Source organism: Occultella kanbiaonis, from assembly GCF_009708215.1.
In the GTDB taxonomy this organism is placed as follows: domain Bacteria; phylum Actinomycetota; class Actinomycetes; order Actinomycetales; family Beutenbergiaceae; genus Occultella; species Occultella kanbiaonis.
Map to the genome: position 1 here is coordinate 4,733,257 of NZ_CP046175.1, position 56,991 is coordinate 4,790,247.

52 protein-coding genes and 1 tRNA gene (2 of these 53 cut by a window edge) are annotated in these 56,991 nt (G+C 72.0%); 23 read left to right on the forward strand and 30 right to left on the reverse strand.

All coding sequences use genetic code 11. The annotated features are described in order from the left end of the window. From GKS42_RS21720 to GKS42_RS21745, 6 genes are all read left to right on the forward strand, one after another. On the forward strand, positions 1-51 hold the end of the coding sequence (locus tag GKS42_RS21720; RefSeq protein WP_154795722.1) for a hypothetical protein. The gene continues 1,086 nt to the left of window position 1, outside the view; 51 of the gene's 1,137 nt are visible here — the last part of the coding sequence; the start codon falls outside the window, past its left edge; it ends in the stop codon at positions 49-51. 85 nt (positions 52-136) lie between these two features. Further along, on the forward strand, positions 137-739 hold the full coding sequence (locus tag GKS42_RS21725; RefSeq protein WP_154795723.1) for a SigE family RNA polymerase sigma factor: 603 nt from the start codon (positions 137-139) through the stop codon (positions 737-739). Further along, entirely contained in the window at positions 736-2,313 is a 1,578-nt protein-coding gene (locus tag GKS42_RS21730) for a hypothetical protein (RefSeq protein WP_154795724.1), read from the forward strand. The genes GKS42_RS21725 and GKS42_RS21730 overlap by 4 nt, the downstream gene beginning before the upstream one ends. A 114-nt stretch (positions 2,314-2,427) precedes the next feature. Next, positions 2,428-4,119 (forward strand): extracellular solute-binding protein, encoded by a 1,692-nt coding sequence (locus GKS42_RS21735; RefSeq protein WP_154795725.1) that lies wholly within the window; start codon positions 2,428-2,430, stop codon positions 4,117-4,119. A gap of 52 nt (positions 4,120-4,171) precedes the next feature. Further along, a complete protein-coding gene (locus GKS42_RS21740; RefSeq protein ID WP_435529679.1) occupies positions 4,172-5,203 on the forward strand; it encodes an ABC transporter permease in 1,032 nt (343 codons plus the stop codon). Then, positions 5,203-6,138 carry a carbohydrate ABC transporter permease gene (locus GKS42_RS21745; protein ID WP_174791104.1) on the forward strand — a complete coding sequence of 312 codons (936 nt, stop codon included), beginning with the start codon at positions 5,203-5,205 and terminating at the stop codon, positions 6,136-6,138. Before GKS42_RS21740 ends, GKS42_RS21745 begins: the two co-directional genes overlap by 1 nt. A gap of 15 nt (positions 6,139-6,153) precedes the next feature. On the opposite strand, the gene GKS42_RS21750 is transcribed toward GKS42_RS21745, so the two are convergent. Then, a complete protein-coding gene (locus tag GKS42_RS21750; protein ID WP_154795726.1) occupies positions 6,154-6,795 on the reverse strand; it encodes a TetR/AcrR family transcriptional regulator in 642 nt (213 codons plus the stop codon). A gap of 74 nt (positions 6,796-6,869) precedes the next feature. Here GKS42_RS21750 and GKS42_RS21755 point away from each other — a divergent pair, with 74 nt between their 5' ends. From GKS42_RS21755 to GKS42_RS21780, 6 genes are all read left to right on the forward strand, one after another. Next, complete coding sequence (locus GKS42_RS21755) at positions 6,870-9,371, forward strand: glycoside hydrolase family 3 protein (protein ID WP_154795727.1); 2,502 nt, start codon at positions 6,870-6,872, stop codon at positions 9,369-9,371. Further along, positions 9,368-11,095 (forward strand): cellulase family glycosylhydrolase, encoded by a 1,728-nt coding sequence (locus tag GKS42_RS21760; protein ID WP_154795728.1) that lies wholly within the window; start codon positions 9,368-9,370, stop codon positions 11,093-11,095. The genes GKS42_RS21755 and GKS42_RS21760 overlap by 4 nt, the downstream gene beginning before the upstream one ends. 85 nt (positions 11,096-11,180) lie before the next feature. Then, positions 11,181-11,990 (forward strand): isocitrate lyase/PEP mutase family protein, encoded by an 810-nt coding sequence (locus GKS42_RS21765; RefSeq protein WP_154795729.1) that lies wholly within the window; start codon positions 11,181-11,183, stop codon positions 11,988-11,990. A 137-nt stretch (positions 11,991-12,127) separates the two neighbouring features. Next, on the forward strand, positions 12,128-13,039 hold the full coding sequence (locus GKS42_RS21770; protein ID WP_154795730.1) for a PIG-L deacetylase family protein: 912 nt from the start codon (positions 12,128-12,130) through the stop codon (positions 13,037-13,039). After that, entirely contained in the window at positions 13,036-13,938 is a 903-nt protein-coding gene (locus GKS42_RS21775; protein WP_174791106.1) for an ATP-grasp domain-containing protein, read from the forward strand. The genes GKS42_RS21770 and GKS42_RS21775 overlap by 4 nt, the downstream gene beginning before the upstream one ends. Then, the gene (locus GKS42_RS21780) at positions 13,935-15,209 is read left to right on the forward strand and encodes a glycosyltransferase family 2 protein (RefSeq protein ID WP_232847789.1); all 1,275 of its coding nucleotides are present in this window, start codon (positions 13,935-13,937) and stop codon (positions 15,207-15,209) included. Before GKS42_RS21775 ends, GKS42_RS21780 begins: the two co-directional genes overlap by 4 nt. Positions 15,210-15,221: 12 nt before the next feature. Here GKS42_RS21780 and nadE read toward each other — a convergent pair whose 3' ends face one another. The 3 genes from nadE to GKS42_RS21795 form a co-directional block, all read right to left on the reverse strand. Continuing rightward, positions 15,222-16,079, reverse strand: coding sequence for an NAD(+) synthase (gene nadE / locus GKS42_RS21785; RefSeq protein WP_290368035.1), 858 nt, complete (start codon positions 16,077-16,079; stop codon positions 15,222-15,224). 54 nt (positions 16,080-16,133) lie between these two features. Then, positions 16,134-18,572, reverse strand: coding sequence for a DEAD/DEAH box helicase (locus GKS42_RS21790; RefSeq protein WP_154795731.1), 2,439 nt, complete (start codon positions 18,570-18,572; stop codon positions 16,134-16,136). A gap of 115 nt (positions 18,573-18,687) precedes the next feature. Further along, positions 18,688-19,245 (reverse strand): TetR family transcriptional regulator, encoded by a 558-nt coding sequence (locus GKS42_RS21795; RefSeq protein ID WP_154795732.1) that lies wholly within the window; start codon positions 19,243-19,245, stop codon positions 18,688-18,690. Positions 19,246-19,326: 81 nt separating this feature from the next. Between GKS42_RS21795 and GKS42_RS21800 the strand changes: the two genes are divergently transcribed. Beyond that, complete coding sequence (locus GKS42_RS21800) at positions 19,327-19,722, forward strand: VOC family protein (RefSeq protein WP_154795733.1); 396 nt, start codon at positions 19,327-19,329, stop codon at positions 19,720-19,722. A gap of 171 nt (positions 19,723-19,893) precedes the next feature. On the opposite strand, the gene GKS42_RS21805 is transcribed toward GKS42_RS21800, so the two are convergent. The 8 genes from GKS42_RS21805 to ssd form a co-directional block, all read right to left on the reverse strand. Further along, positions 19,894-20,721 carry an SAM-dependent methyltransferase gene (locus GKS42_RS21805; RefSeq protein ID WP_154795734.1) on the reverse strand — a complete coding sequence of 276 codons (828 nt, stop codon included), beginning with the start codon at positions 20,719-20,721 and terminating at the stop codon, positions 19,894-19,896. A 138-nt stretch (positions 20,722-20,859) separates the two neighbouring features. After that, a complete protein-coding gene (locus GKS42_RS21810; RefSeq protein ID WP_210769241.1) occupies positions 20,860-21,300 on the reverse strand; it encodes an Rv3654c family TadE-like protein in 441 nt (146 codons plus the stop codon). Further along, positions 21,297-21,659, reverse strand: a complete 363-nt coding sequence (locus tag GKS42_RS21815; RefSeq protein WP_154795735.1) for a TadE family type IV pilus minor pilin — start codon at positions 21,657-21,659, stop codon at positions 21,297-21,299. Before GKS42_RS21815 ends, GKS42_RS21810 begins: the two co-directional genes overlap by 4 nt. Positions 21,660-21,842: 183 nt before the next feature. Beyond that, entirely contained in the window at positions 21,843-22,076 is a 234-nt protein-coding gene (locus GKS42_RS21820) for a DUF4244 domain-containing protein (protein WP_154795736.1), read from the reverse strand. Between the two features lie 135 nt (positions 22,077-22,211). Continuing rightward, a complete protein-coding gene (locus GKS42_RS21825; protein ID WP_154796897.1) occupies positions 22,212-22,817 on the reverse strand; it encodes a type II secretion system F family protein in 606 nt (201 codons plus the stop codon). Next, complete coding sequence (locus GKS42_RS21830) at positions 22,817-23,422, reverse strand: type II secretion protein F (protein WP_154795737.1); 606 nt, start codon at positions 23,420-23,422, stop codon at positions 22,817-22,819. Before GKS42_RS21830 ends, GKS42_RS21825 begins: the two co-directional genes overlap by 1 nt. A 200-nt stretch (positions 23,423-23,622) precedes the next feature. Beyond that, positions 23,623-24,852 (reverse strand): TadA family conjugal transfer-associated ATPase, encoded by a 1,230-nt coding sequence (locus tag GKS42_RS21835; protein WP_232847790.1) that lies wholly within the window; start codon positions 24,850-24,852, stop codon positions 23,623-23,625. A gap of 12 nt (positions 24,853-24,864) precedes the next feature. Continuing rightward, entirely contained in the window at positions 24,865-25,881 is a 1,017-nt protein-coding gene (gene ssd, locus GKS42_RS21840) for a septum site-determining protein Ssd (RefSeq protein WP_154795738.1), read from the reverse strand. Between the two features lie 403 nt (positions 25,882-26,284). Here ssd and GKS42_RS21845 point away from each other — a divergent pair, with 403 nt between their 5' ends. The 4 genes from GKS42_RS21845 to GKS42_RS21860 all read left to right on the forward strand — a co-directional run bounded on the left by GKS42_RS21845 (position 26,285) and on the right by GKS42_RS21860 (position 31,504). Then, the gene (locus GKS42_RS21845; protein WP_154795739.1) at positions 26,285-27,517 is read left to right on the forward strand and encodes a hypothetical protein; all 1,233 of its coding nucleotides are present in this window, start codon (positions 26,285-26,287) and stop codon (positions 27,515-27,517) included. 134 nt (positions 27,518-27,651) lie between these two features. Next, entirely contained in the window at positions 27,652-29,661 is a 2,010-nt protein-coding gene (acs, locus tag GKS42_RS21850) for an acetate--CoA ligase (RefSeq protein WP_154795740.1), read from the forward strand. A gap of 94 nt (positions 29,662-29,755) precedes the next feature. Further along, a complete protein-coding gene (locus GKS42_RS21855) occupies positions 29,756-30,664 on the forward strand; it encodes an alpha/beta fold hydrolase (RefSeq protein ID WP_154795741.1) in 909 nt (302 codons plus the stop codon). 162 nt (positions 30,665-30,826) lie between these two features. Continuing rightward, positions 30,827-31,504: a Crp/Fnr family transcriptional regulator gene (locus GKS42_RS21860; protein WP_154795742.1), complete on the forward strand. Its 678-nt coding sequence runs from the start codon at positions 30,827-30,829 to the stop codon at positions 31,502-31,504. Between the two features lie 94 nt (positions 31,505-31,598). Here the strand turns inward: GKS42_RS21860 and GKS42_RS21865 are convergent, their stop codons facing one another. The 4 genes from GKS42_RS21865 to GKS42_RS21880 all read right to left on the reverse strand — a co-directional run bounded on the left by GKS42_RS21865 (position 31,599) and on the right by GKS42_RS21880 (position 33,793). Continuing rightward, the gene (locus GKS42_RS21865) at positions 31,599-32,555 is read right to left on the reverse strand and encodes a type IV toxin-antitoxin system AbiEi family antitoxin domain-containing protein (protein ID WP_232847791.1); all 957 of its coding nucleotides are present in this window, start codon (positions 32,553-32,555) and stop codon (positions 31,599-31,601) included. A 242-nt stretch (positions 32,556-32,797) separates the two neighbouring features. Next, positions 32,798-33,271, reverse strand: a complete 474-nt coding sequence (locus tag GKS42_RS21870; protein WP_154795743.1) for a RidA family protein — start codon at positions 33,269-33,271, stop codon at positions 32,798-32,800. Further along, positions 33,268-33,423 carry a Sp36 family protein gene (sp36, locus tag GKS42_RS21875; protein ID WP_133109685.1) on the reverse strand — a complete coding sequence of 52 codons (156 nt, stop codon included), beginning with the start codon at positions 33,421-33,423 and terminating at the stop codon, positions 33,268-33,270. The genes GKS42_RS21870 and sp36 overlap by 4 nt, the downstream gene beginning before the upstream one ends. A gap of 22 nt (positions 33,424-33,445) precedes the next feature. Further along, on the reverse strand, positions 33,446-33,793 hold the full coding sequence (locus GKS42_RS21880) for a WhiB family transcriptional regulator (RefSeq protein WP_154795744.1): 348 nt from the start codon (positions 33,791-33,793) through the stop codon (positions 33,446-33,448). 352 nt (positions 33,794-34,145) lie between these two features. Here GKS42_RS21880 and GKS42_RS21885 point away from each other — a divergent pair, with 352 nt between their 5' ends. The 3 genes from GKS42_RS21885 to GKS42_RS21895 all read left to right on the forward strand — a co-directional run bounded on the left by GKS42_RS21885 (position 34,146) and on the right by GKS42_RS21895 (position 37,825). Then, on the forward strand, positions 34,146-36,626 hold the full coding sequence (locus tag GKS42_RS21885; protein ID WP_168217949.1) for a penicillin-binding protein: 2,481 nt from the start codon (positions 34,146-34,148) through the stop codon (positions 36,624-36,626). Between the two features lie 69 nt (positions 36,627-36,695). Then, the gene (locus GKS42_RS21890; RefSeq protein ID WP_232847792.1) at positions 36,696-37,643 is read left to right on the forward strand and encodes a metallophosphoesterase; all 948 of its coding nucleotides are present in this window, start codon (positions 36,696-36,698) and stop codon (positions 37,641-37,643) included. A gap of 108 nt (positions 37,644-37,751) precedes the next feature. Then, positions 37,752-37,825: transfer RNA gene (locus GKS42_RS21895), tRNA-Pro, on the forward strand. Between the two features lie 76 nt (positions 37,826-37,901). Here GKS42_RS21895 and GKS42_RS21900 read toward each other — a convergent pair. Then, the gene (locus GKS42_RS21900) at positions 37,902-39,194 is read right to left on the reverse strand and encodes a uracil-xanthine permease family protein (protein WP_154795747.1); all 1,293 of its coding nucleotides are present in this window, start codon (positions 39,192-39,194) and stop codon (positions 37,902-37,904) included. Between the two features lie 139 nt (positions 39,195-39,333). Here GKS42_RS21900 and GKS42_RS21905 point away from each other — a divergent pair, with 139 nt between their 5' ends. Next, positions 39,334-39,819 (forward strand): NUDIX hydrolase, encoded by a 486-nt coding sequence (locus tag GKS42_RS21905; protein WP_154795748.1) that lies wholly within the window; start codon positions 39,334-39,336, stop codon positions 39,817-39,819. A 102-nt stretch (positions 39,820-39,921) separates the two neighbouring features. On the opposite strand, the gene GKS42_RS21910 is transcribed toward GKS42_RS21905, so the two are convergent. The 8 genes from GKS42_RS21910 to GKS42_RS21945 all read right to left on the reverse strand — a co-directional run bounded on the left by GKS42_RS21910 (position 39,922) and on the right by GKS42_RS21945 (position 49,637). After that, complete coding sequence (locus GKS42_RS21910) at positions 39,922-40,989, reverse strand: 3-deoxy-7-phosphoheptulonate synthase (protein WP_154795749.1); 1,068 nt, start codon at positions 40,987-40,989, stop codon at positions 39,922-39,924. 244 nt (positions 40,990-41,233) lie between these two features. Further along, positions 41,234-42,835 carry an FAD-dependent oxidoreductase gene (locus tag GKS42_RS21915; protein ID WP_154795750.1) on the reverse strand — a complete coding sequence of 534 codons (1,602 nt, stop codon included), beginning with the start codon at positions 42,833-42,835 and terminating at the stop codon, positions 41,234-41,236. Then, the gene (locus GKS42_RS21920) at positions 42,832-43,881 is read right to left on the reverse strand and encodes a LacI family DNA-binding transcriptional regulator (RefSeq protein WP_154795751.1); all 1,050 of its coding nucleotides are present in this window, start codon (positions 43,879-43,881) and stop codon (positions 42,832-42,834) included. The genes GKS42_RS21915 and GKS42_RS21920 overlap by 4 nt, the downstream gene beginning before the upstream one ends. Next, complete coding sequence (locus tag GKS42_RS21925) at positions 43,878-44,966, reverse strand: ABC transporter ATP-binding protein (protein WP_154795752.1); 1,089 nt, start codon at positions 44,964-44,966, stop codon at positions 43,878-43,880. Before GKS42_RS21925 ends, GKS42_RS21920 begins: the two co-directional genes overlap by 4 nt. After that, positions 44,963-46,003 (reverse strand): ABC transporter ATP-binding protein, encoded by a 1,041-nt coding sequence (locus GKS42_RS21930; protein ID WP_154795753.1) that lies wholly within the window; start codon positions 46,001-46,003, stop codon positions 44,963-44,965. The genes GKS42_RS21925 and GKS42_RS21930 overlap by 4 nt, the downstream gene beginning before the upstream one ends. Continuing rightward, positions 46,000-46,911 (reverse strand): ABC transporter permease, encoded by a 912-nt coding sequence (locus GKS42_RS21935; protein WP_154795754.1) that lies wholly within the window; start codon positions 46,909-46,911, stop codon positions 46,000-46,002. The genes GKS42_RS21930 and GKS42_RS21935 overlap by 4 nt, the downstream gene beginning before the upstream one ends. Before the next feature lie 7 nt (positions 46,912-46,918). Then, on the reverse strand, positions 46,919-47,914 hold the full coding sequence (locus tag GKS42_RS21940; protein WP_154796900.1) for an ABC transporter permease: 996 nt from the start codon (positions 47,912-47,914) through the stop codon (positions 46,919-46,921). Between the two features lie 79 nt (positions 47,915-47,993). Continuing rightward, positions 47,994-49,637 carry an ABC transporter substrate-binding protein gene (locus tag GKS42_RS21945; RefSeq protein WP_232848132.1) on the reverse strand — a complete coding sequence of 548 codons (1,644 nt, stop codon included), beginning with the start codon at positions 49,635-49,637 and terminating at the stop codon, positions 47,994-47,996. A 328-nt stretch (positions 49,638-49,965) separates the two neighbouring features. Here GKS42_RS21945 and GKS42_RS21950 point away from each other — a divergent pair, with 328 nt between their 5' ends. Beyond that, complete coding sequence (locus GKS42_RS21950; protein WP_154795756.1) at positions 49,966-50,724, forward strand: SDR family NAD(P)-dependent oxidoreductase; 759 nt, start codon at positions 49,966-49,968, stop codon at positions 50,722-50,724. A 16-nt stretch (positions 50,725-50,740) separates the two neighbouring features. On the opposite strand, the gene GKS42_RS21955 is transcribed toward GKS42_RS21950, so the two are convergent. The 5 genes from GKS42_RS21955 to GKS42_RS21975 are packed head-to-tail and all read right to left on the reverse strand — an operon-like array spanning position 50,741 to position 55,260. Further along, entirely contained in the window at positions 50,741-51,862 is a 1,122-nt protein-coding gene (locus GKS42_RS21955; RefSeq protein ID WP_154795757.1) for a bifunctional 2-methylcitrate synthase/citrate synthase, read from the reverse strand. A gap of 47 nt (positions 51,863-51,909) precedes the next feature. Continuing rightward, positions 51,910-52,803 (reverse strand): methylisocitrate lyase, encoded by an 894-nt coding sequence (prpB, locus tag GKS42_RS21960; RefSeq protein WP_154795758.1) that lies wholly within the window; start codon positions 52,801-52,803, stop codon positions 51,910-51,912. After that, complete coding sequence (locus tag GKS42_RS21965; RefSeq protein WP_154795759.1) at positions 52,803-54,317, reverse strand: MmgE/PrpD family protein; 1,515 nt, start codon at positions 54,315-54,317, stop codon at positions 52,803-52,805. The genes prpB and GKS42_RS21965 overlap by 1 nt, the downstream gene beginning before the upstream one ends. Before the next feature lie 14 nt (positions 54,318-54,331). Next, the gene (locus GKS42_RS21970; RefSeq protein ID WP_154795760.1) at positions 54,332-55,045 is read right to left on the reverse strand and encodes a GntR family transcriptional regulator; all 714 of its coding nucleotides are present in this window, start codon (positions 55,043-55,045) and stop codon (positions 54,332-54,334) included. A 50-nt stretch (positions 55,046-55,095) separates the two neighbouring features. Continuing rightward, the gene (locus tag GKS42_RS21975) at positions 55,096-55,260 is read right to left on the reverse strand and encodes a hypothetical protein (RefSeq protein WP_154795761.1); all 165 of its coding nucleotides are present in this window, start codon (positions 55,258-55,260) and stop codon (positions 55,096-55,098) included. Here GKS42_RS21975 and GKS42_RS21980 point away from each other — a divergent pair. After that, positions 55,259-56,991, forward strand: the 5' portion of a protein-coding gene (locus GKS42_RS21980; protein WP_154795762.1) for a S9 family peptidase. The gene runs 145 nt beyond the window's last position; 1,733 of the gene's 1,878 nt are visible here — the first part of the coding sequence; its start codon is at positions 55,259-55,261; its stop codon lies beyond the right edge, outside the window. The genes GKS42_RS21975 and GKS42_RS21980 overlap by 2 nt on opposite strands.

Genomic DNA, 56,991 nt, shown 5'->3' on the forward strand with positions numbered 1-56,991 from the left:
CGCAACGTCCTGGCCATCGCCCCTGCCGGCGTCATCGAGATCACCGACTGACGCCAGCGCCCGCCGGGGTTACCCAACGATTCGGGGCTGTGGTGCGTCATCATGGGTAGAGGCGCCCAAGGTGACGAGGTGGGTGATGAACGGCGAGGATGCCCTGACCGAGTTGGTCCGCGAGCGCGGCACGGCTCTGCTGCGGTACGCCTCGCTCCTGGTCGGCGAGCGACGCGGCGCCGAGGACCTCGTCCAGGACGCGCTCGTCAAGGTGTTCGCGGGCACCCGCCGCCCGCGTGACATCGAGGACGTCGAGGCGTACGTGCGCCGCGCGATCCTCACCCTGTACCTGGACGCCTACCGGCGGCACCGCCGCTGGGCCAAGGTGCGGCACCTGTTCGTGGTGCCCGAGGGCGTCGCACCGGAGCCCGACGGCGTCGTGTCGGCCCGCGTCGACGTCACCGCCGCGCTGCGCACCCTGAGCCCGCGCGAGCGCGCGTGCGTGGTGCTGCGCTACTACGTGGACCTGAGCGTCCCGCAGATCGCCGAGGAGCTCGGGATCGCCCAGGGCACCGTGAAGCGCTACCTGAGCGACGCGAACGCCGCGCTCGCCGCGCGGCTCGCGCCCGATCCGTCCCCGGACCCGGTAACCACCCCGGACCCTGTACCCACCGCAGACCCGCTACCCACCGCAGACCCGGTAGCCACCGCAGACCCGGTAACCACCGCAGGAGAGGCCCACCCATGAACCTCGATGAACTGCTGCGGGAGGTGGCCGAGACGACCGTACCCGAGGCCGACCCGCTCACCGGGCGCCTCGGCGCGATCCGGAGCCGGGTGCGGCACCGCCGCACGGTGAACCGGGTGGGCTCGAGCGCCGTGGGGGTGGTGGGCGTGGCCGGTGTGGCGGCCATCGGCACGCTGACCTGGCAGGCGACCCAACCGGATCCTCCGGCGCCGCCGGTGAGCACGGCCTGGGACTACTGCGGTTCCCGCCTGGCCGATGTCGTGAGTTCGGCCTCCGTCTCCTCCGGCCCCGCGTCGCTGACGATGGCGGACGGGATGCGGCTGGCAGTGGCCACCACGGTGACGAACCCCGGCAGCACCGAGGTGCAGGCCGCGCCCGCCCAGCTGGTCGTGTATCTCTTCGGCGGCGGGGACATCGTGGGTCTTGCGACGGCCGGCGGCACCGAGCCGACCACGCTGGGCCCGGGGGCATCCGGCGTGGTGGCGGCGCTCGGCACGGTGGGGGCCTGCGGGTCCGAGACCGTCGCCCAGGGCGACCCGCTGCCCGATGGCACCTACGGCCTCATGCTCACCGGTGGACTCACCCCGCTGGGTGGGGACTGGCACTCCGACGCCGTGATCATCGACGTGACCGATGGCCGGGTCACGACCGTCGAGGACCCCGATCCGACGGCGGACCCCACCGATGCGTCGGCGGGCGGGTACGCCCCGGTGTGCGGCGAGGTGACGCCCGCGGCGGGTGAGAACCCGTTGTACGTGACGCTCGGCACCGATGCCGGACCGCACCGGGCCGGCGACCCGGACGAACCGGGCACCGACGGCCTGAGCCTGGACCTCACGATCGGTTCCGTGAACGCCGGCCACCTGACCGGCACCGTCAACGCGCAGACGGTCACCATGATCACCGACCTCGACGGCCGGGTGCTCAGCTGGTGGCGCGCCGGCACGACAGGTGGGCCGCCGTCCGGGACTCCGCTCGACCTCCCGGCGGACGGCTCACAACTGGTGCTCACAGGAGCCTGGCACCCGCTGACGGACACCTGCACAGACCCCTCGACCGACGTGCCGCCGCTCCCCGACGGGGACTACCGCGTGTTCGTGGCGGTCGGCTTCGGCATCGACGCACCCGAACACCCGGCCTCCTGGGAGGTGCTCAGCGCACCGCTCGAGCTGACCGTGACCGGCGGCGACGCCGCCGTGACCGGTGGGCTCGACGCGGCCGACGTCGGGTCGGACGCCGGCCAGGAGTTCCCTGGTGCACTGCCCCCGGACTTCCCCGAGGGCGAGCTGCCCCTGATGGACGGCGTGCTGCTCGGTTCGGGTGGCAACGCGGACACGGGCTGGACCATCAGTGGCGACTACGCCATCCACGGCAGCTCGATCGCCGCACTGGACCAGGCGATCGAACGGCTCGTCGGCGTCGGGTTCACGCTGGAGTCACGGGTCGGCCCACCGGAGGCGGACGGCGCGCACGCGGTCCTGGAGAACGGGATCCTCCGGGTGCAGGTGGACGTCACCGGCTTCGAGTCGGCCAGCCTGCCGGGCGGCTACATCATCGAGCCGATAGACCGCTGAACGCTGCATCGTCGCAGGTCAGACCCTGTTACTTAACGGACGTTAGACAAAATCGAAGATCGGGACTAGCGTTCCTGGACGTCGGCAGAGTCGCCACGTCCAAGGAGAACCCCAATGTCGCAGGCCCCGATCCACATCCCCCTCACCCGCCGCGGTTTCCTCACCGTGGCCGGCGTCACGACCGCCGGTGTCGCGCTCGCCTCGTGCTCGTCCGGCGGTGGCGGCGGCAACCGCCCGAACCCGGGTGACGCCGTCGAGCTGGAACTGCCCACCTACGTGGCGCCGCCCGAGATCCCCGGCGGCCTGGTCAGCGAGGTGGAGGGCATGCCGGCGATCTACACGCAGCCGATCGCCGAGTACACGGACTCCGTGACCGAGGTGCCGCTCTCCGGGGGCGAGGTGACCACGTTCCAGGTGCTGTGGGGCGCGCCACCGCAGGACGCCCCGGCCAACGAGTACTGGGTGAGCCTCAACGAGCGACTCGGCGGGGAGTTCAAGCCGACCCTGGTCGCGTTCGACACCTACAACGAGAAGATGGCCACCACCATCGCCTCCGGCGAGATCCCGGACCTGTCCTTCGTGCAGGACACGAACGCCGTGGCAGCGCAGGCCATCGGCGACGGCGTGTTCGCGGACCTGTCCGAGGTGCTCGCCGGCGACGGCATCCTGCAGTGGCCGAACCTGGCGAACGTCGCCTCCAACGCGTGGACCGCGTCCGCCAAGAACGGGCACATCTTCGGGGTCCCGAACGAGGACCCGTACCTGACGAACTTCCCGGCGATCCGCTACGACCTCATGGCCGCCGCGGGACACGACGCGATCCCGGACGACGCGGACGGCTACCTGCAGATGATGAGCGACATCGCCGCGCTCGGGTCCGTCAACGGCAAGCAGCACTGGGGCATCGCCGCCTTCGACGGCAAGGCCCAGTCCTACGTGGAGTGGATGTTCCGGGCCGGCACCACCTGGCAGGTCGATGACGCGGGCAAGGTCGTCAACATCATCGAGACCGATGCCTACGCCGACGTCCTCGCGTTCCACAACAGCCTGTGGAACGCCGGCGTCTACCACCCGGACGCCCTGGCCCTGGCGACCCAGGGCAACCAGGCCGCCGAACTGTTCACGAACGGCCAGGTGGCACTCACGGTGGACTCCTTCAACGGCTTCTTCGGGGCCGGGATCTTCCGGGACACCGTGGACATCACCCCGGGTGCGGCGCCCGGCCTGTTCGTCCCGCCCGCGTTCGACGGCGGCGACCTGCTGATCCAGCGCAACGACGGCTACTGGGGCATGGTCGCGATCTCCGCGAAGGCCGCCGAGGACCCGGAGCGCCTGGCCGAACTACTCAACGTCATCAACTACTGGCGCGCCCCGGACGGCAGCACCGAGGCCCTCTTCATCCACACCGGCGTGGAGGGCTACAACTTCGAGTTCGGCCCTGGCAACGAGATCCTCAGCCTCGACGACGAGACCGCGAACTCCGACCGGGCGGCCCTGCAGTGGCTTGGCGCCTTCAAGTCGCCGTCGTTCAACATCCCAGCGAACGCGCTCGAGTTCGTGGACAACTTCCGCGAGTCCGTCGAGGTGCTCATCGCGGCGACCGTGCCGAGCCCCGTGGTCGGGATCTACAACGAGCCGTCCGTGGAGAACGGGTCCCGGATGTCCGAGGTGGACACCGACTACCGCGGCGGGATCGTCTCCGGCCGGATGGACCTGAGCGCCATCGAGGAGTACCGCGAGGCGTGGCGGTCCGCCGGTGGCGACGCCGTCCGGGACGCCTACCAGGCCGCCCTCGACGAGGCCTGAGCCGGTGGCAGTCAACGCACGCACGTCGGCCTCGGACCTGCCCGGCAGCGTGGTGGAGACCGCAGCGGCGGGCGCGCCCGGCGGGAAGGACGCGCGCCGCGAGACGTCGGCCGGCGGCGGGAGCGGCGCAGGTGGCGGCGCGCGCGGGGGGAACCGGGGCCGTGGCCGGGACGCCCGTGGCCGGGCCACCACGTGGACGCGGATGAAACGCGAGCGGGCCACCTACCTCTTCATCGTGCCCGGTCTGCTGTTCTTCCTGATCTTCGCCTACCTGCCGCTCGCCGGGAACGTGGTCGCGTTCCAGGACTACTCCCCGTACTGGGGCATCGGCGGCTCGGAATGGGTGGGCCTGCAGAACTTCGCCGCGATGTTCAACGACCCCCAGTTCATGCGGGCGCTGACGAACACCCTGGTGATCTCGTTCCTGCAGATCGTGTTCGCGTTCCCGGCTCCGATCCTGCTCGCGCTGCTGCTGAACTCGCTCATCTCGGAGCGGATCAAGCGCGTGGTGCAGTCGATCGTGTACCTGCCGCACTTCATCTCCTGGGTGATCGTGATCGCGATCTGGCAGCAGGTCCTCGGCGGCGCCGGCCCGGTGGCCGAGCTGTTCTCCGCCATCGGCATCGACGGCGTGAACATCATGTCCGACCCGGACACGTTCAAGGCGCTGGTGGTCTCCCAGGTGATCTGGAAGGACATCGGCTGGGGCACGATCATCTTCTTCGCCGCCATCACCTCGATCCCGAACGAGCTGTACGAGGCGGCCGCGGTCGACGGCGCAGGGTCGTTGCGGCGCACCTGGCACGTGACCATGCCGGGGCTGGTGCCGGTGATCACGCTGCTGCTCATCCTGACCATCGGGAACGTGCTCACGGTCGGCTTCGAGCAGTTGCTGCTGCAGCAGCCCGCCGTCGGGTCCGCGGCAGCGGAGGTCCTGGACACGTTCGTCTACTACCGCGGCATCGCCGGCGGCGATTGGGGCCTGTCCACGGCCGCCGGTCTGTTCAAGGGCGTGATCGGCACCATCCTGGTCATCGCCGCCAACAAGTTCGCCAAGCGACTCGGCACGGAAGGACTGTTCTGATGGCGGCCCTGCTCCCCACCGCTACGCCAACGAGGGGACCGGACGACCGGCGCCGGTACCCGAACCGCCCCGTCTGGATGGGCGTCCCGTCCAAGCCCGTCCAGGCGGCCAAGGCGGTCACGATCGCGTTCATCGTGCTCGTGATGCTGTACCCGTTCGTGTACGTCATCGCGATGAGCTTCGCCTCCCGCGAGGCCGCCGCGTCCGGCGGCCTGTTCCCGACGTCGTTCTCGCTGGACGCCTACCGGTCCATCCTCGGCGGGGACGTGGTCACCCGGGCGATGCTCGTCTCGATCGGGATCACCGCCGTCGGCACCACGCTGTCGATGATCTTCACCACCACGCTCGCGTACGGGCTGATGCGCACCCGGGACGTACCCGGCGCGAAGTTCGTGCTCGTGCTGGTCCTGTGCACCATGCTGTTCGGGGCCGGGATCATCCCGAACTACCTGCTGGTGCGCTCCCTCGGGATGCTGGACTCGTACTGGTCGCTGATCATCCCGGGCCTGATCTCGGCGTTCAACATGGTGGTGGTCCGGAACTTCTTCATGGGCCTGCCCTCCGAACTGCTCGAGTCGGCCCGCCTCGACGGCGCGAGCGACCTGCGCATCTTCACGCAGATCGTGCTGCCGCTGTCCAAGGCGGTGCTCGCGGTGATCGCGCTGTTCTACGCCGTCGGGTACTGGAACGCGTTCTTCAACGCGATGATCTACCTCAACGACACCACGAAGTGGCCGATCCAGGTGGTCCTGAACCAGTACGTGGTGCAGGGCTCGGCGCTGACCTCGATCCAGGCACCGGACCAGCCGCCGCCACCGGGTCAGACGCTGCAGATGGCCGTGATCGTGGTGGCCACGATCCCGATCCTGCTGCTCTACCCGTTCGCGCAGCGGTACTTCACGAAGGGCGTGCTCACGGGCGCCATCAAGGGCTGAGCCCGCCCGCGGCCCTCAGTCCTCCTCCGGGGCCAGCGCGGCGATCAACGCATCGATCGTCCGCCTGGTCACTGCCTCCATGTCCACCGTCCCGGGAGCGAGCAACCATTGGATCTGCAACCCGTCCATCACCGCGATGATCGCCGTGGCCGTCTCGGCGATGTCCGCGTCGTCGCGGAGCTCGCCGATGTCCCGCGCGTCGGCGAGCGCTTCGGTGACCATGGCGCGCAGCCCCTCGTAGCGCGCCCGGAACCACGCCTGGGCCGGGTGGTCGGTGGTCACCGACTCCGCGGACAGCACCGTGTACAGCTGCGTGATGCCGGGCCGGGTGGCGTTCCGGGCGGCGGTGTCGACGAGGTGGTGCAGGAACTCCAGGCCGCGCAGGCCGTGCCCGTGCCCGGCCTCCTCGATGTCGGCCATGTCCCGGTGGTGCAGGAGCTCGGTGAGCAGCTGGTCCTTGCTCTTGAAGTGATGCAGGATCCCGGCCGCGGAGATGCCGACCTCGTCGGCGATCTCGGCCAGGGACGCGTTGTAGAAGCCACGGGTGGCGAACGTCTGCGAGGCCACCTCGAGGATCTCCTGCCGCCGGCGCCTGGTGCGCTGCTTCTGCACCCCGTCCGCGCGGACGGACGCCGCCACGTCCGGATCGATACCCATGTCGGCGACTGTAGACGACTTCTCCGACCCCTCCGGCCCACTCGAAACCACCCCGCAGCAACGATCGGATCTCGATGACCTCCCTGCCCACCGAAGACCTTCTCGCCCGGGTCGCCACCCTGACCGTCGCCGAGAAGGTCACCCTGCTCACCGGCGCCACCGCCTGGACCACCCACGCCCACGAGGCGATCGGCCTGGCGGAGGTCGTGATGTCGGACGGCCCGGCGGGCGTGCGCGGCATCGAGCCCGGCACGTCGACCTCGCTCCCGGCCCCGAGTGCGCTCGCCGCCACCTGGGACCTCGAGCAGGCGGCGCGGATCGGCCGGTTCTTCGCGGCGGCAGCCCGGCGCCGGGGCGTGGACGTGGTCCTGGCCCCGGTGCTGAACCTGCAGCGGATCCCGGTCGGCGGACGCCACTTCGAGAACTACAGCGAGGACCCGTACCTGACCGGGGAGGTCGGCGCCGCCGTCATCGCCGCGATGCAGGACCTCGGCGTGGCAGCCTGCGCGAAGCACTTCGTCGCCAACGACTCCGAGACCGACCGGACCACCTACGTGGCCCGGGTGGACGAGGTCACCCTCCGCGAGGCGTACCTGCCGCCGTTCCACCGGGGTGCGGTCGAGGCCGGCGCCTGGACGGTCATGTCCGCCTACAACGGCCTCGACGACGGCGAGGAGTCCGCCCCCGCGGGCGAGCACCGCCGGCTGCTCACCACCCTGTTGAAGCAGGAGTGGGGCTACGACGGGCTCGTGGTCAGCGACTGGGCGGCGGCCCGCACGACCGCCCCGACGGCGAACGCCGGGATGGATCTGGTCATGCCCGGACCGCACGGGCCCTGGCAGGACGCGCTCGTCGCGGCCGTCGAGGCCGGCGAGGTGCCCGAGTCGGTCATCGACGACAAGGTGGTCCGGTTGCTGCGCCTGGCCGAGCGCGTCGGCAAGCTCGACGGCGCAGGTCCGGTGCCGATCCCGGCGCACCTCGCCGAGGAGGGCCGGTCGGTCTCGCGCGACCTCGCGGCGCGCGCGACCGTCGTGCTGCGCCGCGGGACGGCGTGGCCACTGGCGGCGGCGTCCGCCGGCCCGACGATCGCGCTCATCGGCGCCAACGCCGTCGAGCCCTACGTGCAGGGCGGCGGCAGCGCGAAGGTGCGCGTCGAGCACGAGGTGAGCCCCCTCGAAGGGCTCACGGACGCGCTCGACGGCACCTCCGCCGTCGTCCGCTTCGCCCGCGGTGGCGCGGTGCTCGCGCATGCGCCGATGCTCGGCACCGACCTCGTCACGGACCCCGTCACCGGCGGGCCCGGCGTGCACCTGAGCGCCCACGACGCCGGCGGTGCGCTGCTCGCGCAGGAGTCCGCTGCCCGCACCGACTGGACCTGGCACTACGGCTTCCCGGCGGACACGGCCGAGCTGGTCCTGCGTACCACGGTGCACCTGACCGGGGACGGCACCCACGAGCTGGAGCTCGGCGCGATCGGCTACCACGACGTGTTCGTCGACGGCGAGCTGGTGGCCAGCGTCCGCGACGACGACGGCGCCCAGGCGGTGCTGAACTCGTCGGTGAACGCACCCCTCGGGGTACGGGTGCCCGTCGCGGTCGAGGGGTCGCGGGACGTCCCGGTCGAGCTGCGCCTGCACGTCGTGGACACCGGCCAGTACGGGCGGCTCATCAGCGCGACGCTGCGGCACGCGCTGCCCGGCCCGGACTCCGGCACCGAGATCGACGATGCCGTGGCCCTGGCTGCCGAGGCGGACGTCGCGGTCGTGGTGGTCGGCACGAACGGCGAGGTGGAGAGCGAGGGCTGGGACCGCGCCTCGCTCGCGCTGCCGGGCCGCCAGGACGAGCTCGTCCGCCGCGTCGCGGCCGTGAACCCGCGCACCGTGGTGGTGGTGAACGCGGGCGCGCCGGTGCTGCTGCCGTGGCTCGACGAGGTCGACACGGTGCTCTGGGCGTGGCTGCCGGGGCAGGAGTTCGGGCATGCCCTCGCCGACGTGCTGCTCGGCCGGACCGAGCCCGCCGGCCGACTGCCGTGGACGCTGCCCGCGAGCGCCGACGACGTGCCGGTCCCGGACGGCGTGCCCATCGACGGCGTCATCGACTACCGCGAGGGCACGGACGTGGGCTACCTGGGCTGGCAGCGGCTCGGCCGCACGCCGGCGCTGCCGTTCGGGCACGGGCTGGGCTGGACCGACTTCACCCACGGCGAGGCCGCCGTGACCTTCGAGCCCGACGGCGATCTCACGGTCGGCGTGGACGTCACCAACGTCGGACCGCGCGCCGGGCGCGAGGTGGTGCAGGTGTACCTGGAGCGACCCGGTGACCCGGGGATGCTGCGGCTGGCCGCCTTCGCGAGCACTGACCTGGCAGCGGGTGCCGTGGCCGCGGTGACCGTGCGGGTGCCCGCGCGTGCCGTCGAGCGGTGGGTCGTTGCCGGATCGGGATCGCCGGGGTGGCGGCGGGTCGGCGGCACCTATCGGGTGCACGTGGGCCGGTCCGTGGCGGACATCCGCGCCACCGCGAACGTCACCGTCGAGGGTGCGGACATGCCCGTTGCCGACGGCGTGGTGCACGCATGAGCTCCACCGTGTCCGGCACCCACCCGCCGCTGAGCCCGCTCGCCGCGACGCGTCCGGACGTCACCGCGCGCTCCTTCGTGCGCCGCGCGGGCACCCGGATCGTGGACGGCACCGGCGCACCGGCGCTCGAACGCGGCGTCGGGATCGGCACCTGGCTGCTGCCGGAGGGCTACATGTGGGGCTTCCGGCCGGCCGAGCGGCCCGGAGCCGGCGTGCCCGCGCAGTCCCCGCGGGAGATCGAGGCCCTGTTCGCCGACCTGGTCGGGCCCGAACGGGCGGCGGCGTTCTGGACCCGGTGGCGGGCGTCGTTCTTCACCGAGGCCGACGTCGCCGAGATCGCCGCGCAGGGTTTCGACCACGTGCGGTTGCCGATCAACTCCCGCGTCGTCATGGATGACTCGGGCGCGTTCCTCGCCGACGGGTTCGCCCTGGTCGACGCGTGCATCGACTGGTGCCGCACGCACGGCCTGCACGTGGTGCTGGACCTGCACGGCGCCCCCGGCGGGCAGACCGGCACCAACATCGACGACTCACCGCGCGGGCGCCCGGAACTGTTCACCGATCCGGGCTACCGCGCGCTGACCGTCGCGCTGTGGGCCGAACTGGCCCGCCGGTACTCCGGCGAGCCGGTGGTCGCGGCCTACGACCTGCTCAACGAACCGCTGCCGAACGAGCACGCCGCCGCCCACGCCGTCGACCTGGTCAACCTGTACCGCGACCTCACCGCGACCATCCGGGCCATCGACCCCGACCACCTGATCATGTACGAAGGTCTGCACTGGGCCAGCGACGTCTCGATCTTCACCGAGGTCTGGGACGCGAACTCTGCGATCCAGTTCCACCGGTACTGGGCGCCGCCGGACCGGGCCGGGATCGCGCATGTCCTCGAGGTCCGGGACCGACTCGGCCTGCCGATCTACATGGGCGAGGGCGGCGAGAACGGCACCGACTGGCTCGCCGCCGCGTTCGGGCTGTACACGGCCCAGGGCATCGGCTGGAACTTCTGGACCTGGAAGAAGATCGACAACCCGCACTCCCCCGCCGTGGTCGTGCCACCGCCGGGATGGGAGGCGATCACCGGGTACGCGGCCGGCCTGCGTGAGCGGCCCGACCCCGACGCCGCCTGGGCCACGCTGCTCGCGCTCGTCGAGGCGGTGCGGCTGCCGAACTGCACCTGGCACGGTGAGGTGATCGCGGCGCTGCTGCACCGCGCGCCGGTGACCCTGCCGGCCTACGCGTTCTCCGGTGCCGGCGCAGGTGAGCCCGCGGCCACGGCCGGCGGCGCCGCCGACGAGCCGTGGGCCGACGACCCGGTGACCATCCGGTACACCGGCGGCGACCCCGACGTGAACCCGTTCGCCGCCGACCCGGCCGAGCGCGCCCGGGCCGGCACGTTCACGGCGCACCTGCGCGCCGGGGACCGGATCGACTACGACCTGCACGTCGCCGAGCCGGCGGCGCGCCCCGGCGGCGCACCCGAGACCACGGTGACCCTGCGGACCGGGCCGGCTGCGCCGTCGGGCATCACGCCGACTCCGGCCCCGTCGGCGGACCCGGCCACGCCCTCCGGCGCCCTGGCCGTGCGCCTCGGCGGCGTCGCGGTCACCGGCGCCTGGTCCGGGACCACCTGGCGCGGCTCGACGCCGACGGTCCCCGGCCCCGCCACGCTCCGGATCGGCGTCGAGGACGGTGTGGTCGACCTGATCGAGATCGCCGTGCGCTGACCCGCTCAGGTCCACCTCGCGGACCCGCTCGGACCCCGCCACGTCGGAGTAGAGTGCGAAACCCAGCCCCTTCTCGAGGTGTGCCATGCACGTCCAGGCCGATCGCGTCGCAGCGTTCCACCGCCTGCACTCCGGTGGCACCTTCGTGATGCCGAACCCCTGGGACCCCGGGAGCGCGCGGGCCCTGGCGGGGCTCGGTTTCCCGGCGCTGGCGACGACGAGCTCGGGGTTCGCCTGGACACGCGGTCGGGCGGACACCCACGTCGACCTCGAGCAGGTCCTCGCGCACCTGCAGGAGGTCGCCGACGCCGTCGAGGTGCCGGTGAACGCCGACTTCGAGGGTGGCTACGCCGTCGATCCCGAGCAGGTGGCCACGAACGTGACCCGCGCCGTCGCGACCGGTATCGCCGGCCTGTCGATCGAGGACTCCTCGGGCGATGCGACCGAGCCGCTGCTCCCGTTCGGGGTGTCCCTCGAGCGGGTGCGGTCGGCGCGACGCGCGATCGACGAGAGCGGAACGGGGGTGCTGCTGACCGCGCGGTCGGAGGGCTTCGTCGTCGGCCGCCCGGACATCGTCGAGACCGTGCGCCGGCTGCGCGCGTACGCCGAGGCGGGTGCAGACTGCCTCTACGCGCCCCGGATCACGTCGGTCGAGGACGTCGAGGCGGTCGTGGCCGCGGTCGCGCCGAAGCCGGTGAACCTGCTGATCAACGCGCCGTTCCTGACCGTGGCGCAGGCGGGCGAGCTCGGCGTGCGGCGGATCAGCGTGGGCGGCACCCTGGCGCGCTCGGCGTGGGGCGCCTTCCTCGGCGTCGCGCGGGAGATCGCCGACACCGGCACGTTCTCCGGGTTCCGGGACCTGCCGGACGTCGACGGTATGTTCGCCGGCGGCTGAGGCACCCGGCCCCGGTGGGGATCGTCACCCGCCCGCTCAGATGAGACCTCTCTCACGCTCCACTCATGGAGTCCTTACTCGCGCGCAGGACCTTTGGTGTTGTCACCCTCCGGTCCCTCGAGTGGAGCTGAACCACGATGTCACTCTCCCTGCTCGGTGTGCACGCGCTGTGCCACACCCTGGCGGCGGTCGCCGCGCTCGGCCTCGGCTCGGTGCTGGCCCGCCGTCTCCGGCGACACCGACTGCTGATCGTCGTGGCCGTCGTCTCCGCGATCGTCCTCGTCCCGGCGAACCTCTACTGCGCCGTCTCGCCGGCCGCGCACGACTGGCTGGTGATCGGTGTGACGCTCGCCAGCATGCTCAGCCTGGCCACGGTCACCGTGCTCGCGCTGACCCACCGGGTGGCGACCCCCGGAGCGCTCCTGCCGCGCCGGGTGCTGGCCATCGGCGCGCACCCGGACGACCTCGAGCTCGCCTGCGGCGGCACCCTCGCGAGGCTCGTGGACTCCGGTCACGAGGTGCACCAGCTGGTGATGAGCGCGGGATCCGTTGGCGGTGACGGCGACCGGCGACCCGACGAGGCGGTGCGCGCCGGCGGATTCCTCGGCAGCACCCGCACCGAGGTCCACGACTTCACAGACACCCGGCTGGAGGAGTCCGACGTCGAGATGATGCAGGTCATCGAGGCGAAGATCCGTCGGTTCAATCCGGACGTGATCTTCACCCACTCGGCCAACGACCAGCACCAGGACCACCGGGCCGTGCACATCGCCACCCTCAGGGCAGCCCGCAGGCACCCGGCGATCCTGTGCTACGAGAGTCCGTCGGCGACCCGGGCGTTCGATCCCTCGGTCTTCGTCGACATCGAGGGCTACGTGGACGTCAAGGCCGGCGCCGTCGCGACGCACGGCAACCAGAGGGACAAGCCGTACATGTCCGCCGAACGGGTGCACGGCAAGGCGGTCCACCGGGGCGATCAGGCCAAGGTGCGCCACGCCGAGGGTTTCGAGCCGGTGCGCCTGATGGGATTCGTGGCGGGTGACCTGTGAGCGGCCGGCCGATCCTCGTGACCGGCGCCGGCGGCCCGGCCGGCCGGTCGCTGGTACGGCAGTTGCAGGAGCGCGGGCTGCCCGTGGTCGGCGTCGACGCGGAGCCGGTCGAGATTCCCGGCGTGGACACCCGGGTGGTGCCGCTCGCGCGGTCCGCGGCCTTCGTGCCGGTGCTGCTGGCGCGGGCCCGGGACTGGGGCGCACGCCTCGTCGTGCCGACCGTCAGCGAGGAGCTCCCGGCCCTGGCCGCACACGTCGCCGTACCCGACCCACCGGGGCACCGGGTGCCGATCGTGGTGGGCGACCGGGCCGCCGTCGCGCTCGCGGACGACAAGTGGCTGACCGAGCGCGCGCTGCGCGACGCGGGCCTGACCACGCCGCGCACGCTCTGGCCGGTGCCGGACGATCCCGACGGCGTGGCGGGGCCGCTCGGTCTGCCGTTCCTCACCAAGCCGCGGGTCGGCCGGGGCGGCCGCGGCGTCGTCCTGCACGCGCAGCCGCCGAGCGCGCGCACCGAGTGGGGCGCCCGGGTCCTCGCCCAGGAGTTCCTGCCCGGCACCGAGTACGGCCCGAACGTGTACGTGGCCGCCGAGCCCGACGACGACGTCGTGGTGGTGCTCGAGAAGGTCGGCCTGGCGCAGGGCGCGGTGGGGAACGCGACGTCGGTCCGGCGGGTCGAGGCCCAGGACGTGGCCGCCCTCGCCCGGGCCGCCGCCCGTGCGCTCGGTCTGCGGGGGCCGGTGGACGTCGACATCCGACGCCGCGCGAGCGGGGAACCGGCGGTCCTCGAGCTCAACGCCCGGTTCGGGGCGAACAGCGCCCATGCCCCCGAGATGCTGGACGCGCTGCTCGGCGAGTACGCCGGACCGGTCGATACCTTGGCCCGGGCGACCCGGTGATCGCGACACTGGGGCAGTACTACTTCCTGCTCGTCGGGCCGGTGCTGCTGATCGGTCTGATCGAACTGGCCTACTACCCGCTCGCGCTGGCGTTCGAGGTTCGCCGGCGCCGGGAGGTGCCGGCGTCCTGGCGGCCCCGAGTGTCGGTGATCGTGCCCGCCTACAACGAGGGCCGGGTGATCGCCGCCTGCGTGGAGTCGATCCTCGCGGACGACTACGCCGACAAGGAGGTGATCCTGGTCGACGACGGGTCCACCGACAACACCCTGCCACTGCTGTGCCGCTACCTGGCCCGTGGGAACGTCACCGTGCTGCATCGCCCGAACGGCGGCAAGGCAGCCGCCCTGAACGCGGGGATCGAGCGGGCCACCGGGGAGGTGCTGGTGTTCGTGGACGCGGACGGGCTGTTCACCGGCAACACCATCGGCAGACTCCTCAACGGCTTCACCGGTCCCGACGTCGGCGCGGTCTGCGGCAACGACGAGCCGGCCAACCTGGACCGGGTACAGACGCGACTGCTGGCACTGCTGACGCACGGCACCGCCTTCGCCCGACGCGCCCTCGCCTCGGTGAACCTGCTCACCATCGTCTCGGGCAACATCGGCGCGTTCCGGCGCTCGGTCCTGGATGAGATCGGGACGTTCCGGGAGGGCTTCATCGGCGAGGACCTGGAGCTCACCTGGCGGGCGCACCGGGCCGGCTACCGGGTCGCCTTCCGCCCGGACGCACTCGTCTACGCCGAGGTCCCGTCGACCGCTGCCGGCCTCTGGAAGCAACGGGTGCGCTGGACCCGTGGCCTCGCGCAGACCGCCCTGTTGCACCGGGACCTGATGTTCTCCCCGCGGCACGGTCGGCTGGGCTGGTACCTGCCGTACAACGTGCTCGCGATGCTGGTGCTGCCCGTGCTGCAGGTGCTGTCCCTGCTGCTCACGCTCGCCCTGCTGGTCTCCGGAGACCTGCCCCTGTCGCCGCAGGTACTCACCGGGGTTGGCCTGATCGGTGCGGCGACCGCGGTCGGCACGGTGGTCTATGCGATCGCCCTCGACCGGGCCTGGCGTGATCTGCGGTTCCTCTACGTGCTGCCGCTGTGGACGGTGTACTCGCTCGCGATGAGTCTCGTCGTGGTCCGGGCCCTGCTGCTCGAGGCAGCCGGGGCACCGTCGCGGTGGAACAAGCTCGAGCGGACCGGCGTGATCGACCGGCAGGACGTGAGCACGCTGCCCGTCGAGCTGGGCGCGCCGGCCGGCAGGTCCACCGACGTGGCGGCGTAGTCGCCGGCCCGGTCAGAGGAGGGCGAGGTCGTCCGGGGTGACCGGCATGGCCCGTTTGTGCCCGGTGCGGGCGAAGGCCGCCTCGATCGTCTCGCGGTCCGCCTCGGCGACGACGCCACCCTCGAGGTAGGTGTCGATCGCCTCGTAGGTCACGCCGAGGGCCACCTCGTCCGGGTTGCCGGGCTTGCCGTCCTCGAGGTCCGCCGTCGGGACCTTCGTGACCAGCTGCTCCGGCGCGCCCAGGTGGGCACCGATCGCCCGGACCCGACGCTTGGTGAGCCCGGCGAGCGGGGTCAGGTCGCAGGCGCCGTCGCCGTGCTTGGTGTAGAAGCCGGTGACCGCCTCGGCCGCGTGGTCGGTGCCGATCACGAGCAGGTTGCGGGCGCCGGCGATCGTGTACTGGGCGACCATCCGCTGGCGGGCCTTGATGTTGCCCTTGACGAAGTCCGCCGCGGCCTCGCTGGGGGCGGTCGCGCCACCGGCCCGGACCGCGGCGACCATGGCATCGGTCGGCTCGGCGATGTTCACGGTGAGCACCTCGTCGGCCTCGATGAAGGAGATGGCCACCTGGGCGTCGGCCTCGTCGGCCTGCACCCCGTACGGCAGCCGGACCGCCACGAACGCGGCCTGCCTGCCCTCGGCACGGAGCCGCTCGACGGCCAGTTGTGCGAGGCGTCCCGCCGTCGTGGAGTCCACCCCGCCGCTGATGCCCAGGACGTACCCCGCCGCACCGGTGCGGCGCAGGTACTCGACCAGGAACCCGATCCGGCGCTCGGCCTCGGCGGCAGCGTCGAACTCGGCAGGGACGCCGAGCTCGTCGACGATGCGCTGCTGGGTGGGTGGGAGCTGGCGGATCTGCGCGGTGGTCACGTTCACACGGTAGCGATCAGCGAGGTGCCGGTACCAGCGTGGTCGGGCCGAGGCTCACGACCCGGGTGCGAACTCGAGGAGCAGTCCGAGCACGATCAGGGCGCCCGCCTTGTCCAGCGGGTTGTTGTTGTTCCCGCACTTGGGCGACTGCACGCAGCTCGGGCAGCCCGTCGCGCACCGACATGAGGCGACGGCGTCCCGGGTCGCGGCGATCCAGGTGCGGGCCGCGCGAAAGCCGCGCTGCGCGAACCCGGCGCCGCCGGGGTACCCGTCGTAGACGAACACGGTGGGTTCGAACGTGTCGGCGTGGATCGCCGTGGAGAGTCCGCCGATGTCCCACCGGTCGCAGGTGGCGATCAGCGGGAGCAGTCCGATCGCGGCGTGCTCGGCGGCGTGCAGGGCCCCTGGCAGGTTCGCGGGGCCGACGCCTGCCTCGGCGAGGACCGAGGAGTCCACGTGCCACCAGGTGCCGGTGGTGTGCAGGGTGCGCTCAGGCATGTCGAGCGGGTAGGACGCGATGATCTCCATGCCAGGCAGCCGGCGGCGGTCATAGCCGTTCACCCGGGCCGTCACCTCGAGGTGCCCGTAGTTCCACCGGACCGGTCCCCACTGCTGCTCGGTGTCCGTGCTGACGATCCGCACGTGGGTGTCGGAGCGGGCCCGGGTGCGGTAGCCGAGGTTCTGGGCGGTGACGAGCGCGACGTCGTCGCCGTAGTGCTCCACCCGGTAGGTGCGGCCCTGGTGGGTGTAGACCGCCCCTTCGTGCACGGTGGCGTCGGCGCGGTCACCGTCGACCGTGCCGAGCACACGGCCGGTGCCCTCCTCGACGACCTGGACCTGCGCCTCGCTCCCGCCGCGCAGGTCGGTGAGCCCGGCGGGGTGCTCGGGGCGGGCGTAGTTCCAGTACCAACCGCCGGGACGACGGCGCAGCAGCCCCCGCGCGACGAGCTCGTCCGGGAGGGCGGCGTCGGCGAGGCCGAACCTGGCCAGGTCGGCCTCCGTCAGCGGGAGTTCGGCGGCGGCGGCGCACAGGTGCGGGGCGAGCACGTAGGGGTTGGCCGGGTCGAACGCGGTGGCCTCGACCGCGACGCCGAAGATCGCCTCCGGGTGGTGCACCAGGTAGGAGTCCAGCGGGTCGTCGCTGGCGATGAGTACCGCGAGACCTTCGGCGCCCGCCCGGCCGGCCCGGCCGACCTGCTGCCACAGCGACACCCGGGTTCCCGGCCAGCCGGCGATCAGGACGGCATCGAGGCCTGAGATGTCCACGCCGAGCTCGAGGGCGTTCGTCGAGGCGAGCGCGAGCAGGTCGCCGGTCCGCAGAGCGGCCTCGAGCTCGCGGCGCTCCTCGGGCAGGTATCCGCCCCGGTAGGCGGCGACCCGGTCCGCCAGGTCCTCCTGGGCGCTCGGGTCCGGGGCGGCGCCGGGCGCGCGCCAGCGCCGGCCGAGCCGGTCGCGGGTGTGGACCGCGATCACCTCGGCGCCGATGCGCGAGCGGACGAAGGCGAGGGTGCGGCGTCGGGCCCGGACGAGGTCGGTGAGAAGGTCCGCGGTCTCCGACAGGGCCGACCGCCGCGGACCGTCCTCGGGGGCACCGCTCGGGACACCCGGCGGCAGGTCCTGGTCGACGAAGTCGTCCTCGGCGACCTCTTCGGCGTCGGTGAGCAACGGCGGCATCCAGAGCGCGACGGTGCGCCGGCCGGCGGGCGAGGCATCCGCGGTGACGGCATGCACCTCGGCGGCATCGACCCCGAGCAGCCGGGCCGCCGTCACCTCCGGCTCCCCCGTCGTCGCCGACGCCATGATCGCCGTCGGGTGTGCCCCGTAGTGCTCGGCCAGCCGGAGCAGCCGGCGCAGCACCAGGGCCACGTGCGCGCCGAGGACCCCGCGGTAGGCATGGCACTCGTCCACGACGATGTACCGCAGGCCGCGGAGCAGTCGCTGCCAGCGCTTGTGCCCGCTGAGCATGGAGAAGTGCAGGAAGTCCGGGTTCGTCAGGACGATGTCTGCGTAGTCGCGGGCCCAGTCGCGCTCGTTCAGCGGGGTGTCGCCGTCGCACGTCACGGCCCGCACGTCCCTGATCGCTCCGGCGCGGAGCAGTTCGGTGAGTCCGTGCAGTTGGTCCGCAGCCAGCGCCTTCGTGGGGCTGAGGTACAGGACGCTCGGACGACGGGTGAGTGTGGAGATCCTGGTGCCGGGGGCCTGGGCGCGGATGGCGGTGATCGCCGGGAGCCACCCGGCCAGCGACTTGCCGGATCCCGTGGAGGTCGCGAGGACCACGTGCCTCCCGGCCCAGGCGGCCTCCGCGGCCTCCACCTGGTGCACCCAGGGCTCGGTGATGCCGCGGGCACGATAGGCGCTCACGAGGTCGGGGTCCGCCCACTGCGGCCACGCGGCGGTCCGGCCGGCACGCGCCGGCATCCGCTCGACGTGCAGGAGACTGTCCTGCTCACGACGACCGGTCAGGAGCACCTGCAGCGTGTCCCGGTCGGCCATTCGCCGATTGTCGCAGCACCGTCGGACACCATCTGTTCGCTGCGACGACCGCGCGCCCCGTCGGCGACGTACCCGAGCAACGTCGATCAGCCTGCGCCGACGATGCGGCGATTCGTCAGCGACGCAGCGAGTCGATCATCCGGTTCAGCGCCGCCTCGGCCAGTTCCGGTCGTCCGCCGTCGGCGATCCAGATCGCCGCCTCGTTCATCGCGCCGCCGAGCAGCGCACCGGCGGCACCGGGGTCCACGGCCAGATCGTCGAGCGCGGCCAGTCCTTCGGCCAGTAGGTGCGCGGACTGCTGGGAGTCCATCCGGCGCCAGGACTCCCAGCCGACCACGGCGGGTCCGTCCACGAGCACGATCCGCCGGATACCTGGCTCCACTGCGGCCTTCAGGAATGCCGCGCTCCCGTCCCTGATCGCGGGCCAGCCCGCGCCCGGGGCCGCGTGCGCGACGGCGTCCGCGATCACGGCGTGGGCGTCGGCGAGCACGGCCGTGAACAGCCCCAGCTTGTCGCCGAAGTGGTGATAGACCGCGCCCCGGGTCACACCTGCCGCCTCCGCCACCCGCTCGAGACCGACCGCCGCATACCCGTGCTCGGCGAACAGCTCGCGGGCCACCTCACGCAGCCGCCGTTCGGTCGCCTCGCTCTGCGCCTTGGTCGCTCTGGCCACGGCCAACTCCTTTACAAACAGTCTGTACGTATTCTACGGTGGACTCTATACATACAGAGTGTATCTAACTGGAGGCATCCCATGATCACCAGCATCTACCCGGTCCTGATGAGTACGGACGTGGCGGCCAGCGCCGCCTTCTTCACCGAGCGGTTCAGTTTCGAGACCGTGTTCGAGGCCGACTGGTACGTCTCGCTGCGCCGGGACAGCTGGGAGCTGGCCTTCGTCGACGCCGACCATCCGACGATCCCCAGCGGCTTCCGCGCCGCGGCGAGCGGGGTGCTGGTCAACATCGAGGTGGATCACGTCGACGAGGAATACGCCCGGCTCACTGCCGCCGGCGATGTGCGGGTCGCGCTCGAGCTCCGCTCGGAGGACTTCGGGCAGCGGCACTTCATCGTCGTGGCGCCCGGCGGCGTCCTCGTCGACGTCATCGAGCCGATCCCGTACGCCGGCGAGTTCGCGGCGCAGATCTGATCCTGACGTCGCGCCGACCCCCGGGCGAGTTCGTGGCGCGTGCGCGATCCTGACGCCGCGCTGATCCCCGGGCGAGTTCGTGGCGCGGTCTTGATCCTGACGTCGCGCTGATCCTCGACGCGACTTCGCGGCGGCGCGGGCCCGATCCTGACCCGCGCCCTGATCCCGCGGCTACGCGGTCGCCGGTTGCGGCACGTCTGTGGCGGCGAGCGTCAGATAGGCGAATCCCATGACGTCCCGGTGCCCGCGCAGCCAGATCGAGCGCTGCGCGTCCAGGCCCTGCCTGACCGCATCGGCGTCCGGGTGGTCCGGGTGGGCAGCGAGCCAGAGTTCCCGGTCGGCCATATGACCGGACTCGTACTCCTCCCACTCCTCCCGCGTGACGGTCTCGGTGCGGATCGGACGGAAGCCGGCGGCGATGGCCTGATCGACCAGGTCGGCGAGCAACGGACAGTCCTCGGCGGTGGTGCCCTCCCACATGTTTGCGAGTTCGGTCGCCGTGGGTGGATGCTCCCAGTACTCGACTCCGAACAGCAGCCGTCCACCGTCGCGCACACGGCCGCGCAGCGCGGTGAGTGCCTCGGGGATCGAGCCGAAGGCGTGGAATGCGCCGATGTTCAGCACGATGTCGGCCGGTTCGGTGGGCTGGGCGGCGGAGCCTTCGACGAGGTCCACGCGGTCCCCGAGGGCGCGGCCCGCAGCGGTGACCCGCGCGCGTTCGAGGTCCGGGCCATGGACATCCACGCCGATGCCGCGAGCCTCCGGTGCCCCGGCGAGCGTCATGAGCAGGAGTTCGGCCCAGCCGCAGCCCAGGTCCACGATCAACGCCGGGCTGGTCGCCGCGAGGTCGGCCGCCAGGCGATGGGCGCGTTGGGACGAGAGCGGGGCGTTGAAGGTCAGCAGGCTGCCCGACCCCGAAGGGGGCGGAGCGGAGCCGTCGGCTGACGCAGTTCCGACATCATTTGGCGTCGCCGGGCCGTCGTTCGGTGTCGAGGTCATCGCAGGCGACCCTGCACCGCCGATCTGTCACCGTCAAGGTGATTGGTGGTCACCGTCGATGGGAGTCAGCGGGGGTGGTGCCCCTCGGCCGACAGACTCCGGGCCGACCGACTCCGGCCCGACCGACTCCGGCGCGACTCACTCCAGTCCGACCGGCCCGGCCCGGGCCTGCGCGGTGGCCCGGGCCGACCACCCGGGGACCGGCGTCACCGGGACCCCGACCTGCACGGTCACCATGCCGCCCGCGGACACGACACAGGAGTCGAGCTCGACGCCGTGGCGCTGCGCGACGCCACCCGCGGCCGCGCACGCGTCGCCGGAGCGGCCCGCCGCCACCTCGGCACCGGCGATGGCAGCGAGATCGGCCGACCCCTGCGCCAGGCCGCGCGCACTCGTGACCCGGGCCAACCCGCCGATCAACACGGCGAGGATGAGCGCCGCCGCAACGATGCCGAGAACCAGGACCGTGGCCGATCCCCGTTCTCCCTCGCCGAGGCGGCTCGAGATACCTCGGTGGGCGAACCGAGCGCGGGCACGACGTTCACCCGACGCGGCAGGCACGAACCGCACCGGTGTCACGGCCCACTCCCGGGTTCGGCGCGTGCGGAGAACTCGGCCGAGGCCATCAGCCCAGCGGCCCCGAACGGGCCCGCGTCCACGGGTGCGCTGACGCGGACCACCACCCACCCGTCGGCGGACGTGACCGAGACCTGAGCCTGCTCGCCGGCGAGGTCGGAGGCGATGGCTGCCACCTCCGCCTCACCGGAGCCGAGTGCGGCCGCGCGGGCACCCGCACGAGCGGCGTCCGTGCACCGCACCTGGGCGGTCGCCGCCGCCGCAACGAGCAGGACGGCGACCAGCACCAGGACGACGGCGGGCAGCACGATCGCGAACTCGGCCGTGACCGAGCCCTGCTCGCGCTGCCCAACGCCCGGCACGCCGCGGGAGTGGCCGTGTCCGGGCCTGATGCGGCCCGTGCGGCCTGCTAGGCCCCGACCGACCCGGCTCCGACCGGCCAGGCTCCGACCGACCCGGCTCCGACCGACCCGGCTCCGACCGACCCGGCTCCGACCGGCCTGACTCCGACCGGCCTGGCCACTCTTCCCGGGTGCCTGCACGGATCAGCCGCCCACCGACAGCGCCTGCCGGATGATCCCGAGCAGGAGCCCGCGGACCTCGTCGCTGCGCAGGATCACCAGGAGCAACCCGGCGAAGGCCACGGCCGCCAGGGTGGCGATGGCGTACTCCGCGGTGGCCATCCCCGCCTCAGCCGTGCGCCGCACCAGCACGTACCGACGCCGCAGACCCGACACGAAGCGGCGCCACGCCGCGGCTCCGAACTTGGCGATTCTCATGTTCTTCCTCTCGTCTCCGGGATCGGCCGACCCCGTCCTGCCTCCACTGTGGGCGCTGCCACCGCCAGCGGCTCTGGGCGCCGGGGCTCCTGTGGACGGCCGGGCATCGGCCGTCTCGCGGTGGGTCACTGGAGCTCAGGGCCCGAGCAGGTCGAGCCCTGTCGACAGCAGCACCGGGACCAGCCCGAGCAGGATGAAGGACGGGAGCAGGCACAGCCCGAGTGGGAGGACCAACTGCACACCCAGTCGGGCCGCGGCCTCCCGGGCGCTCGCGCCCCGGCGAGCACGGACCCCTTCCGCGGCTTGGCGCAGGCCTGCTCCGGGCGCCACGCCGTCGCACCAGGCGGGGGCCAGCGCCCGAGACACCGCAGCCCAACCGTCGTCGACGCCGAGCCAGGCCTGATCCCAGTCGGCACCGAGCCGGAGGGCGCCGGCGACGCGCCGGAGCGGCTCACCCTGCTCGGCCGGCAGCGCATGTCCAAGGGCATCGAGCGCGGCGGGGATCGAGACGCCGGCGGTGAGCGCCGCGTCGAGCAGGTCGAGCACCACCGCGGGATCGACGACCGGGCCGGACTCCCGGTGCCGACGTCGTAACGGGAGCCGGCTGTGCGCCGGCTCGCCGGTCCTTGACGCTGCCGTTGTGGGCCGCGCGGACGGTGCGTACGCGAGTGGTACGCGTCGCAGCGCCCACGGCACCGCCGCGAGCACCATCAGCACGGCGGCGAGCCACGCCGGACTCATCACGCACCCGCTCGTTCGGCTCGACGCACCAGCGTCGCGACCCACCGCCGGCCGACCACGACCAGTCCGACCCCGAGCACGAGGCACCAGCCGCCGATCCCGCCGCCGAGCAGCACGCCGAGCGGATCGGCACCGAGGCCCGTGCCGAGCAGCACGCCGGCCAGCGGCAGCCAGGCGAGCAGTCGTGCCGTCGACCTGGGGCCGGCGAGCGCAGCGCGCCGGGCCGAGGCCGCCTCGGCCGACTCGACGAGCCCACTCGCACAGCGCTCGAGGACATCGGCCAGCGGCGTGCCCACGCGATGGGCGATCCGGCAGGCAGCGATGGCACCGGCCACCTGTGCCTCGTCCGCGCCGTGCCCCACCCGTTCGGCGAGTTCCGTGAGCGGATCCGGGACGCCCGACGGCCCGCGGTCGCCCGCCATCCATGACTCGTCCGCGCCCGGCGAGGTCCGCGCGGCGGGTGGTCGGGGCCGCACGGCGAGGGAATGGACCACCGGGTCCGCGGCCGAGGCGGGTCCGACCATGCCGGTGCTCGCAAGCGCCCGTTCCCACGCGGACTCGACGTCGGACCCGGACCGCAGCCTCGCGGCGACCTCCACGAGCACCTCACCGATGAGGATCGGTCGGTCGCGCGGCCTCCAGAGACCTCGTCGCGGCGCGCGGCGGCCGGGCCCGGCGCTCGAGCGTCGATCCGCGCGGCCGCGCGGACGACCCCGGTCCTGCGGACGCGCGGGTGTGCCACGGTGACCGGGCGCCGTCAGCAGCCACACGGCCAGGACACACAGCACGGCCCCGAGCACCCCGCTCACCGTGCCGCGTCCAACCGCTCGGCGAGCGCCGGCCAGCCCGGTCCCCAGCGCCACCCGCCGCGGCCGTCACGACCCATCGCGACCTCGCAGCGCATGCCGTCACCGCCGTCGGGCGAGAGCACCGCGACCTGATCCACGTGACGACGGCCCTCGGTCCGGCGCAGGTGCACCACCGCGTCGAACGCACTGAGCGCCTGGATCGCGACTGCTGCCGGACTCAGCCCGGCGAGTGTGCCGAGCGCGGCGAGGCGGGCCGGAACATCGGTGGCCGCGTTGGCGTGCACCGTGGCCAACCCGCCGTCATGGCCGGTGTTGAGGGCACCGAGCACCTCCCGGACCTCGGCTCCACGACACTCCCCCAGCACCAGCCGGTCCGGGCGCATCCGCATCGCCGTGCGCACCAGGTAGTCCAGCCCGATCCCGCCGACGCCCTGCACGTTCGGCCGTCGGACCTGCAGGTGCACCACGTGCGGGTGGTCCGGCGCCAGCTCCGCCGCCTCTTCGATGCACACGATCCGTTCGTTCGGCGGCACCAGCGAGAGCATGCTGGCCAGGAGCGTGGTCTTGCCGCTGCCGGTGGCGCCGCTGACCAGAACGTTCGCGCGCACGCGCACGAGCTGGGCGAGGATCTGCGCGGACCGGTCGTCGAGGAACCCGTCCTCGACCAGTTCAGCGAGCCGGAACGCCCGACGGCGGACCGTGCGTAGCGAGATCAACGCACCTTCCGCGCTGAGCGGGGCAAGCACGGCGTGCAGGCGGGTGCCGTCCGGAAGTCGTCCCTCCGCAACGGGCGCGGCGTCATCCAGCCTCTGGCCGGCGACGGCGGCGAGCCGGGTGGCGAGGGTGCGGATGTCGCCGAGACCCGCCGCCGGGACCCGGCGCAGGCCGTCGCCGCGATCCACCCAGACACCGTGGTCGGCATTCACGAGGACGTCGGTCACCCGGGGGTCGTCGAGCAGCGGCTGCAGCACCGGGCCGGCGCCGAGGAGTTCGGCCCTGGCGTCCCGCTCCAGCGTGATCAGGTCACGGTCGCCGATCGGGCTGGAGGTCTCCCGGACCGCCCTGGTGACCCGGCCGGGGTCCGGCTCCTGGTGGCTCCCGAGCAGCCGGTCGCGCACCTGATCGACCCCAGCCTTCGCCATCGGCAGCCGATCGCCCACCTGGTTGGCACCGGTGTTCGCCAGCGGCGGCCGATCGGGTACCCGGGCGGCCCTCGTGCTCGTCATCGTCGGTGCCGATCAGTCGGCGAGGCCGAGTGCGCCGACGAGCGTGCGTGCGCCGCGGATCAGCGGACCTCGGCGCTGTTCACCCGGCGCGACACCCCGTTCGACGGCGGCCGCGAGGGACCGTTCGGGGCGCATGGTCAGCTCCAGCGGCAGCTCGCAGGCCCGGGCGATCTCCTGGGCGGTCAGCCCGCCGGGCGCCGGGCCCCGGACCACCAGGCGTACGTCCGCGCCGGTCAGCGCGCGGGCCAGCACCTGCGCACCCGCGGCGGACGCGACATCACAGGTCGCCGCCACGAGGACCACGTCGCAGAAGGGCACCCAGTTGGCCTCGCCGGACTCGGCCGCACCTCGGGCGAGATCGAGGACGAGGACGTCGTGACCGGCGGCCAGCGCCTCGAGGACGGGGATCTCAGCCCCCTGTGACGGGCCGCCCCGCCAGTCCGCGGACAGCACGTGCACCCCGTGCCACACCGGGAGCGCCACCGAGAGCGATTCGGAGTCGAAGCCGCCCCGGTCCCCGGCGAGGTCGCCCCAGCGGACCCCGCCCTCGTGCTCGATGCCCAGGATCAGCTCCACGCCCGCCCCGCTCAGGTCCAGATCCGCGAGGGCCACACCCAACCCGGCATCCGCGCAGGCACGGGCCAGCGCGGTGGCCAGCGCCGAGGTGCCCACGCCGCCACGGGCGCCGATCACGCCGACCACCTGCGCACGCCGCGTCCGGGTCGCGGCACGTGCCCGGGCGAGCACCTGCTCGGCGGCACCCGGCAGCACGAGGCACGCTCCGCCGTCGGGCGCGGCTGCCCCGGGCACCACACTCACCCACGCGGACCGGTGCCGGACCTCGGTCCACGACGGGTCCTGCGGACCCCACTCGGTGGCGCTGTCGAGCAGCAGACCGGCCTCCGGCGGCCCGGCGGCGGGCGGGTGGATCGCCAGCGGCACCCCGGCGAGCGAGGTCACCGCCCGCACCTGCTCGATCAGGGCGGCGTCGGCCGAACGCAGGGCGATGATCGGTTGCTCCAGGGACACCGTGACTCCTCGGGTCGGGCCTTGAGCGTGCCCCGTGCGGCCACGCCGTCGCCGCCCCGATCACCCCGTTGTGGACGGTGAGGGGTCGGGGATCGCCTGTGGACACGATCGTCGATCCCTTCCCAACCCCAGCCCGAGGGAGTAGAAATGGAGGACAACTCCAGCAGCGGCGAGTACCCACGCGCGATAGGTCCACGAATAGGACCGGGCGACCGGGATCCGTCCCGTAGCGACCCGTACCGGATATGCACGCTTGATCGCTCGTACGCCACTGAAGGTGACAACGGCGCCCCTGGGGCGCCGTTGTTGCGTGATTCCGGTGCCCCGCCGGTTCGGCGCGCCCTCCGGATCCGCACCGTCCACCTCGCTACGGTGACTCCACACGACGATCTTGGAGGATCCAGTGAGCACCGACCCGCCCAGTACCGGTGACAAGGACGAGGTGAACCCCGCACCCGCCGACGACACCACCGCGACTCCAGACGCGCCCACGCAGGGCGGCGTGCTGCCCAGCCCGTCGAGGGCCACCGGTCGGGCGGAGCCCGCCGCGTCCTCGGACCCGACCGCCGAGCCGGTCGACCGCGGTCTCGACGAGTCCGTCGCGCCGGTCTCCGAGACCGACCTCGCCGATGAGCCCAAGGCTGCCGGTACCGACCTGCCCGCCGCCGAACCGGTGACAGCCGCCGAACCGGTGACAGCCGCCGAACCGGTGACCGCAGCCGGGACGACCCTGCCCGCCGCGAGCGAGCCCCCGACCGCCACGACCAGCCCCGTCGAGGACACCCCCCGGGCCCTCGACGCCGACGAACCCCTGGAGGACGACGTGCCCCCTGCCCCCACCCGCGAGGAGGACGAGGCGGTCCGCGCCGAGCGAGCGCGCCGGTTCGGCCGCCCCTCCGCCGAGAGCGCCGCATCCGCCGACGAGGCCGGCACGACCGCCGTCGGCCCCACCGCGGCCGGCACGACGGCCGCCGGCACGACCTCGACCGACGCCACGGGCAGCGACGCCGGCGCCATCGCGGCCGGCACCACCGCCGGTGTCGCGGCCGGCACCGCCACCGAGGCGGACACCGTGGGCCCGGTGACACCGTCCGAGACCGCGGCCCGCGGGGCGGACGACCCCTTCGAGGACTGGGACGACGGCCCGCAGTCCCGTACCAGCGCGCACTGGTGGGGCATCCTCATCGCCGTCGTGTTCACCCCGGTCGCGTGGTACCTCATCGCCGACGGCGGTGACCGCATCGCGCACGCGCAGAACACGAATCTCGACCAGATCAACGTGGCCGGGTTCATCGAGCTCGGCGGGGGCATCCTCGCGCTCATCGCGCTCTTCATCGCGGCCCGTTGGTCCTCGGTGGGCTCGATCATCGTGGGCTCGGTCGGCGTGGTGGTCGGCGCCGCGTTCCTCGCCGTGCCCCGCTTCGTCCTGGACTTCCTGGACGAGCAGGCCGCCCCGGTCTTCGAGCGGCTCCAGCAGTTCGGCACGAACATCTACGACCACCTCCTGTCCGACGGCCAGACCGGTCGCCTGGTGGCCTACGGCATCGTCCTGATCTTCACCGGCGTGGTCTCCCACGGAGCCCGCCGACAGGGTCGCCGCGAGGAACGACGCAAGACCGCAGTCGGACTCGACTGATCCCCACCGACCCCACGGGACGGTCCGGTGCCTCGGCGCCGGGCCGTCCCGTTCGTCGTCGTCCCGTAGTTGGGACCGGCCCGCCGGTGCCTGCGCGATGGGCATAGGCTGACCCGCGAAACCATGCACCGTCGATGTTGCTCGGAGGAACCGTGACGGACCAGCACAACCCTGCCCTGGAGAACCTGCTCTCGGAGACGCGGTCGTTCCCACCCGGCTCGGAGTTCGCCGCGCAGGCGAACGCCCAGCCGGAACTGTACGACCGTGCGGCCGCGGACCGGCTCGGGTTCTGGGCCGATCAGGCGAACACGTACCTGACCTGGTCGAAGCCGTTCACCGAGGTCCTCGACTTCTCCGGGGCACCGACGGCCCGCTGGTTCGCCGACGGTCAGCTCAACGCGGCCTACAACGCCGTGGACCGGCATGTCGAGGCCGGTAACGGGGACCGGGTCGCGATCCTCTTCGAGGGCGAGCCGGGCGATACCCGCACCCTCACCTACGCCGACCTCAAGGACGAGGTCTCCCGGGCCGCGAACGCCCTCGGCGCCCTCGGCGTGACGACCGGGGACCGGGTCGCGATCTACCTGCCGATGATTCCCGAGGCGGTCATCGCGATGCTCGCCTGCGCCCGGATCGGGGCCACCCACTCGGTGGTCTTCGGCGGCTTCTCGGCCGAGGCCCTGTACTCCCGGATCACCGATGCGGACGCGAAGCTGGTCATCACCAGCGACGGCGGCTACCGCCGCGGCAAGCCGAGCGCTCTCAAGCCGGCCGTCGACGAGGCCCTCACCAAGGGCGAGACGAACGTCGCGCACGTGCTCGTGGTGCGCCGCACCGAGCAGGACGTGGCCTGGACGCAGGGCCGGGACGTGTGGTGGCACGACGCGCTCACCGACGCCTCACCCGAGCACACCCCGGTCCCGGTGGACGCCGAGCACCCGCTCTTCATCCTCTACACCTCCGGCACCACCGGTAAGCCCAAGGGCATCCTGCACACCACGGGCGGCTACCTGACCCAGGCCGCCTACACGCACTCGGTGGTCTTCGACCTCAAGCCAGAGACGGACGTGTACTGGTGCACGGCCGACGTCGGCTGGGTCACCGGGCACTCCTACGTGACCTACGGCCCGCTCATCAACGGCGCGACCCAGGTCCTCTACGAGGGCACTCCGGACACCCCGCACAAGGGCCGCTGGTGGGAGATCGTCGCCAAGTACAAGGTCACCATCCTCTACACCGCTCCGACGGCGATCCGCACCTGCATGAAGTGGGGCGAACAGATCCCCGGCGAGTTCGACCTCAGCTCGCTGCGCGTCCTGGGCAGCGTCGGTGAACCGATCAACCCCGAGGCATGGATGTGGTACCGCCGCGTCATCGGCGCCGACCACACCCCGATCGTGGACACCTGGTGGCAGACCGAGACCGGCGCGATCATGATCTCGCCGCTGCCCGGCGTCACCGCCGCCAAGCCCGGCTCGGCGCAGACCCCACTGCCGGGCATCAGCGCCGACATCTGGAACGACGCCGGCGAGCCCGTCGGCAAGGGCGGCGGCGGGTACCTCGTCCTGGACGAGCCCTGGCCCTCGATGCTGCGCGGCATCTGGGGTGACGAGCAACGCTTCAAGGACACCTACTGGTCCCGCTTCCCCGGCACCTACTTCGCCGGCGACGGAGCCAAGTACGACGACGAGGGCAACATCTGGCTCCTCGGCCGCGTCGACGACGTCATGAACGTCTCCGGCCACCGCCTGTCGACCACCGAGATCGAGTCGGCGCTGGTCTCCCACGACTGGGTCGCCGAGGCCGCCGTCGTGGGCGCCTCCGACGACACCACCGGCCAGGCGGTCGTCGCGTTCGTGATCCTGCGCGGCGAGGCCGTCGAACGCGCCGACGAGATCGGCGAGGGACACGACGTCGTCGCCGAACTGCGCAACCACGTCGCGAAGGAGATCGGCCCGATCGCCAAGCCCCGCTCGATCCTGGTGGTCGCCGAACTCCCCAAGACCCGGTCCGGGAAGATCATGCGCCGCCTCCTGCGCGACGTCGCCGAGCACCGCCCCGTCGGAGACGTCACCACCCTCGCCGACACCTCGGTGATGGACCTCATCTCCACCGGCCTCAACACCGCCCCCGCCGCAGACTGACCGGACCCGGCGGGCCGGGTGCTCGCGATCGCCCACGCCGGGCGCGAGATCGTGAACACCCGCCTGCCGCGGTGTTGGGATAGCCTCAGGACCCGTGACCGTCGACCCCTCGATCATCCTCGGCGAGGGCCCCTGGACCCACCGGATGGTCGCCGCCAACGGCGGCCGGTTCCACGTGGCGCTGGCCGGCCCTGACGACGGTGACGCCCCCCTGGTGGTGCTGCTGCACGCCTTCCCGCAGTTCTGGTGGGCCTGGCGTGCGCAACTGCCGATGCTCGCCGACGCCGGCTACCGGGTCGCGGCGATGGACCTGCGCGGCTTCGCCGGGTCGGACAAGCCGCCGTCGGGCCACGACACGCCTTCGATGGTCGCCGACGTGAGCGGCGTGATCCGGTCCCTCGGCGCCACGCAGGCCGTGGTCGTGGGGCACGGGATCGGTGGTCAGGTGGCGTGGTCAATGCCGAGCATGGCGCCGCGCGTCACCCGGGCCATCGGCGTGGTCGGCGCGCCGCACCCGGTGTTCCTGCACTCGTGGTCCCATCGCGCGGCGCCGGCCGGGACGATCGGCAGGCTGGCGAAGTTCCAGGTGCCGTGGTTCCCGGAGCACTCGCTCACCCGCGGCGATCTGGTCGCGCGGCTGCTGCACGCCTGGGGCGCGCCCGGTTGGAAGAGCCCGGACGTCGACCTGTACACGGACGCGATGCGGCTGCCATTCGTGGCCCACAGCGCGATGGAACAGATCCGCTGGTTGGTGCGCTCCACGCCGCGTACCGACGGCCGCCGGTTCCGGTCCGCGGTCTCCGCACCGGTGGCGGTACCGGTGCTGTCCCTCCACGGTGCCAAGGACGGGAACCTGCCACCACGCGCCTGTCGCCGCGACATCGAGATGGTCACCGCCCGGTACAGCCGGGTAGTGGTCGACGGCGCAGGTCACTTCGTGCCGGAGGAGTCACCCGAGGAGGTGGGTGAGTTGTTGCTCGCCTGGCTCGCCGAGCTGCCCTGAGGCGACCCGCCGCTCCGAGTGGCGTTGGCGGTGGGCCAGCAACCGCCCTAATGTGGCGCACGGACACGCTGGGCCTGTCACGGTCTGCCCCAAGTCCGGGCGGGTGGCAGACTGTGGTTTACCTCACACGCCTGCCCGTTGGGCAACGAACAGGGAGATTCGATGAACGAGACCGTGGTCCGTACCGCACCGCTCTTCGCCGAACTGAGCGACGAGAGCTATCTCGCGGTGCGGGAGCGGATGGAGGCCCTGACGTTCCGGCGCGGCGAGGAGATCTTCCACGAGGGCTCGGCCGGTGACCGGCTCTATGTGATCGGCTCCGGCAAGGTGAAGCTCGGCCACATGGCCCCGGACGGCCGGGAGCACCTGCTGGCCATCCTCGGCCCGGGCGAGATCCTCGGCGAGGTCTCCCTCTACGACCCGGGCCCCCGCACCGCCACGGCGACGGCGCTGGCCACGACCGAGATGGTCGAGCTGAGCCATCAGGGGCTGCTGCAGATCCTCGACGCGCGTCCCGAGGTGTCCCAGCACCTGCTCCGCTCGCTGGCCCTGCGCCTGCGCCGCACGAACGACAAGGTCGCGGACCTGATCTTCTCCGACGTACCGGGCCGGGTCGCGAAGGCACTGCTGGACCTGGGCCGCCGGTTCGGCGAACGCACGGACGCCGGGCTGAAGGTCACGCACGACCTCACCCAGGAGGAGCTTGCCCAGTTGGTCGGCGCGACCCGGGAGACCGTGAACAAGGCCCTGGCCGAGTTCTCCTCGAGGGGCTGGCTGCAGCTGCAGGGCCGATCCGTCATCCTCATCGACATCGACCGCCTCACCCACCGCGGACGCTGACCGACACCCCTGCCCACCCCGGCCACCCCGGCCCAGCCCTCTTGCCGCGACCCCCGGCCCCCCGCGCACCCGCCGAGCGCGCGGAAACCCTCGGTCAACTCACGAGGGACCGGGGGCTTCCGCGCACTCGGCCCAGGGCGGCGGCGACCTGTTGTGGGATCAGCGCCGGTTGATAGACGTCGGCGGCGGTGAATCGCAGGATCACCGTGTCCGTGCGCGACGCCAGGGCGTTCTGTCGGGCCCGGTCGCGGAACAGCGCCTCGGGAGCGGAGTGGATCGAGACGCCGTCGATCTCGACCAGCACCCACGAGCCATCCTCGCGGAGCCAGCCCATGTCACCTCGGGCGACGAAGGCACCGCGTGAGTCGGTGACCACCACCTGAATGTCATCCGGCGGGAGACACGCGTCCACGCACACCAACCTGGCACGCGTCTCGAGCGGCGACTCGGCCCGGCCGTCGACCAGGCCCCACCACGGGGTGAGCCTCGCGGCGCCTCGCCTGCCGCGAACCCGACGGCGGACCTCGGCGAGACCCTCGGCGTCGAGCTGGCGCCGGAACAGGGTCGAGTCGAGTACGGCGACCGCGCTCTCCCGGTCCATCTCGGGCAGCGCCTGGACCAGTGCGGAGCGAAGGTCGGCCACGGCCCGCCCGCGCAGTCTGGCGACGCCGAACCTGTGATCGAACCGCCGGACCCGGATCGACGCCGGACCGCGGTTCCCGCGACCTCCCGGCAGGCTCACCTCGGGTGTGATCCGGGCGGGCAGGCCCCACACCCCGTGGAGCGCGAGGGCGCACATGCCGACGGCGATCGCGTCCGGGCCGGCACCCAGCAGTCCGAGCCACGCAGCCCGGCGCCGCTGGTGATCGTGAAGATCGCCGACCGCTGGCTCACCGCAGTCGTAGACACCCCGCACGAGCCGGTGCCACAGCCCACTGCGGACAAGATTGGCGATCCGCAGCTCGGAGATGCCGAGGCGTGCGCACTGTGCAGTCGTGATCAGCCCCGCCTGCCCACGCGCGACCCGCAACGCAGACTCCGGTTGCCTCACACCTGCCACTGACCCAGCACACCATCGTCCGGTCCCCGCCCACGTGCCCCCTGTGGACAACGCCGACGAGCCCCCGCTCCGCTCCCATCCCCGGCGATCCCCGATCGTCCCGCACGGCTCGGCGAGCGCGCACTTGTCACGTTCCAAGCCGACCGGAACCGGTGGCAACAGCGCGCTCGAGCGAGTCGGGTGGGCAACCGAGGGTGGGGGCAGTCAGCCGGGGTGGCCTGGCCGATCGACGGTCAGTCGGGCAGGACCTCGACGGTCAGCTCGACCTCGACCGGAGCGTCGAGCGGAAGGACCGCGACGCCGACGGCGGAACGTGCGTGCACGCCCGCGTCACCGAAGATCTCCTGGAGCACGTTCGAGGCGCCGTTGATCACGCCCGGCTGTCCCGTGAACGACGGGTCCGAGGCGACGAATCCGACGACCTTCACGACCCGGACGATCCGGTCCACCCCACCGATCAGCGCGACCACGGCGGCCAGGCCGTTCAGGGCTGCGAGCCGGGCGAGCGCGGTCGCGTCGGCAGGACTGACCAGCCCGTCGCCCACGCCCACCTTGCCGGTGTGCGCCATCACGCCGTCGACCATGGGCAACTGCCCCGACGTGTGCACCAGGTCACCCTGACGCAGCGCCGGCACGTAGGACGCGACCGGCGGGACGACGTCGGGCAGGTCGATCCCGAGCTCGGCGAGGCGCGCCGATGCGCTCACGCCTTCTCCCGCTTGAGGTAGGCGACCAGTCCCTGACCGTCGGGGCCGGGCACCACCTGAACGAGTTCCCACCCGTCGGCGCCCCACTGGTCGAGGATCGCCTTCGTCGAGTGGATGATCAGTGGAATGGTCGCGTACTCCCAAGTAGCCATGCCACTGATCCTAGGGCTGGCTTCAGTTGTTGCGCGGATCGGCCCCTCGGCGCGGCTTCGTCGCCGGCCACTTCTGGCTGATCAGTTCGTTGATGGCGTTGCGGTCCGTGTCCGCCAGGGCCATCCGCCAGGACTCCACCGTGGGTGCGCGGCGCAACAGCGCGCGGCGCTCCCGCTCGGTCATGCCGCCCCAGACACCGAACTGGATCCGGTTGTCCAACGCGTCGACCAAGCACTCCAGGCGCACGGTGCAGGAGAAGCACACCTCGCGTGCCTGCCGCTGCGCCGCGCCCTGCACGAAGAGGTCGTCGGGCGACTTCTGCGCACACGCCGCCTGCAACGTCCAACTCTCATCAAAACGTACGTCCACAATGACCTCCACGACGAGACTGCCTGCCAGTCACTCGACAGGAGGGCTCTCGTCCCCGAAAAATACAAGGACTTCGAGCACTCCCCCCATGTGCGGAGTTATACACCTCCGCACGGACAAAAGACAGTCCTTGCCGATCGGCGGATGGAACCGGCTCAGCAGTCGGTCGCGCCGGAGCCTGTCCGGTTCGACGATTGCCGCGGATCCCCGTGGCATCAGGCGCGAGCGGGGACGGCACTCCGACGGCCTCCGACCCGTGTCCGGTTCCCCGCTAGGGGTGCTCGGACGCGCCCTACGCGCCGCCGTGCGCGGGAGGGTGGCCACACCCGGGGCACAACGTATCCTAGAACGCATGGCACCTCCTTCCCGGTCGACTTCGCGCGCCGTCAACGCGGCACAACTGGTCTCCCTGTTTCTCGCGTTCCTTCTGGTCGCGGGCGTCGGTGGCGTCCTCTCGGCCGGTTTCATGATGCCCTTCGTGACGGCCGTCGGCGCGACCACGGACGCCTCCACCCGGCTGTTCGACGAGCTGCCGACGGAGTTGGGCACGGAGGAGCTGTCCGAGCAGACGGTCATGAACGCCTCGGACGGGACCCGGCTCGCGACGTTCTTCCTCGAGAACCGGATCGTGGTGCCGCTGTCCGAGATCAACCCGTATATGGGTGCGGCCGTGATCGCGGTCGAGGACCAGCGCTACTACGAGCACGGCGGCGTGGACCCGGAGGGTCTGATCCGGGCCGCGGTGCAGACCCTGACCGGCTCCGGGCTCCAGGGTGGCTCGACGTTGACCCAGCAGTACGTGAAGAACGTGCTCATCGAGGCCGGCCGGAACGCGAACGACCCCGATGCGATCGAGGCCGCGCGGGAGAGCACCATCGGCCGCAAGCTCCGCGAGGCCAAGCTGGCGATCGCGCTGGAGCAGGTCCGCACGAAGGACGAGATTCTCGAGGGCTACCTCAACATCGCGCAGTTCGGCCCGTCCCAGTACGGGGTCGAGGCCGCCGCGCAGTACTTCTTCTCGGTCAGCGCCGCCGAACTCACCCTCGGCCAGTCCGCGATGCTCGCCCGGATCACGCAGAACCCGGCGAAGTGGAACCCGCGCAACAACCCGGAGGTCGCGGAGGCCGGCCGTAACACCGTGCTCGGGCTGATGCTCGCGCAGGGGAAGATCACCCAGGAGGAGCACGACGCCGCCGTGGCGCAGCCGATCGCGGACATGCTGAACGGCTCGGACACCCCGGTGGGCTGCTCGAACGCCGGCACCGCCGCGTACTTCTGCGACTACGTGAAGGCCGAGATCCTGAACAATCCGGTCTTCGGTGAGACCCAGGCCGAGCGGTACCAGCTGCTGGTGCGCGGCGGGCTGACCATCAACACCACGATCAACCTCACCATGCAGGCCCAGGCCTACGCCTCGCTCACCGACGCGATCCCCGTCGATGACCCCTCCGGCGTCTCGACCGCCGTCTCGACGGTCCAGCCCGGCACCGGGCAGATCCTCGCGATGGCGCAGAACACCCTGTACGGCAAACCCGCCGAGGGAGCCTCCAGAACCACCGAGGTGAACTTCAATGCCGACACCAGATACGGCGGCTCCAGCGGGTTCCAGACCGGGTCGACGTTCAAGGCGTTCGTGCTGACGCAATGGCTCATCGACGGACACTCCCTCAACGACTCGGTGGACGGTTCGCAGGGACAGACGTTCCCCCGCAACTCCTGGAACACGTGCCTGCCCGAGTACGCGAGCACCTACGAGCCGAAGAACCTCGAAGGCATCGGCACCGGCCGGATGACCGTGCTCTCAGCCACCGAGGAGTCCGTGAACACCGCGTTCGTGAACATGGCGAACCAGATGAACCTGTGCGATCTCGCGAACACCGCGCAGGCGATGGGCGTGCACCACGCGACCCTTCCTGTCGGTGGCACCTTCGACAACGGCTTCGAGCTGCAGGTGGTTCCCTCGATGGCGCTCGGCGTGAACGAGCTCGCGCCGCTGACGATGGCCGCGGCTTTCGCGACGTACGCCTCCGGCGGCGTGTACTGCGAGCCGATCGCGATCCTGTCCATCCAGAACTCGGACGGCGAGGAGCTCCCGGTCCCGCCGCAGACCTGCTCGCAGGCACTCCAGCCGAACATCGCGAACGCCATGAACTACGCGCTCGGACAGGTCGTCGCGGACGGCACCGGGCGGCCGAGCCGGCTTCCGGACCGCCCCTCCGCCGGTAAGACCGGAACGGCGAACGACGACTCCGCGGCCTGGTTCGTCGGGTACGTGCCCCAGCTCGCGTCGGCCGTGTGGGTCGGCTTCTCCGAGGGCACCGAGTCGATGCAGAACATCACCATCAACGGCCGCTACTACCAGTACGTCTACGGTGGCGCGATGTCCGCGCCCATCTGGCAGAACTACATGAGCCAGGCCGTTCAGGGGCTGCCCGTGGCAGGCTTCGCCGAGGCCGGCGACCGGGAGATCTACGGTGAACGCCGTCCCGTGCCGAACGTGGGCGGGCGTTCCGTGGCCGACGCCACGTCGATCCTGGAGGGTGCCGGCTTCACCGTCCGCACCGGTGCCACCGAGAACCACGACACCGTGCCGGCGGGGTCCGTGATCGGCACGAACCCGGGAGCCGGCAGCCTGGTCACCCCGGGCAGCGGTGTCACGATCGTGATCAGCGGGGGTCCTGCACCGGCGCCGCCCGCAACTCCCGAACCACCGGGTGACACCGGCGGCGGCGAGGGCGGCGGCGGCCCGGGCAATGGCGGCGGTAACGGTGGTGGCAATGGTGGTGGCAATGGTGGTGGCAATGGTGGCGGCAACGGTGGCGGCGATGACTGATCGCCCGCAGCGTCGGCTCGTCGCGGGGACGCTCGTCCCGGGGACACTCTGAGCACCACGGGCGCGGCCGTGCGCCGCGCCGTCGGGATCGGTGCCCTCGGTGCCGCTGCGGGACTCGGCTGGGCCCTCCTGGAGGCCCAGGCCTACACGCTGCGCCGGGTCACCGCGAGCGTCCTGCCGGCCGGGGCGCCGGACGTGCGGGTGCTGCACATCTCCGACCTGCACCTGCTCCCGAGCCAACGGCGCAAGGTGGAGTGGCTACGCACCCTCGCGGACCTGCGCCCGGACCTGGTCGTCAACACCGGCGACAACCTGGCCCACCGGAACTCGATGCCCGCGGTGCTGGAGGCCCTGGCACCACTGCTCGAGGTGCCCGGTGCCTTCGTGATGGGATCAAACGACTACTACGAACCGGTGCTGCGCAACCCGGCCCGGTATCTGCGTGACGACTCCCGGAGCCCGGACGCGCCCGTGGCGCCGCCGCTTCCCGCCCGGGCGCTCGGCCAGGCGTTCTCCGCGGCGGGCTGGGCGGACCTGACCAACACCCGCGCGCAGGTCGAGGCGGGCGGCGTGACGTTCTCGTTCGTCGGCGTGGACGACCCGCACCTCGAGCGCGACCGCTACCCCGCTGCCGACGCCGGCGACCCGGGCGGAACCATGACGGGCGAGCCCGACGGCGGTGGACCCGTCCTGCGCGTGGGCGTCACCCACGCCCCCTACGTGCGGATCCTCGACGCGATGCACGCGGACGGCTGCAGCCTGATCCTCGCGGGCCACACCCACGGCGGGCAGCTGTGCGTGCCCGGCTACGGCGCGCTCGTCACGAACTGCGACCTCGACCGTGGTCGCGCCAGCGGGCTGCACGGCTGGCCGGGCGTGCGCCCGGACGTCGACGGCGGCGCCTCCGGATCCTCCTGGCTGCACGTGAGCGCGGGGCTGGGCACGTCCCCATTCACCCCGGTCCGGTTCGCGTGCCGCCCCGAGGCGACGCTGCTCACGCTGACCGCAGCACGCTGATTCGCGGCGACCGACCCGAGTAGGTGGCCGCAGCCCGGCCTGTGATCGTCCGCACACCGGGCCGGTTTCACTATGGGCCCCTTACTCCGCTATCCTGACGAGGCTCCCCGGGGTGTGGCGCAGCTTGGTAGCGCGCTTCGTTCGGGACGAAGAGGTCGCAGGTTCAAATCCTGTCACCCCGACAGATTGTCGCTCGGAGAGCAACACGAAACAGGCCGGTCCCTCACGGGGCCGGCCTGTTTCGTGTGTGGTGCGGCGTCAGTCGCCGTCGACAGGCGTACCCGCACGCACCGGCTCGACCGCGGTGCCCCGCCACCGGGAGATGGCACGCATCACGTGGTAGACGAGCAGCGCGGAGGCGGTGCCGAGGGCTATGCCCTCGAACGTGAGGTCACCGGCCACCCAGGTGTAGTTCGCGATGCCGACGATGAGCGCGATGCCGGCGGTGGTCAGGTTCACCGGATCGGAGAAGTCGACCTTGGCCTGGACCCAGATGCGGGCACCGAGCACGCCGATCATCCCGTAGAGCACGGTAGCCGCGCCGCCGAGGACGCCAGCCGGCACCGTGTTGATGACCTCGCCGAACTTCGGGGACAGGCTCAGCACCAGCGCGAAGGTCGCGGCGGTCGCGTAGGCCGCGGTGGAGTACACCCGGGTGGCGGCCATCACGCCGATGTTCTCGGCGTAGGTCGTCGTCCCCGAGCCGCCGCCGGCCCCGGCAAGGGTGGTCGCGACGCCGTCGGCGATCAGCGCCCGCCCGGTGATCGCGTCGTAGTTGTCACCGGTCATCGCGGCGACCGACTTCACGTGCCCGATGTTCTCGGCGATCAGCACCAGGACCACCGGGATGAACAGGCCCAGCGTCGCGAGGTCGAACGTCGGCGTGGTGAACTGCGGCAGCCCCACCCAGTCCGCCTCCCCCACCTTCGTGAAGTCGATCTCGCCCCGCCACGCGGCCACGGCGTATCCCACGAGCACCCCGAGCAGGACCGCGAGCCGGCCGAGGATGCCCCGGAACAGCACCGTGATCAACACGATCGCGGCGATCGTGACGATCGCGGTCACCGGTGCCGCGGAGACGTTGCCCCAGGCCGCCGGGGCGAGGTTGAAGCCGATCAGGGCGACGATCGTGCCCGTCACGACCGGTGGCATCACGACGTCGATCCAGTGCGCCCCGGCCACGTGCACCACGACGCCGACCAGCGCGAGCAGCACGCCGACCACGAGGATGCCGCCCAACGCCGTCGACATGCCGTGCGTGCCCATCACGGCGCCGATCGGCGCGATGAACGCGAAACTGGAGCCGAGGTAGCTCGGCAGCCGGTTGCCGGTGATCAGCAGGAACCCGAACGTCCCAATCGCGGAGAAGAACAGGGTCGTCGAGGGTGGGAACCCGGTGATCAGCGGCACCAGGAACGTCGCGCCGAACATCGCGACCACGTGCTGAGCGCCGATGCCGATCGTGCGCGGCCAGGACAGCCGCTGCCCCGGGCCGACCACCTCACCCGGTCGGATCGTCCTGCCGTCTCGATACAACGTCCAGCCCTGCACGGGTGCTCCTCACCGAAGTGTTCGGGCCACCGGCCGGGACCCGTCCGGCATCGTAGCGGCGCCACGAGGATCGGCCGGACGCCCGCTGCCGCGGCGGACCGTGCGGAGCCGGCCCGGTGCCCGTGGCAGGATCGGTGCCATGCCGATCCCCGACTTCGTCACGGACCTACGACGGCACGTCGGTACCGAGCTCCTCTGGCTCTCCGGGGTGAGCGCGGTGGTGTTCGACGACGCCGACCGGGTCCTGCTCGGGCGCCGTAGCGACACCGGCCGGTGGGCCGTGATCAGCGGCATCCTCGACCCCGGCGAGCAGCCCGCGCTCGCCGCACTGCGCGAGGTCGCCGAGGAGACCGGCGTGAGCGCGCGGGTGGAGGCGTTGACGTCGGTACGCACCGGCGCCGCGGTCACCTACCCGAACGGTGATCGTGCGCAGTACCTGGACCTGACGTTCTGGTGCCGGCACACGGGTGGCGAGGCCCGCGTCGCCGACGACGAGTCGCTCGAGGTCGGGTGGTTCGCCGTGGACGCGCTGCCCGAGCCGCTTGCCGACTCCACCGGGCAGCGCCTCGCGGACACGCTCGCCTTCCGGGCCGACCCGTCGGCCGGACCCGCCTTCGAGCGGTGAGACGACGCCGTCGCCCGTCGGGCCCGACGGCGCGACGCCGGTTCCGTCCGTCGCCGCACCCGGTCACGTGGCCGGTCTCGTAGGCCGCCCGACGGCGCAGCGTCAGTTCGCGCGTCGCCGCGCCGCCGCGGCGGCCAGGTCCCGGAGCACCGACTCCGTCGTGTCCCAGGACATGCAGGCGTCCGTGACCGACTGGCCGTACGTGAGCCCGGACGGCGCCGGCTCCTGGCGCCCGGCAACCAGGAAGCTCTCCAGCATCACCCCGGCCACACCGCTCTCCCCCGCCGCGACGAGCTGTGCGAGCTCCCGAGCCACCTCGGCCTGACGGACGTGGTCCTTGCCGCTGTTGCCGTGGCTGGCGTCCACCACGAGGCGCCGGACCAGCGCTGAGGCCTCGAGCACGTCGAGAGCGGCGGTGAGCGCGGGCGGGGCGTAGTTCGGTCCCCGCCGACCGCCGCGCAGGATCACGTGGGAGTCCGGGTTGCCCGCGGTATTGACGACGGCGGCCCGGCCGGCCGCGTCCACGCCGAGGAAGGTCTGTGGTGCGGACGCGGCGACGCAACCGTCCGCGGCGACCTGGACGTCACCGTCGGAGGAGTTCTTGAAGCCGATCGGCATCGACAGCCCGGAGGCCAGCTGCCGGTGCACCTGGGACTCGACCGTGCGGGCACCGATCGCGCCGTAGCTGACGGTGTCCGCGATGTACTGCGGTGACGTCGTCTCGAGGAACTCACACCCGGCGCTCACGCCCGCGGCGAGAACGTCCAGGAGCACGGTCCGGGCCAGGCGCAGACCGCGCGGGATGTCGTAGCTGCCATCGAGCCCGGGGTCGTTGATCAGACCCTTCCAGCCGGTGGTGGTGCGGGGCTTCTCGAAGTAGACCCGCATCACCACGTGCAGGTCGTCGCTCAGTTCCGCCGCGAGCGCGGAGAGCCGGTGGGCGTACTCCACGGCCGCGACCGGGTCGTGCACCGAGCACGGGCCCACCACCGCGAGCAGGCGGTCGTCGCGGCCGGCGAGGATGTCCTGGGTGTGCGCGCGGGAGCGGGCCACGAGGTCCGCCGCCGCGTCCGGCAGCGGCTGCTCGGCGAGCACCTCGCTCGGGGTCGGCAGCGGCTCCATGCGCAGCACGCGCAGATCGCTGGTGCGTTCGCTCTGGATGGGATTCATCTTCAACGGTGTCCTTCCGGTCCGGGCGGATCACCCCAGGTCCCGGAGCGCCCGCCTCAATGGCGAAGGGCGCGGACCCCAAATGGTCCACGCCCTGTGTCGGCTCCGGTTGCGCGTCAGTGACTGAGCGCGACGGCCGGGGCCGACACGCTAAACCAATACTGCTGTGCGCAACGCATGAGGTGAGGATACACACCCGGCGAGGCTGCGCCGTCGGGCGTCTCACCCGACGGCGCAGCGCGGGTCAGAAGGCCGGACCGGTCCGCCGGATGTCGTCCGGCCAGGCCGTGGTCACCCCGAGCGTGCCCTGCAACAGATCCTGGTAGTCGCCCCGGCTGGTGGCGTCGGCATGCACCTTGCGGGGGGCCACGCCCCGGTCCAGGCAGAACGCCACGAGCGCACCGACCGCCTCCCCGATCGACCACTCGACCGGGTGCAGGCGGTAGCAGCCGTTCGTGATGTGCGTGGTGCCGATGTTCTTGCAGGCCGGCAGCAGGTTGTCGACCCGGACCGGCAGGAGGGCACCGAGCGGGATCTGGAACGGGAAGCAGGCGATGTCCACATAGGTGCGCCCGGCGGTCGAGGGGTGCAGGTCGATCCGGTACTGGCCGATACCCACGGCGTCGTCGAACACCTCGGATCCCGCGCCCACCCCGCGAGCCTTGACGCCCACGTGCTGCTCCAGGACCGTGAACTCGGCCTCGATCCGGCGCGACTCGCGGATGTAGGCGGCCTTGGCCAGTCCGTCCGCGGTGCCGGTCACGTCGGGGCGCAGCCGCAGGCCCGGGTAGCCGGTGCCACCGTCCTCGCGTGGCGCGTCGGTCTGCATCCAGTACAGGAAGGACAGCGACAGCTCCCGGCTGGCCGCGAGGGCCTGCTCCTTCTCGGCTTCGCCGACGCCGAGGAGCGGCGCATCCCAGTAGTCGATCTGCGGCCAGTTCACCGTGGAGATGTCACGCAGGCCCGAGGCCGGGTCGAACTGCTCGGCGGCCAGGATCCGGCGGTAGCGCCACAGGTCGAACGGGACGCCGTCCGTCGGCTCGGACATGAAGATCGGCCGGTCCCGACGGGCCAGGAAGACGGGCTCCACGTCCACCCAGGACAGCTGCGGTCCGGGCCAGAAGTCGTCCACCTTCGTGGCCCAGTGGTGGTAGGACGCGGGGCGGTCGATCGTGTGGTCCTCCCCGGGCCGGTGCTCGAGCGCGAAGCACCAGGAGACCGCCTGCTGATCGAGTGGATCCGCCTCCTCGGGCGCATGGAGTTCGCCGGTGCGCTGACGAGACTCGGCGCCGATGACGTGTTCCACCCCGCCGAGCTCGAGCAGGTCCCCGAGTTCGGTGGCATCGACCACGAAGTCCGCGGTGACGGTCACCTCGTCGCCGGTGCGCTGATCGCGCAGCGTCACCGCGTCGATGAGGTCGCCGCCCGCGTGGACCGCCGTCGGGACGTGCTCCCGCAGCACCTCGATCGCTCCCGAGGCGCACCACGGAGCCAGCATCTCCTCGATGGCGGCCACCGCGACCCTGGGCTCGTGGCACAGCCGGGACACCTTGCCGAGCCCCGGGTTGAGCGCGGGGTCCTCGGCCGCGTCCGGTAGCAGCGGGTAGTTGCGCCGGTAGTAGTCACGGATCCGGCGCCGGAGCTCGGCGTAGCTCGGGGAGACGAGTTCGGACTCGATCCAGGCGTGCTCGTCGGGTGGCACGAGCTGGGCGGTCAGCTGCCCACCGAGCCAGTCGGTCTCCTCGGTGAGGACCACCCGCCGGCCCAGCTTGGCCGCGGTGAGCGCCGCGGCGACCCCGCCGAGCCCGCCCCCGACCACGAGGACCTCGGTTCGTCGTTCCGTCATTGATGTGCCTTCCGTTGTTTCGCATGGGTGATGGTGCTGCCGGGCGCCACGGAGCACGGCACCCAGGTCTGCTTCGGGCCGGTGTCGGGTTCCTCGACGAGCTCGATCAGCTGGTCCACGGCCCGGCGGCCGAGTTCGAGCCGAGGGATCACGAGGCAGTCCCAGGCCACCGCCGAGTCCGGTGCGCGGGTCTCGAGCACCGCGATGGAGACGTCCGCGGGCACGGTCAGGCCGCGGGCGGCGAGCGCGGCAGCCATCTGCTCGGCGAGCGACACGCTCTCCGCCACCACCGCCGTCGAGCCGCTGCGCAGCAGCTCCTCGACCGAGTCGTCATCGAAGCCCGATCGGCCCGCCGCGCCCGGCGAGTCGTCCCGCAGGCCCAGGTCCGCGAGCGCGGCCTGGTAGCCGGCCCGCCGGTCCTGGTAGGGCTCGTTGTCGTTCGGGTCCCGCAGGTAGGTGAACGTGCCGTGGCCGAGACCGGCCAGCTGGGCGACCACCTCGGCCGACGCGGTGCGATAGTCCGGGATGACGCACGAGATCTCGACCCCGGGCACGTCCCGCCGGCCGACGTGCACGAACGGGTAGCCGTCGCCGCTGAGGCGGGCCAGCTCGTGCGGATCGGACGCGACACCGAGCAGGATGCTGCCGTCCGCCATGCCGAGCCGGTTCATGCCCGAGTTGTAGACGGTGCCCGTCCCACTGCGGCCGGTGGCCGAGGTGAACAGGACCAGGTCGTTGCCGGTGGCCTCGGCCCGCTCCTCGATGCCGAGCAGGAAGTCCAGGTAGAACCCGTCCCTTGCCCACTGGAACAGCGGCTCGAACGCGTGCACCCCCAGCAGCGAGTTGCGCCGCCCGCGCAGGCTCCGGGCCGCCGGGTTCGGGACGTAGCCGAGTTCCCGCACCGCGGCCCGGATCCGCTCCGCCGTGACCGGGGGGATCCGGGTGAGGTCCCCGCTCACCACCCGGGACACCGCCGACTGTGAGACACCCGCCAGCCGCGCCACGTCCGACTGGCGCACCGGCCGGTCCCGGCGCGCCGTCGTCATGGTGCCGGCTCCGTGGTGGTCCGCCGGGCCAGCGCCGCCGAGTAGTTCTCCGCCCCGATCTCCTCGGCGCGGCCCTCCTCGTGCAGCCAGCACCGGGACCAGTGCCCGTCACCGAGATCGGTGCGGGGTGGCTCCTGGAGCGCGCATCGGCTCATCGCGAACGGGCACCTGGGGTGGAACCGGCACCCGGTCGGTGGCTCGATCAGGCTCGGCGGTTCACCGAGCGCCTCGGCGTCGGCGAACTGCTCGTCCCTTGACGTGGTGCCGACCCGGTCCGGGTCCGGTGAGGACTCCACGAGCAGCTTCGTGTACGGGTGCGCCGGCGCGCCGATGACCCGCTCCTTGGGACCGCCCTCGATCATCTGGCCGGCGTACATCACCACCACGTCGTCGCAGACGTAGCGGGCGCTGGCGATGTCATGGGTGATGTAGAGCATGGCCAGCCCCTCGTCACGGCTGAGCCGCCCGAGCAGGTTGAGCATCTCGAGGCGGATCGAGACGTCAAGCATCGAGATCGGCTCGTCGCCGAGCAGCACCTTGGGGGCCACCGCCAGCGCCCGGGCGATCACGACCCGCTGGCGTTGGCCGCCGGAGAGCTCGTGCGGGAACTTGTCGAGGAAGTCCGCGCCGGGGGTGAGGCTGACCCGCTCCAGCAGCCCGATCGCCCGCCGGCGTCGCTCCGCCCGGCCGGTCCGGCGGTCGTGGATGCGCAGGGCGCGGTCCAGGTTGTGCCACACCCGGTGCACCGGGTTCAGGGACCCGAACGGGTCCTGGAAGATCAGCTGGACCTTCTGGTGGTAGGCACGGCCGGCGGCAGCCTTGCCCACCGGGACGTCCTCGAGCCGGATCTCCCCTTCGGTCGGCTCGTAGAACCGCGCGAGCAGCCGGGCCAGTGTGGTCTTGCCGCTGCCGCTCTCCCCGACCACCGCGACGATCCGCCCCGCGTACAGGTCGATCGAGGCGTGTTCGACGGCACGCACCACGGAGGAGTCCCCCACCGCGTTGCGCACCACGAAGTGCTTGCTCACGTCGACGGCGGAGAGCACCGTGCCCTCGTCCGTGACGGTGGCTGTCGGGCTGCTCATGGGCGCTCCTCCTGGGTCAGCAGCAGGCACGCGGCCTCCTGTTCGGGCAAGGGTACGAGCACCGGCGTCGTGCTCACGCAGGCCTCCACCCGCACCGGGCACCGCGGATGGAACGGGCACCCGCTCGGCAGCCGGCGCAGGTCCGGCGGGCTCCCGGGGATGCCCTGGAGCGTGCGCAGCGGCGCGTGCAGCGGTGGGAACGAGTCCCTCAGCCCGCGCGTGTAGGGGTGCGCCGGCTCACGGTAGAGGGCCGCAGCGGTGCCCACCTCCACGATGCGCCCGGCGTACATGATGGCGATCCGGTCGGCCGCCTCCAGGAGCAGGGACAGGTCGTGCGTCACCATGATCACGGCGAAGCCCAGCTCCCGCCGCAGCCGGAGCACCTGGGCGAGGATCTGCCGTTGCATCACCACGTCGACGGCGGTCGTCGGCTCGTCCATCACCACCAGTTCCGGCTCGCACGCGAGGGCGAGCGCGATGGTGGCGCGCTGGCGCATCCCCCCGGACATCTCGTGCGGGAAGCTCCGGGCCCGATCCGCCGAGATGCCGACCATCGCGAGCAGCTCGGTGGTGCGGTCCCGTGCGCCGTTGCGCCCCAGGTCGGGGTAGTGGGTGCGCAGCACGTCGACGAACTGGTCGCCGAGCCGCATCACCGGGTTCAGCGCGTCCATCGCGCTCTGCAGCACGATGGACATGGTCGACCACCGCATCCGGCGCAGTTCCCGCGCGGACAGGCCCACCAGGTCGGTCCCCGGCCGGCCGTCCGCGGGGTGGAACGTGATGCTGCCGGACGTCGTCGTGGCCGGAGGCCGCTGCAGCCGGGTCAAGGCCGTGATCAACGTGGACTTGCCCGAGCCGGACTCGCCGGCGATGCCGAGGATCTCACCACGCCGCAGCGACAGGGTGACGTCCTTGCAGGCCGCGACCGCGCCGTCGGGCCCGATGTACTCGACCGTGAGGTCACGCACGTCGAGCACCACGTCGTTGGCCCTCCTGCCGGCGGCGGCCGGGGTCCGGGTCCGGGCGGGCGCGCTCATGCGGTCCTCGCATCGGCCGCGACGGCGCGCTCCACCCGGCGGGTACGCCGGACCACCCTGCGGGTGGCGGAGCGCAGCTTCGGGTTGGACAGCTCGTCGACACCGAAGTTCAGCATGGCCGCCGCCGTTCCGATCAGGGCGATGCACAGCCCCGGCGGAACGAACCACCACCACAGTCCCCGCAGCACCGCGCTCTGCGACTGCGCGGCCTGGATCATCGAGCCCCAGCTGATCGCCCCGGAGTCGGAGATGCCGAGGAAGGCCAGGCCCGCCTCGGCCAGGATCGCGCCGATCATCGCCGAGAGGAACATCGAGGCGATCCAGCCACCCAGGTGCGGCAGCACCTCGGCCCCGATCAGCCGCGGGTTGGACTCACCGAGCATGCGCATCGCGAGCACGAAGTCACGGTTGCGCACGCTCAATGTCTGCGCGCGCAGCGTCCGGGCACCGCCGGCCCAGCCGAACACCCCGATGATGATCGCGATCATCCAGAGCCCGGTGCCGCGCAGGTACCCGGAGACGATGAAGATCAGCGGAAGCACCGGCATCACCATGAAGAGGTTCGTGACGAAGTTCAGGATGTGGTCGGTGCGCCCGCCGAAGAAGCCGGCGGTGACACCGAACACGATCGCCAGCACGGTGCCGATGAGCGCCGCCAGGACCCCCACGAACATCGATCCGCGGGCTCCGGCGATCAGCTGGGCGAGGACGTCCTGCCCGAACTGGGTGGTCCCGAGCCAGTGCTCGGCGCTCGGCGGGGCCGCGATCGCGGAGATGTCGTTCGCGCGGGGATCGATCCCGAGGACGGTCCCGGTCAGCCAGGGACCGAACACGGCGAGGCCGACGAAGAACCCCACGACCACGAGCCCGAACCGGACCTTGGGATGGGACAGGAACGTTGTGTTCATGACGGCCTCAGCCCTGCTCGCGGACCCGGGGGTCCACGAACACGTAGACGGAGTCGGCGATGAGGTTCGCCACCAGGACGGTCAGTGCGATCAGCAGGAACACGCCCTGCATCACCGGGTAGTCACGCTTGGTCAGCGAGTCGTAGAGCAGGTAGCCGATGCCCGGGTAGCTGAACACGATCTCGGTCAGCAGGGCGCCGCCGATCACCCCGCCGAGGGCCAGTGCGAACCCCGTGAAACTGGGCAGCATGGCGTTGCGCGCGGCATAGCGCAGCACCACCCGGCTCGGGGCGAGACCCTTCGCCTGGGCGAGCAGCACGTAGTCCTCCCGGACCGTGGTGACCGTCATGTTGCGCATCCCCAGCAGCCAGCCCCCGAACGCGGAGAACACGATCGTGGCCGCCGGGAGGATGCCGTAGCGCAGCGCGCTCAGCCAGAACGCGGGACCCTCGAGGTCCGGGTCGTAGCCACCGGAGGACGGCAACCAGCGCAGCTCGAACGCGAACACCCACAGCGCGATCAGGGCCACCCAGAAGTACGGCACCGACGAGATGAACGTCGAGGCCGGGGTGACGATGGCGTCGAAGCGACCACCCGCCTTCCACCCCGTCAGCACCCCGAGACCCGTGCCGATCACGAACGCGAGCACCGTGGTGGTGCCGACGAGCATGAGGGTCCAGGGCAGCCCGGCCGCCACGAGGTCGGCAACCGGGGTGGGGAATCGGGAGATCGAGGTGCCCAGGTCGAACCGGGCCAGCTGACCGAGGTAGGCCACGTACTGCTCACCCAGGTTCGCGTCCGGATCGCCGAACAGCGTCTGGATGGAGACGAGGGTCTCGGGCGGGAGCTGGCGCCCACTGACCCGCTGCAGCTGGTCCACGATCGCGACCGACGGGTCGCCGGGCATCAGCCGCGGGAGCAGGAAGTTCAACGTGATCGCGGCCCAGGCAGCGGTCAGGTAGAACCCCAGCCGGCGGGCCAGGAAGGCCCACCGGCTCGGCACCCGGAGCCGGGTGGTGGGTGCGGCCGCTCCCACCAGCTGCGGTGCCACTGTCACGGCGCGTCCCCCGGCCGGCGTGCCGTCACGACTCCGCCCGGCTCAGGCCGAGCAGGGTCAGCGTGGTATCCGGGCCCTGCTGCGGGGACGGGATGTAGCTGAAGTCCTCGGGCGTCGGCCAGCCCGTCCACTCGCTCGCGTTGATGTCGATGAACCAGTAGCTCGTGTAGATCGGGCTGTACGGGACGCCCTCCACCACGATCTGCTGCATCTCGTGGCCCAGCTCGCGCAACTCCTCGGGATCCGCCGTGGATGCCATCCGGGCGATGACGTCGTCGGTGGCCGGATCGTTCCAGCGGCCGTAGTTGGTGGCCGCCTGTTCACCCTCGGGGGCCAGGTACTGCGAGCTCAGCCCGCTGTAGACCCCGTACACGCCGGCGCCGCCGGTGGCGTTGATCGTGATGTCGAACTGCCCGGTCTGCTGCTGCTCGAACAGGGCGGCGCCCGGCGCCCCGGCCGGCGTGACCTCGAGGCCGAGGTTGTCCCGCCAGCTGTTGATCATGATGTCCGCGTAGGCCTCCCAGCCGAAGTCGGTGTTGAAGGAGATCGTCGGGTTGTAGACCTGCCCCTCCCGCACCAGGGCACCGCCCTCGACGGTGAAGCCGGACTCGGCCAGCTCGGCCAGCGCGCCGTCGACGTCGACCTCCTGCACCAGGCCCTGGTACTCCGGCAGCAACCAGTCGGCGTAGACGCCGTCGACCAGCCCGGTGGGTCCGGCCTCGGTGCCCGGCCGGTTCAGCGTCGCCACGATGTCCGAGCGCGGGATCGTCATCGCGAGCGCGCGGCGCACGTGGACGTCGTCGAACGGGGCGCGGCCGGTGTTGAAGATCGCGGAGAACGCACCACCGGTGGCGTAGAGCTGATAGTGGTTCACCTCGGGGTCGAGGGCGACGAACTCGTCCTCCCCGTTCGCCCAGGACACGGTGCCCCATTGGACGTCGCCGCTGAGCAACTGCGCCTTCACGGTGTCCTGGGTGACCGGCACCACCTTCACGGTCTGCACCTCGAAGGTCCCGCCCCAGTAGTCGTCACGGGCCTCGAACGTGACCTGCTGCGGCGAGAAGGCCGCCACGGTGAAGCCGCCGGTGCCCACCGGTTCAGGGTTGGTCCAGGTGGTGAGGTCCTGCTCGCTCCAGATGTGCTCGGGCACGATCTGCAGGTTCGCGAACTGGTTCAGTGAGCTGTAGGAGGCGGCCGGGTAGGTGACCAGGACCTCGTGTTCCGAGACCGCCTCGACGGATTCATAGGTGGCGCCGGTGGCGTTCAGCTCGGCGTGCTCGAGTGGGATCGAGAGCGAGAAGGCGACGTCCTCGGCGGTCATCGGCTCGCCGTCGGAGAACGTGACGTCGTCCCGCAGCGCGAACGTCACCTCGGTCCCGTCCGGGGAGAACGTCCAGGACTCGGCCAGCCACGGCACGAGGTTCCCGCCGTCGCTGTAGTCGATGCGGACCAGGGGCTCGTAGACGAGCGCACTGTTCGGCGACTTGTCCGTCGCCGGGGAGTACACGTTGTAGTTGAGCGTGTAGGTGGTGCCGCCGTCCGTATTGCCGTAGACCAGTGCCGGGACGCTCTCGTCGGAGCCGCCCGTGCCGTCCGGGTCGGCCACCGTGTTCGGCGAGCAGGCCGCCACGAGTGCCGCCGTGATGCCGAGGGGCAGAGCCACCCTCATGATCCTGTGCTTGATGCGCATGAGAACTCTCTCGTCGTCGAGGTCGATCAGTCGATGCGCCGCGATGGATCAGGGGTTTGCTCATTCGTATGCCCACCGCAGCACGAAGCACCAACCTTCGGTGGTACTACGTATGCGCAGACCATAGTTCGGAACCGCAGAGGACGTCAAGGACGAGTTTGCGGCGAGAGCCCGGGGTCCCGCCGCCGGCGGCGTCGCTTCGTCCTTCACTCCGCTCGCACGTCTCACACCCGGGACCAGATACCCAGGCGGCGCGGAGCCCCCGCACCTAGCCTTGAGGTGGGGACCTCAACGACAGGAGAACGCGATGACTGACCTTCCATTCGGCGATCGGGTTGCGATCGTGACCGGCGGCGGTTCCGGGCTGGGCGAGGCGATCGCGAAGGAGCTCGCCGCCGGCGGTGCCGCCGTGGTGGTCAGCGACCTGAACCCCGACGGCGCGGCCCGGGTCGCCGAGGAGATCGTTGCGGACGGTGGCACGGCGTCCCCGTTCGCACACGACGTGGCGAGCGCGGACACCTCGCGCGCCCTCGTGGCGCACGCGGTGACCACCTACGGCGGCCTGCACCTGGCCGTGAACAACGCCGGGATCGGCGGCGCGCAAGCACCCGTCGGGGAGGTCGACCTGACCGACTGGAACCGGGTCATCGACATCAACCTGAACGGCGTCCTGTACGGGATGCGGTACCAGATCCCGGAGTTGCTCAAGGATCCGGGGCGCAGCGCGATCGTGAACATGGCCTCGATCCATGGCGCCGTGGCGGCACCCGGCAATGCCGCCTACACCGCGGCCAAGCACGCCATCGTGGGGCTCACCAAGAACGCGGCCGCGGAGTACGGTCCGGCGGGTCTGCGGGTCAACTGCGTCGGCCCGGCGTACATCGACACCCCGCTCCTGCTGGACCTGCCCGACGAGTTCCGCGCCGCCCTGATCGGCAAGCACCCGCTCGGCCGGCTCGGCCTGCCCGAGGAGGTCTCGGCGCTGGTGTGCTTCCTGCTCTCGGACCGGGCCAGTTTCATCACCGGGAGCTACCACCTGATCGACGGCGGCTACACGGCCGTGTAGGCCGCCTGCCGGGCGCTCAGGCTCGCGTGGGCACGTCCCGCTGGTCCGGTCCGACGTACTCGCTCAGCGGCCGGATCAGCGCGTTCGAGGCGGCCTGCTCCATGATGTGCGCGGTCCACCCGGTCACCCGGGACGCCACGAACAGCGGCGTGAACGTCGGGGTGTCGAAGCCCATCAGGTGATAGGCGGGTCCGGCCGGGTAGTCAAGGTTCGGCTTGATGTTCTTGCGCTCACCCATGGCCTTCTCGAGCGTCGTGTACAGGTCGCCGAGGTCGGGCCGGTCGTAGTGGGCCACCAGGTCGTCCAGGACGGACTTCATCGTCGGCACCCGGGAGTCGCCGTTCTTGTAGACCCGGTGCCCGAAGCCCATGATCTTCTTCTTGTGCGCGAGCGCATCCTCGAGCCAGGCCTCGGCGGCGTCGGCGGACCCGATCTCGTCGAACGTGGCCATCACGGCCTCGTTCGCGCCGCCGTGCAGCGGCCCCTTGAGCGCACCGATCGCCCCGACGACGGCCGAGTGCAGGTCCGCCAGCGTGGAGGTGATCACCCGGGCGGTGAAGGTGGAGGCGTTGAAGGAGTGCTCCGCGTAGAGCACCATCGACACCTCGAACGCGCGCACCACCTCCGGCTCGGGGACCTCCCCGAACGTCATGTACAGGAAGTTCTCGGCGTAGCCGAGGTCCTCGCGCGGCGGCACGAGCTCCTGGCCGCGGCGGCGGCGCTGGTCGAATGCGACGACGGCGGGGAGCTGGGCGAACAGGCGCAGGGACTTCGCGAGGCTCGCCTCGGGCGAGGGGTCCTCGGCGGCCGGGTCGTGCGCGCCGATCACGGAGACGGCGGTGCGGCACACGTCCATCGGGTGGCAAGTGGTGGGCAGGGACGTGATGACGTCCACGACGCCGTCGGGCAGGGCCCGCTGGGCGCGCTCGGCATCGTTCTGCGCCGCCAGCTCGGCCTCGGTGGGCAGCTCGCCGTGCCAGAGCAGGTAGGCGACCTCCTCGAACGAGCAGTGCGCGGCGAGGTCTTGCACGGGGTAGCCGCGGTAGAGCAGCGAGTTGGTCTCGGGGTTGACCTTGGAGATGGACGTGACGTCGACGACGACCCCGGCCAGCCCCTTCTTGATGTCGGTCTCGGTCATGGTGTGTCCTCCATCGTCGGTGGATCGGTGCTGCTGGGGTGCCCGGCTCAGGGCCGGTACGTGAAGATCTCGGAGTCGAACTCGTTGTAGCCGGCGTAGTCGAGGAGCTCGTAGAGCCGGGCGCGGGTCTGCATCCGGGGCACCGCGCCGGCCTGGGTGCCGGCCGCCACGATCTCGTCCAGGCCCCGCTCGGCCTCCCCCATCGCCAGCCGCAGCAGGGTGACCGGGTAGATCACGATGCGCACCCCGGCGGAGGCGAGCTGGGCGGTGCTGAACAGCTCGGACTTCCCGAACTCGGTCATGTTCGCGAGCACGGGCACATCCACCGCGGACGCCACGGCCTCGAACTCGCCGAGGTCGGCCATCGCCTCCGGGAAGATCGCGTCCGCGCCGGCGTCCACCAGCGCCTTGGCGCGGTCGATCGCGGCGTCGAGTCCTTCGATGGCGCGCGCGTCGGTGCGGGCCATGATGAGGAAGTCCGGGTCCCGGCGGGCGTCGGCGGCCGCGCGGATCCGCTTGACCGCGTCACCGAGCCCCACCACGGACTTGCCGTCCAGGTGCCCGCACCGCTTCGGGTTGACCTGGTCCTCGATGTGGGCGCCGGCGAGCCCGGCGTCCTCGAGGACCTGGATGGTGCGCGCAACGTTCATCGGTTCGCCGAAGCCGGTGTCCGCGTCCACGATCGCGGGCAGGTTCGTCATCCGGGCGATCTGCCCGGAGCGGGCCGCGACCTCGGTCAGCGTGGTCAGACCGATGTCCGGCAGGCCGAGGTCGGCCGAGAGCACGGCCCCGGAGATGTAGACCCCCTCGAATCCCTTCTCCTCGATCAGCCGTGCCGAGAGCGGGTTGAACGCCCCTGGCAGGCGCAGCAGGTCCGGGCCGGCAAGGGCCTCGCGCAGCCGGCGCCGCTTGTCGGACGCACTGGTGGGTGCGTGCAGCATCAGAACAGGCCCTTCGGCGAGCGCACCGTGCCGAGCAGCCCCGACCGGGCCACCACGGTGAGCTGGGACAGCTGGCCCGGCTCGAGCTCCGGCAGCCGGGCCGCGACCGCGAGGAACCGGTCGATCTCGGCCGGCTCGAGGACGCCGTCGGCCAGGGTCCGGAACTTCTCCACGTACTGCGCACGCTCGAACGGACGGGCGCCGAGCGGGTGGGCGTCGGCCACGGCGATCTCCTCGACGATCCGCTGCCCGTCGACTGTGGTGATCTCCATCCGGCCCCCGAACGCCTTCTCGGCCGGGTCGGTGGAGTGGTAGCGGCGGGTCCACTCGGGGTCCTCGGCCGTGGTGATCTTGCGCCACAGGTCCACCGTGTCCGGGCGGTTGGCCCGCTCCGGGGCGTAGGAGCGCTCGTGGTGCCAGGCGCCGTCCTGGAGCGCCACCGCGACGATGTACGGGATCGAGTGGTCGAGCGTCTCGCGGGTGGCCGACGGCGAGTACTTCTGCGGGTCGTTCGCGCCCGAGCCGATCACGTAGTGGGTGTGGTGGCTGGTGTGGATCACGATCGAGGCGATCCGGCCGGGGTCGGCCAGCTCGGGGCGGGTCCGGTGCAGCCGCCGGGCCAGGTCGATGAGCGCCTGCGACTGGTACTCCGCCGAGTGCTCCTTCGTGTAGGTGTCGAGGATCCCGGTGCGCGGCTCCCCCGGGCGGGGCAGCGGCACGTCGTAGGTCGCGTCCGGGCCGTCGAGGAGCCAGGCGATGACGCCGTCCTCGCCCTCGTAGATCGGCTCGGGGGACGTCTGACCGCGCATCGCCCGGTCCACGGCCTCGATCGCGAGCTTGCCGGCCAGGGCGGGCGCGTAGGCCTTCCAGGTCGAGATCTGGCCCTTGCGGGACTGCCGGGTCGCGGTCGTGGTGTGCAGGGCCTGCCCGATGGCCTGGAAGATCGTCTCGGTGTCCAGCCCGAGCAGGGTGCCGATCCCGGCGGCGGCGCTCGGCCCGAGGTGGGCCACGTGGTCGATCTTGTGCTTGTGCAGGCTGATCGCCCGGACCAGGTCCACCTGGATCTCGTACCCGGTGGTGATGCCGCGGACCAGGTCCGCGCCGGAGGCGCCGGCATGCTGGGCGACGGCCAGGATGGGCGGGATGTTGTCACCCGGGTGGGAGTACTCGGCGGCCAGGAACGTGTCGTGGTAGTCGAGCTCGCGCACCGCGACCCCGTTCGCCCACGCTGCCCACTCGGGGCTGACCCGCAGGTCCGGGCTGCGCCCGAACACCGTCGATCCGGGCGTGTACGGATGCGCGAGGGCCTGCGAGCGCGCCGCCACCACCGGGGCCCGCAGCAGCGAGGCGGTCGCGACCGCGGCGTTGTCGATCACCCGGTTGATGATCATCTCGGTGACCTCCCCGGTCACCGGCACCGGGTCTGCGGCGAGTTCCGCCAGCTTCCAGGCGAGCTGCTCGGAGCGGGGCAGGTCCTCGTCGCTGCGGTGGGTGCGTACCTGGTGGGTGATCATGGGCGTCTCCGATTTCACGCGGTGGGTGCGTCGACCGATGGCGCGGACGGCGCCGTCGGTGCTGGTGCGGTCAGTGCCGGTCGCGGCGGGGCGGTCTCGTAGGTGTGCAGGATGTGGCCGAGGCTCGCGCGCAGGTGCACGAGGGTGGCGCTCGATGCGAGTTCGGCGTCCCCGTCAAGGATGGCCCGGGCCACGCCTCGGTGCTCGCCGACGGACTCCAGCAGCCGGGCCGGGTGGTCCCGGGCCACCCGCCGCAGCCGCCGCAGGTGCAGCCGAACCCCGTCGAGCGACTGGGTCAGGAACCGGCTCGCCGCGGCCGCGTCGATGGCGTCGTCGAGGCGCTGCACCAGGTCGTAGTAGGCGGCCCGGTCCTCCGGTCCGCCGAGGTCGAGGTCGACGGCGGCGCCCAGGTCCGCGACGAGCGTCCGGAACGGTCCTGGGTCGCGTCGCTCGGCCGCGAGCCGGGCAAGCCGGGTCTCGACGGCGATGCGCAGGTCGAACAGGTCGCTCACGTCCGCGGGCGCCAGGTCGGTCACGACGGCGCCGCGGGCGCCGGCGCCACGCACCAGACCGTCGGCGGCGAGCCGGGCGAGTGCCTCGCGGACGGGGGTGCGGGAGACACCCAGCCGCAACGCCTGCTCCACCTCGCCGAGCGGTGTCCCGGGCGGCAGCCGCCAGTCGAGGATGTCCTCACGGAGCGCGACGTAAGCACGTGAACCAGCCCGCATCGCGTCGCCCTCCTTGGTCAGATCTTGACCACAGCGTATACACGAGAGCCTCATCTGACCAGCGGATGGCGAAAAACGGAATCCAATGTATACAACACCGGATTCAATTCGGGCGGTCGCGGAGCCAACCCGACGATCCGCCGCACCGGTCGCGCGGGTTTGGCCACCTCGAGCACGGCAACCCCGCCGGCGCCGTGGTCGTAGGCTGCGAGCATGCCGATCGATCGTGCCATTGGCCGCGCCCACCGGGCCGCCGACCGCGCCAGCCGAGTCCCTGGGGACACCGCCGAGGCATGGCCCCCGCCACCGTGGGAGGAGCGCTTCCGCGCCCGCCGGGTGGGCCTGCCCGAATGGGCCCGGGGCAACCCGGACCGGGCGGTGGTCATCGCCACCGCGGGCGGGGCGCAGCAGGTGCACTCCTGGACCGTCTCCACCGGCGCCCTGGTGCGGGCGACGGATCGCCCGCACGGCACCACCGACGCGACGATCGACCCCACGGGGGCGTGGATCTGGTGGTTCGACGACACCGACGGTGACGAGTTCGGCACCTGGCGCCGGCAGCCGTTCGCCTCGACGGTGACGCGCCGGCCCGAGCACCCCATCAGCCTGCCGCCCGCCTACGCGGCCGGACTCCTGCTCCACGACGACGGCACGGCCGTCATCGGCCGCAGCGACGACGCCTACGGAACCCAGGTCCACGCCGTCCGCGCCGGGGTACCCGACGCCGTGCCGGTGCCGCTGTACCACCACGCCCAGGACGCGGAGGCCGCGGCCCTGAGCCGCGACGGCAACCTGGTCGCCGTCGAGCACAGCGAGCGCGGCGACAACCGCCACCCGGCGATCCGCGTGCTCTCCGTGGACAACGGCGCCCGGGTCGCCGACCTCGACGACGGGCCGGGCCTCGGGCTCTGGGCGATCGCGTTCGCGCCGCTGCCCGGGGACCCGCGGCTCCTGGTGCGGCACGAGCGCTCCGGCGCCACCCGGCTGCTGATCTGGGACGTGCGCACCGGCCTGATCCGGCCGATCGACCCGGGCCTGCCGGGCGACGTCGCCGATGCGGACTTCTTCCCCGACGGGCGCTCCCTGCTGATCGCCCAGGACCACGAGGCGCGCACCCTGCTGTTCCGCTACGACCTCCAGGACGGCTCCGTACGCCAGGTGGGTTCCGCCGTCGGCACGGTCTCCGGGGCCACGCCCCGGCCGGACGGCGACGTCTGGATCGCGCGCTCGTCGGCCGCCGAGCCGCGCGAGGTGATCTCGGCTGCCACCGGAGCCGCCCTGATCACGTTGAACGGGCCGCGGCCGCCGGCGTCCGTGCCGGTCGAGGACGTCTGGGCGGACGGCCCAGGCGGACGCATCCACGGCCTGCTGCGCCGCCCGTCGACCGGCACCGCCCCCTACCCGGTGGTCGTGGACGTGCACGGTGGCCCCACCTGGCACGACTCGGACTCCTTCGACCCGTACGCGGCGGCGTGGACCGATCACGGTTTCGCGGTCCTGAAGGTGAACTACCGCGGCTCCACCGGGTACGGCTCGGCGTGGCGGGACGCGCTCGAGGCGAAGGTCGGCTTCACCGAGCTCGCGGACATCGCCGCCGTGCACGACGCCCTGGTCGCGGACGGCACGCTCGACGCGAACCGGTCGGTGCTGGTCGGTGCCTCGTGGGGCGGGTACCTGACGCTGCTCGGGCTCGGCACCCAGCCGGAGCGGTGGACCCTCGGCGTGGCCGGGGTGCCGGTCGCCGACTACATCGCCGCCTACGAGGACGAGATGGACAGCCTGAAGGCGTTCGACCGGTCCCTGTTCGGCGGCTCACCGGAGCAGGTGCCGGACGCCTACCGGGTCTCCTCGCCGCTGACCTACGTCGACGCGGTCCGGGCCCCCGTGCTCATCCTCGCGGGGCAGAACGACCCGCGGTGCCCGTACCGGCAGGTCGAGAACTACGT

Bases quoted from the DNA above. Each gene is read 5' to 3' on its own strand.
- GKS42_RS21725 (WP_154795723.1), top strand. From the start codon at position 137: ATGAACGGCGAGGATGCCCTGACCGAGTTGGTCCGCGAGCGCGGCACG.
- GKS42_RS21730 (WP_154795724.1), top strand. From the start codon at position 736: ATGAACCTCGATGAACTGCTGCGGGAGGTGGCCGAGACGACCGTACCC.
- GKS42_RS21735 (WP_154795725.1), top strand. From the start codon at position 2,428: ATGTCGCAGGCCCCGATCCACATCCCCCTCACCCGCCGCGGTTTCCTC.
- GKS42_RS21745 (WP_174791104.1), top strand. From the start codon at position 5,203: ATGGCGGCCCTGCTCCCCACCGCTACGCCAACGAGGGGACCGGACGAC.
- GKS42_RS21750 (WP_154795726.1), bottom strand. From the start codon at position 6,795: ATGGGTATCGATCCGGACGTGGCGGCGTCCGTCCGCGCGGACGGGGTG.
- GKS42_RS21755 (WP_154795727.1), top strand. From the start codon at position 6,870: ATGACCTCCCTGCCCACCGAAGACCTTCTCGCCCGGGTCGCCACCCTG.
- GKS42_RS21760 (WP_154795728.1), top strand. From the start codon at position 9,368: ATGAGCTCCACCGTGTCCGGCACCCACCCGCCGCTGAGCCCGCTCGCC.
- GKS42_RS21765 (WP_154795729.1), top strand. From the start codon at position 11,181: ATGCACGTCCAGGCCGATCGCGTCGCAGCGTTCCACCGCCTGCACTCC.
- GKS42_RS21770 (WP_154795730.1), top strand. From the start codon at position 12,128: ATGTCACTCTCCCTGCTCGGTGTGCACGCGCTGTGCCACACCCTGGCG.
- GKS42_RS21790 (WP_154795731.1), bottom strand. From the start codon at position 18,572: ATGGCCGACCGGGACACGCTGCAGGTGCTCCTGACCGGTCGTCGTGAG.
- GKS42_RS21800 (WP_154795733.1), top strand. From the start codon at position 19,327: ATGATCACCAGCATCTACCCGGTCCTGATGAGTACGGACGTGGCGGCC.
- GKS42_RS21805 (WP_154795734.1), bottom strand. From the start codon at position 20,721: ATGACCTCGACACCGAACGACGGCCCGGCGACGCCAAATGATGTCGGA.
- GKS42_RS21820 (WP_154795736.1), bottom strand. From the start codon at position 22,076: ATGAGAATCGCCAAGTTCGGAGCCGCGGCGTGGCGCCGCTTCGTGTCG.
- GKS42_RS21825 (WP_154796897.1), bottom strand. From the start codon at position 22,817: ATGAGTCCGGCGTGGCTCGCCGCCGTGCTGATGGTGCTCGCGGCGGTG.
- GKS42_RS21835 (WP_232847790.1), bottom strand. From the start codon at position 24,852: ATGACGAGCACGAGGGCCGCCCGGGTACCCGATCGGCCGCCGCTGGCG.
- acs (WP_154795740.1), top strand. From the start codon at position 27,652: ATGTTGCTCGGAGGAACCGTGACGGACCAGCACAACCCTGCCCTGGAG.
- GKS42_RS21860 (WP_154795742.1), top strand. From the start codon at position 30,827: ATGAACGAGACCGTGGTCCGTACCGCACCGCTCTTCGCCGAACTGAGC.
- sp36 (WP_133109685.1), bottom strand. From the start codon at position 33,423: ATGGCTACTTGGGAGTACGCGACCATTCCACTGATCATCCACTCGACG.
- GKS42_RS21885 (WP_168217949.1), top strand. From the start codon at position 34,146: ATGGCACCTCCTTCCCGGTCGACTTCGCGCGCCGTCAACGCGGCACAA.
- GKS42_RS21905 (WP_154795748.1), top strand. From the start codon at position 39,334: ATGCCGATCCCCGACTTCGTCACGGACCTACGACGGCACGTCGGTACC.
- GKS42_RS21910 (WP_154795749.1), bottom strand. From the start codon at position 40,989: ATGAATCCCATCCAGAGCGAACGCACCAGCGATCTGCGCGTGCTGCGC.
- GKS42_RS21915 (WP_154795750.1), bottom strand. From the start codon at position 42,835: ATGACGGAACGACGAACCGAGGTCCTCGTGGTCGGGGGCGGGCTCGGC.
- GKS42_RS21920 (WP_154795751.1), bottom strand. From the start codon at position 43,881: ATGACGACGGCGCGCCGGGACCGGCCGGTGCGCCAGTCGGACGTGGCG.
- GKS42_RS21925 (WP_154795752.1), bottom strand. From the start codon at position 44,966: ATGAGCAGCCCGACAGCCACCGTCACGGACGAGGGCACGGTGCTCTCC.
- GKS42_RS21930 (WP_154795753.1), bottom strand. From the start codon at position 46,003: ATGAGCGCGCCCGCCCGGACCCGGACCCCGGCCGCCGCCGGCAGGAGG.
- GKS42_RS21935 (WP_154795754.1), bottom strand. From the start codon at position 46,911: ATGAACACAACGTTCCTGTCCCATCCCAAGGTCCGGTTCGGGCTCGTG.
- GKS42_RS21945 (WP_232848132.1), bottom strand. From the start codon at position 49,637: ATGAGGGTGGCTCTGCCCCTCGGCATCACGGCGGCACTCGTGGCGGCC.
- GKS42_RS21950 (WP_154795756.1), top strand. From the start codon at position 49,966: ATGACTGACCTTCCATTCGGCGATCGGGTTGCGATCGTGACCGGCGGC.
- GKS42_RS21955 (WP_154795757.1), bottom strand. From the start codon at position 51,862: ATGACCGAGACCGACATCAAGAAGGGGCTGGCCGGGGTCGTCGTCGAC.
- prpB (WP_154795758.1), bottom strand. From the start codon at position 52,803: ATGCTGCACGCACCCACCAGTGCGTCCGACAAGCGGCGCCGGCTGCGC.
- GKS42_RS21965 (WP_154795759.1), bottom strand. From the start codon at position 54,317: ATGATCACCCACCAGGTACGCACCCACCGCAGCGACGAGGACCTGCCC.
- GKS42_RS21970 (WP_154795760.1), bottom strand. From the start codon at position 55,045: ATGCGGGCTGGTTCACGTGCTTACGTCGCGCTCCGTGAGGACATCCTC.
- GKS42_RS21975 (WP_154795761.1), bottom strand. From the start codon at position 55,260: ATGCTCGCAGCCTACGACCACGGCGCCGGCGGGGTTGCCGTGCTCGAG.